Consider the following 57,671-nt stretch of genomic DNA (forward strand, 5'->3'; position numbering starts at 1 on the left):
CAGTGAAACGATGCATCGCCGATGGTAGTGTGGGGTTTCCCCATGTGAGAGTAGGTCATCGTCAAGATTAAATTCCGAAACCCCATTTGCGAAAGCAGATGGGGTTTTGTTTTGGGCGCGAAAAAAGTCTGCCAAGGATCGACATGCTCCTTGAGCCTACCGTTGGGGAAATCAATACAAAGTGTTTCTGCATTTTTGGTATGGTGCAGCACATTTTCACAAGGACTGATCTTTCACCCGCAGGACGCGGCGTCGCCCTTCTTCAACGAGATGCTGTAGAAATGCCTGAAGCCATACCGATCAAAGATCACGAAAAAGAAAACCGCCTGGTCAACAAGCGTCTGCTCGCCTGTGCGCTGTTGGTGATTGGCATTACCTGCGCCTTGGTAGGCCGCATGTATTTCCTGCAGGTCGTACAGTTCGACTACCACTCCACGATTTCTGAAAACAACCGCGTGCACGTCCTCCCCATCACGCCGACGCGCGGCTTGATCTATGACCGCAACGGCGTGGTGCTGGCCGACAACCGCCCTAGCTACAACCTGACCATCACCCGCGAGCGCACCACCGATCTCAAGGGTGAGCTGGACGCCATCGTCAAATCGCCGATGGTAGTGTGGGGTTTCCCCATGTGAGAGTAGGTCATCGTCAAGATTAAATTCCGAAACCCCATTTGCGAAAGCAGATGGGGTTTTGTTTTGGGCGCGAAAAAAGTCTGCCAAGGATCGACATGCTCCTTGAGCCTACCGTTGGGGAAATCAATACAAAGTGTTTCTGCATTTTTGGTATGGTGCAGCACATTTTCACAAGGACTGATCTTTCACCCGCAGGACGCGGCGTCGCCCTTCTTCAACGAGATGCTGTAGAAATGCCTGAAGCCATACCGATCAAAGATCACGAAAAAGAAAACCGCCTGGTCAACAAGCGTCTGCTCGCCTGTGCGCTGTTGGTGATTGGCATTACCTGCGCCTTGGTAGGCCGCATGTATTTCCTGCAGGTCGTACAGTTCGACTACCACTCCACGATTTCTGAAAACAACCGCGTGCACGTCCTCCCCATCACGCCGACGCGCGGCTTGATCTATGACCGCAACGGCGTGGTGCTGGCCGACAACCGCCCTAGCTACAACCTGACCATCACCCGCGAGCGCACCACCGATCTCAAGGGTGAGCTGGACGCCATCGTCAATCTGCTGCATCTGCCTGCCGAAGACCGCGCCGTGTTCGACAAAGCGCTGAAGCAGGCACGCCATCCTTTCGTGCCCGTCACGTTGTTCTACGAGTTGACCGAGGAACAGATCGCCGTGTTGGCCGTGAACGAGTTCCGCTTGCCCGGCGTGGACGTCGAGCCGCAGTTCGTTCGCCACTATCCGTTAGGCGCGCACTTCGCCCACTCCATCGGCTACGTTGGCCGGATCAACGAAAAAGAATCCAAGTCCCTCGACTCGGTGGAGTACCGCGGCACACAGTCCATCGGCAAGACCGGTATCGAGCGCTTCTACGAATCCGAACTCCACGGCCACGTCGGTTACGAGGAAGTCGAGACCAACGCCCAGGGCCGTGTCCTGCGCGTGCTCAAGCACACTGACCCGATCCCCGGCAAAAACATCGTGCTCAGCCTCGACATCCACCTCCAGGAAGCCGCAGAAGAAGCCCTGGGCGATCGTCGTGGTTCAGTGGTCGCCCTCGACCCACAGACCGGCGAAGTACTGGCCATGGTCAGCAAGCCGAGCTTTGACCCGAACATGTTCGTCACCGGCATCAGCTTCAAGGAATACGCCGCACTGCACGACTCCATCGACCGGCCGCTCTTCAACCGCGTACTGCGCGGGCTCTATGCGCCGGGCTCGACGATCAAACCCGAGGTGGCCATCGCCGGCCTCGACAGCGGTGTCGTCACCGCGCAAACCCGCGTGTTCGACCCCGGCTACTACCAACTGCCCGACTTCGACCACAAGTACCGCAACTGGAACCACAGCGGCGACGGTTGGGTGGACATGGACGCCGCCATCATGCGTTCCAACGACACCTACTTCTACGACCTGGCGCACAAACTCGGTATCGACCGCCTGCACGATTACCTGGCCGAATTCGGCCTTGGCCAGAAAGTCTCCCTCGACATGTTCGAGGAATCCGCCGGCCTGATGCCATCCCAATCCTGGAAGCGCGCCACACGCCGCCAACCCTGGTTCCCCGGCGAAACCGTGATCCTTGGCATCGGCCAGGGTTATATGCAAGTCACCCCACTGCAACTGGCCCAGGCCACCGCGTTGATCGCCAACAAAGGTGTGTGGAATCGCCCGCACCTGGCCAAGACCATCAATGGCGTGGCGCCGGTGGACGAAAACCCGATGCCCAACGTGGTCCTCAAGGACCCGCGTGACTGGGAGCAGGTCAACCACGGCATGCAACTGGTGATGCACGACCCGCGTGGCATCGCCCGCGCCGCCGCACAAGGCGCGCAATACCGGATTGCCGGCAAGAGTGGTACGGCGCAAGTGGTGGCGATCAAGCAGGGCGAACGTTACAACCGTAACAAGACCCTGGAACGCCATCGCGACAACGCCTTGTTCGTCGGCTTTGCGCCGGCCGAGCACCCGAAAATCGTGATCTCGGTGATGATCGAAAACGGCGAGGCCGGCGGCCGGGTTGCCGGCCCCGTGGTGCGACAGATAATGGATGCGTGGCTACTCGACCAGGACGGCCACCTCAAGCCGCAATACGCGACGCCAGCCAAAGCGCCCGGTGACCCACACGTCTGAGTCACACCTTCCATTCGGCCCACTGTTCTACGCCCTCATGTGCCAGCCATGGCACATCGTGGGCGGTCCAGATATGTGAGGTGGGGCGTATGCCCGGGTCATCATCCAGCGTCGCCACCCGCACAATCACATGGGGTTGATGCCCTCGTTCGGCCATCAGATGTGATCCGCAGCGCGCGCAGAAATGCCTGAACTTACCCGGCGAAGATTCATACGACGACAACAGCGCCTCGCCCTGGGTCCAGCGGAAGTGCTCGCGCATCACACCGGCAGTCGCAACGAACGCCGCCGCGTGGGCTTTGCGGCAGCTCTGGCAATGGCAGAGGCTGATGGGCATATCCAGGCTGTCCACCTGATACTGCACGGCCTTGCAGGCACAACTTCCATGGAGCGGCTGAGTCATAGTGCTTCACCTCAAAGGGGAGGGGTGCAATCTACCGTTCGCCGCCGCGCTGCGCATCACAAGTGATACAAATCATTGCCCTTATTCCGGCATTGGTCTAAATTGCGAAGCGTTCTCATTCGCGCGCAATATTATTATGCCTCCGTCTGCTGTGCCTCATTCCCCCCACGAACCGATTGGCCAACTCTACGGTGACCACCACCGCTGGTTGGTCAGTTGGCTGCGCGCGCGCCTGGGTTGTTCCCATCAGGCCGCAGACCTGGCACAAGACACTTTTATCCGTTTGTTGCTGGCTGAGCGCACCCAACCTTTGGCCGCTGAGTTGAAAGAGCCGCGGCATTTTCTGGTGACGATTGCCAAGCGCGTGATGATCGACAGTTTCCGTCGCAAAGCCCTTGAGCAGGCTTATCTCCAGGCCTTGGCCGAACAGCCCCAGGGTTACGCTATTTCTCCAGAAGAGCGTTTACTGGTCATCGAAACCCTGCAACGTCTGGACGCCATGCTCGATGGCCTGGGGCACAAGGCCAAACGCGCCTTCCTGCTCTCGCAGTTGCAGGGTATGCCTTACAAGGAAATCGCCGAACAGCTACAGGTGTCGGTGAGTTCAGTGACCAAATACATTGCCAAGGCCACCGAGCATTGCCTGATCTTTGCCCTGGAGCATTGACGGTGGCCCGTGATCCGAAACATCAGGCCCTCAGTTCGGCCGCCCACTGGGTCGCCCGATTGGCCGCCGAGCCCGATGACCCGCAGTTGCAAGTGGCCTGGCTCACCTGGCGCGACGAAAGCGCGCTGAACCAATGGGCCTGGCAGCGCGTAGAAGCCCTGCGCAGCCAACTCCAATGCCTGCCGGGTGCAGTCGCCGTCAATGTGCTGGACGTCGCCGCCGACCAGTCCCTGAGACTGGGGCGCCGCGCATTGCTCAAGGGTGTGGTGATCGGTGCCGGCGTGAGCGCCATCGGTTGGTCCGGCTATCGCCAAGCACCGCAATGGGTGGCCGATCAACGCACCACCACCGGCGAGCGTCACAGCCTGCGCCTGGACGATGGCACCCAACTGTCCCTCAACACCGCGAGTGCCGTGGATATCCACTACAACGCCGAACAACGTTTGTTGATTTTGCGTGCCGGAGAAATCCTCGTGGAAACCGCCCCCGACCCCCGGCCGTTTCTGGTGCGCAGCGCCCACGGTGAGATGCGCGCCCTGGGCACCCGCTTTGACGTGCGCCAGTTCGACGATTTTACGGCGATGAGCGTATTGCAACACGCGGTGGCGGTACGTCTGGGCGTCGATCCCGCGGAAACGGTAGTCACCGCCGGCCAGACCGTCACGTTCGATACCCAGCGCATGCTCACCCTGAGCTCGAACGACCCCGGAACAGGCACCTGGGCGCAGGGACGGCTGATCGTCGACAATTGGCGCCTGGACCATCTGGTGGCCGAGTTGGCACGCTACCGCCCGGGCTATCTGGGATGCGCCACGGAAATCGGCCACCTGCCGGTCTCCGGTGCGTATTCCCTGGACGATATCGACCTGACCCTCAACGCCCTGACCCACGCGCTACCGGTGCGCCTCTCGTCACGTACCCGCTATTGGACGACATTGGTCCCACGCGCCTGACATCGAAAATAATTCTCAACGTCCGTTGTCGATTTGCCGCCCCTCGTTCGACTCCTCCTGCAAACCCCCTCCATTCGTTTCGAACCATCAGGAGTCAACATGCGCGCAGGGCAAACCTCAGTCGCCAATCAACCGCTTCGCTCATTTCGCAAAAAGCCTTTGCAGGTCGCGTTGCTTGGCGTGTCGCTGATGGTGCAGACCGGGCTGTTGGCCCCCTTGTTGGCGAGCGGCTCCAGTGCAATGGCGGCCAGCCAGCAACAGGCGTTCGCCATTGCGCCAGGTCCCCTGGGTTCGGTGTTGAGCCGCTTTGCCAGCGAGGCGGGCGTGGTGCTGTCCTTTGATTCGGGCCTGACTGCCGGCAGGCAAAGCGCGGGTCTGCAGGGCACGTACAGCGTCGAACAAGGTTTTGCCCGGCTGCTGGCCGGCAGCAACCTGGCCATCGCCGCCAACAGTGATGGCAGTTACCGCTTGGCGCCGCAGGCCAGCGGCGGTGCCTTGACCCTCGGCGCCACCAGTATCAACGCCGAAGGTTTAGGTCTGACCACCGAAAGCACGGGTTCCTACACCACCGGAGCGACCAGTACCGCGACAAAGTTACCTCTGTCCCTGCGCGAAACGCCGCAGTCCGTAAGCGTGGTCACCCGCCAACTGATGGATGACCAGCACCTGTCCACCCTCAGCGAGGTGCTGACCTTCACCCCGGGCATCAGCAGCAACCATCGTGACAGCGAGCGCTACTCCTTCTACTCCCGTGGCTTCGAGATCCAGAACTTCCAGTACGACGGCATCCCTTCGCAAATCGCCAATGAGTCCCAGCAATTTATCGGCCCACTTTCCGACATGGCCCTCTACGACCGTGTCGAAGTCGTACGCGGTGCCACCGGTTTGATGAGCGGCGCAGGCACGCCGTCCGCCACCATCAACCTGGTGCGCAAGCGCCCGACCAAAGACTTCCAGGCTCACCTCTCCGGGGAAGCCGGCGCGTGGGACCGTTACCGTTCCGAAGTCGATGTGTCTGGCCCGCTGACCGAAACCGGTAATGTGCGCGGGCGATTTGTCGCGGCGTACCAGAAGCAGAAATCCTTCGTGGATTGGTACAAACAAGAAAAACGCGTGATGTACGGCGCGCTCGATATCGACCTGAATGACACCACCACCCTGCGCACCAGCCTGGATTACCAGAACAACGACGCCAACGGCACCAGCTACGGCCATATCCCGTTGTTCTACAACAATGGCCGCCAGACCAACTTCTCCCGCTCCTTCAACCCGGCTACACGTTCCAGCTACATGGACAACACCAGCTACACCTTCACCACGATGCTGGACCACAAACTCGACAACGACTGGAGCCTGAAGACCGCCTACAGCCATCAGTATTCCTACCGCAAAGGGCAGGGCGCTTCCGCCAGTGGCGGCTACCCGGACCCGGTCACCGGCCAAGGTGCCGGGGCCTTCATCTACCGCCTCGACAGCTACCAGACCCAGGACACGCTGGATGTGTATGCCAATGGCCCGTTCCAGTTGGGTGGCCGTGAGCACGAGTTGGTAGTTGGCGCGAGCACGTCGCGCACCCACCTTAATTTTCCGAACTACAGCAGCACCCTGGCTGATCAGGACAATGATTACGGGGATGTGGACAACATCTTCACCTGGGATGGCCGGCAGTATGGGCGCCGTTCCTACAACAAGATCGGGGGCACGGTGACCACCCTGCAACAGACCGGTGTGTATGGCGCATTGCGTTTGAAACCGATCGATCCACTGACCCTGATTCTCGGCACCCGCGTCAGTTGGTGGAAGCAACTCGATGAGGTCAGTCTCTATGAGCCCTACTCGAAAAACACCGACAAAACCAAGAAGACCGGTGTCGTGACGCCTTACGCGGGCATCATCTACGACCTGAACGACACCTACTCGGTCTACGCCAGCTACACCAGCATCTTCCTGCCGCAGACGTTCTACAAAACCGCCAGCGGCGGCTCGCTGGCCCCGCTTGAAGGAGACAACTACGAGATCGGCCTCAAGGGCGAATTCTTCGACGGCGCGCTGAACGCGAGCATCGCCCTGTTCGACATCGAGCAAAAGAACACCGCCGCCGATTCGGGCAACGATGCCAGTGGCAAAACCGTATACAAAGCCATCGCCGGCACCACCACGCGCGGCGTCGAGACCGAAATTTCCGGTGAGGTCGCCTCAGGCTGGAACGTGTTTGGCGGCTACACCTACCGCGAATCCCACGCCAAGGACGGCGAACGCGTACAGGTCAACCAGCCGATCAACCTGTTCAAGCTCGGCACCACCTACCGCCTGCCGGGCGCCCTGAACCGCCTGACTGTAGGCGGCAATGTCACCTGGCAAAGCGAGATGTACGCCACCACGCAGATCAACTACACCGGGCCGTACTACAAGGCGGTACAGGACCCCTTCGCCGTGGTCGGCCTGCTGGCCAACTACCAGGTGGACGAGCACCTGTCCGTGGGACTGAACGTCAACAACCTGTTCGACAAGAAGTACTACGACGGCATGGGCACATTCAACTCGGGCTCCTACGGCGAGCCGCGCAATGCGATGGTCAACGCCAAATGGAAGTTCTGAAGTAAGTAGCAACACCAATGCGTGACCGAAAAGGTTGCGCATTGGTTGATGTCGCCTACCTTCAATGGAGGAGGTGACTTATGCACGTATTGGATCGAATAGAACGAAAAGTCCTGCTCAATGCTTCACGTAAACAGGTGTGGGAAGCCCTTGTCGATGCCGAGCAATTCGGCCGCTGGTTTGGGATTGCCCTCAAGGGCCAGAGCTTTGTCGTGGGTGAAACCATCGAGGCGCCGATCACTTATCCCGGTTATGAGCATGTGATCTGGAAGGCGAGGATCGAACGCATCCTGCCGCAAACGTTGTTCTCTTTCTGGTGGCACCCTTTTGCGGTGGAGGAGGGGGTCGATTACGACAAGGAAACACCGACCCTTGTGGAATTCACTATCGAGGATCGCGCACCGGGCATTTTGCTGCGGGTGGTTGAGTCGGGTTTTGACGGCATTCCTGAAGCCCGCCGCCAAAAAGCCTTCAAGATGAACTCCCGGGGCTGGGACGAGCAAATGGGCAATATCGAAACCTATCTCGGCCAAGCCCGTCGCGCCTGATGCCCACACTTGGGGTTTTCAGCCTGGCCGGCATGGGGCTTGTTGTGGCGAGGGAGCAAGCTCCCTCGCCACAGGTTGCTTTTTACTTTTTCAGAAATCCACCGATGCCGACAACTTGGCCACCCGCGGATCACCCTGGCTCAGGAATCCACCTTGCGCCGATTCCCAATACTTGGCATTGGCGACGTTTTCCACGGTCGCGCCTACAGTGACATCCCGCTGCGCCACCTTGAAGTTGTAGCGCGCACCCACATCGAAGCGGTTCCACGCCGGCAGGCTGAGGTTGTTGGCCGCATCCGCGTACTGGCCGCCGGTGCGCAGCATGCGCCCGTTGAGGCTCACGCCTTGCAGGCCCGGCACATCCCAATCCACCCCGGCGTTGAGCTGGAACGAAGGCACGCCGATGGCACGGTTGCCGTCATTGGCGCCATTTTGCGTGTCCTTGAGCTCGGTCTTCATCACCGTCACACCGCCGAGCAAACGCAGGCCGCTGACCGGTTCGCCGAACACGTTCAGCTCCACGCCCTTGTTGATTTGCAGGCCTTCGCGCACATAGCGCGCAGTGGTTGCATCGACGATTTCGGAGTAACCGGCCCCAGGCTGTTCGATACGGTAAACACCCAGCGTGGCGCCATAGGTGCCCATATCGACCTTGACGCCCGCTTCAATCTGCTTGGAGCGTGCTGGCGCATAGGCTTGGCCGCCGCCGATGATCGGCCTCACACCCAACATCAGCGGCGACGTCGGCCCCTGCGCCAACCCTTCGATGCGGTTGGCGTACACCGACACATGCTCCCACGGCTTGAACACCAGGCCGTAGACCGGCGTGGTGATCGACTCGTCGTAATTCGCCGTGCGGGTGCCGCTCGCGTAGTTGTAACCCTGCACCACCATCTGCTGGCGACGTGCACCAACGGTCACCAACAGGCGGTCATCGAAGAAGCCAAAGGTGTCGGAAACGGCCGCGCTGCGTACAAAGGTCTTGGCGGTGATTTCCGGGTCGCTGAAGTCGGTGCCCGGGGTGTTGCGTGGGTTGTTCAGGGCCGGTGGCGCGCCGGTCACCGGATTGTAGATGTTGGTGGTGGTCTTGCCGCTGGCGAACACATAAGCGTTGCGCGCCTGGGTCCAGGTCCCGGCCAGGCCGAAGTTCAGGCGATGGCTCACCGCACCGGTCTGGAACTTGCCGTTCAGGCCCGTCATCAGGCTGCTGTTGTCTTCTTCGTGGGCAATGGTCGAGCCGCTGGCGGTGGCGTTGCCGAGGTTGTCGGTCAGGGTCACCGACGAGTAACGCCCCATTTCACGGGTGTGCTTGACCCCGCCTGCCGCGTACGCCGTCCAGTTGTCGTTCAGGTCGTACTCGGCTCGCAGCATGCCCAGGGTGTCTTCCAGGTTGGTGCTGCTCCAGCTTGGCGCGTAGTTGGTGTCGGCCGAAGGCGCATCCGGGATGTGGGTGGCGGTGCCGGTGAACACCGAGTTGCGCCCGCCATTGATGTGCTCCTTCTGGTACACAAAGTCACCGGATAAACGCAGCGCATCGCCACGGTAGTCCAGGCCCACCGCAAACAGCTTCGAGCGCTGGTTTTCATCATCGATGCCGGTATCGCCTTCGCGTTGGGACAGGTTCACCCGCGCGCCAAATTGATGGTCTTCGCCAAAGCGCTGGCCAATGTCCAAGTGCTCGCCCACCCGGCCGTCGCTGCTGATGTCGGTGCTGAAACGGCGCAACGGCAGGTCATCGGCGCGCTTGGGTTGCAGGTTCACGCCGCCGCCAATCCCCGAACCGGTGGGGCTCACGCCGTTGATAAAGGCATTCGGGCCCTTGAACACTTCGACCCGTTCCAGGGCGTCGGCGGAAATGATCTGGCGCGGCAGGATGCCGTACAGACCGTTGTAGGACATATCATCGCCGTTCAGGGGCAAGCCGCGAATCATGAAGGTCTGCGCCTGGTTGGCATACCCCGACGCCTGGCGCACGGACGAGTCATTGAGCAGCACATCGCCGACGGTTTCGGCTTGCTGGTCGCGGATCAGTTTTTCGGTGTAGGAAGACATGCTGAACGGCACGTCCATGATGTCCTGGTTGCCCAGCACCCCCAACTGGCCACCGCGTGCCACCTGGCCGCCGGCGTACACCGGAGGCAGGGCGCTTGGCGCGGGCGCGTCGGCGCTGATGTTGGTGGCGCCCAATTCCAGGGTGTTGCCGTCCTGACGGTTGTTCGCATCCTGCGGGGTGGCTGGGGTGGCGGCATGAGCAGTGATGCTCAGGGAGCAGCACAGGGCGAGCAGGGTCGGACGAAACGGAATAGGGAAGGGCATGGGCGATCCAGTGAGGAAAAGGGCAACAAACGTTGCGCGTCCTCGCTGCGCGGATACGACTCCGGTGCGAATGATAGTGATTGTTATTAGCGTCACGCAACAAATATTTACTTTCGCGGTCTGCGTGCGCACATAGCCGAGTAGAATCACGCCCTGAAAGCGATTCCTGAGGTGCGGTACGGTGGATTTACAGCAGGGTTTTGTCCTGACCCGGCATTGGCGCGACACCCCGGCGGGCACGGAGGTCAGCTTCTGGCTGGCCACCGACCAAGGCCCACGGCTTGTGCGCCTCCCCGTGCAGACCTCGGTGATGTTCATCCCCGAAGCCCACCGCAAGCCGCTCGACTGGCTGCTCAAGGGCGAACGCGAGATCGAACTGCGCCCGCTGGAATTGCTGGACTTCCACCACCGCAAGGTCCTGGGCCTCTACACCCGCCAGCACCGCCAGGCGATGGACGTGGAAAAACGCCTGCGCGCCGCCGGCGTCGACGTCTACGAAGGCGACGTACGCCCGCCCGAGCGCTACATGATGGAACGCTTCATCACCGCGCCCGTGTGGTTTGGCGGTACGCCGGATGCCAACGGTGTGCTGATGGATGCGCAGATGAAACCCGCGCCCGACTACCGCCCAGCGCTCAAACTCGTGTCCCTGGACATCGAGACCACCGCCAAGGGCGAGCTCTATTCCATCGCCCTCGAAGGCTGCGGCGAGCGCCAGGTGTACATGCTCGGCCCGCCGAACCAAACCACGGCGGTGGACTTCAAGCTCGACTACTGCGACACCCGCGCCCAACTGCTCGAACGCCTCAACCACTGGCTGGCCACCTTTGATCCCGATGCGATCATCGGCTGGAACGTGGTGCAGTTCGACCTGCGCGTGCTCCACGAACACGCCCAGCGCCTCAACGTGCCGCTGCTGCTCGGGCGTGGCGGCGAAGCCATGACCTGGCGCGAACACGGCAGCCGCAACCACTACTTCGCCGCCGCGGCAGGGCGCTTGATCATCGACGGCATCGAAGGCCTGCGTTCGGCGACCTGGAGCTTTGAATCCTTCAGCCTGGAAAACGTCGCGCAAACCCTGCTCGGCGAAGGCAAGGACATCTCCACGCCGTACCAGCGCATGGACGAAATCAACCGCATGTTCGCCGAGGACAAGCCCGCCCTGGCGCGCTACAACCTCAAGGACTGTGAACTGGTCACGCGGATTTTCGCCAAGACCGAACTGCTCACCTTCCTGTTGGAGCGCGCCAGCGTTACCGGCTTGCCGGCGGACCGCAATGGCGGCTCGGTCGCCGCGTTCACCCATCTGTACATGCCGCTGATGCACCGCCAGGGCTTCGTCGCGCCGAACCTGGGGGACAAACCGCCCCAGGCCAGCCCCGGCGGATTTGTCATGGACTCGCGCCCCGGCCTCTACGAATCGGTGCTGGTGCTCGACTACAAAAGCCTCTACCCGTCGATCATCCGCAGCTTCCTGATCGACCCGGTGGGCCTGATCGAAGGCCTCAAGTACCCCGACGACAGCCAGTCGGTGGAAGGCTTTCGCGGCGCGCGTTTCTCGCGCACCCGGCACTGCTTGCCGGCCATCGTCGCGCGGGTGTCCGAGGGCCGCGAAGAAGCCAAGCGCGAACATAACGCGCCGTTGTCCCAGGCGCTGAAAATCATCATGAACGCCTTCTACGGCGTGCTCGGCTCCAGCGGTTGCCGCTTCTTCGACACGCGGCTGGCATCATCCATCACCATGCGCGGCCACCAGATCATGCGCCAGACCCGCGCCCTGGTCGAAGCCCAGGGTTATGAGGTGATCTACGGCGACACCGACTCCACCTTCGTCTGGCTCGGCAGTGCCCATTCCCAGGAAGACGCCGGTCGCATCGGCCGCGCCTTGGTGCAGCACGTCAACGACTGGTGGCGCGAGCACCTGCGCAGCGAGTTCGGCCTGCACAGCGCGTTGGAACTGCAATACGAAACCCACTTCAGCCGCTTCCTCATGCCGACCATCCGCGGCGCCGAGGAGGGCAGCAAAAAACGCTACGCCGGCCTGGTCACGCACAGCGATGGCCGCGAAGAAATGGTCTACAAAGGCCTGGAAACCGTGCGCAGCGACTGGTCGCCCCTGGCCCGCCAGTTCCAGCAGGAACTCTACCAGCGCATCTTCCATCGCCAGCCGCACCAGGACTACATCCGCGACTACGTGCAGCGCACCTTGAGTGGCGAATTCGACGAACTGCTCATCTACCGCAAGCGCCTGCGCCGACAGCTGGACGACTACGAACGCAACGTGCCACCCCACGTGCGCGCTGCGCGCCTGGCGGATGACTACAACGACCGCCTCGGGCGTCCGCGCCAGTATCAGCGTGGGGGTTGGATCAGCTACGTGATCACGGTCAACGGCCCGGAACCCCTGGAAACCCGCCAGGCGCCCATCGACTACGACCACTACGTCACCCGGCAATTGCAGCCGGTGGCCGATGCGATCCTGCCGTTTGTGAATGACGATTTCGGCACCTTGGTTGGCGGGCAGATGGGGCTGTTTTAAACGCTTGATTCGACACGGCGAAGGCCCGCAATCTTGGGCCCAAGCTGGCAATAGGAGACCAGGCCCATGTACACGCTCTACGGCATCGACGAATCCGGCTCGTGCATGATCGAAATCGCCCTGCAACGTTGCGCGGTGCCATGGCGGCGGATCGACGCCGCGTCATGGGCCGAGGGCGCCGGCAGTGACGAACTGGCGCGCATCAACCCGCTCAAGCAAGTGCCCACATTGCTCACGCCCGATGGCCAGGTGCTCACCGAGAGCGCAGCGATCCTGATCCACCTCGGCCTGGAATTTCCCGCCTCTGCATTGCTGGCCGGCAACCGCGCGCAGATCATCCGCGGCCTGGTGTACATCGCCGCCAATTGCTACTCGGCCATCGGCATCATCGACTACCCGCAACGCTGGCTCGGCAACGTCAATGAAACCGTGCAGGCGCAACTGGTCACCGGCACACGGCGTTACCTGCACCAGGCCTGGGTGGTGTTTGCCGATCAGTTTGCCGGGCAGTTGTTCGGCCCCAACGACACGCCGAATGCACTGGGCCTGATGGCGGCGGCGGTGTCGCGCTGGGATGAGTCGCGGGAGGCCTTGAATGGCCTGGCCCCGGGCTTTGCCCAGAGCTTGGCGCAGGTGGACACCGACCCTGTGGTGGCGCCTGTGTTTGCACGGCATTGGCCGGACTGGAAGGTCTCATGATGTTTCCGTAATCAGTGGAAACAATCACCGCGCAAGCGCCTCAACCCCTTGCGTAGCGGGCGTCCTGACCTACGCTTTCTTAAACTGGTGTAGGAATCATCCTTGAATTTGACTGTCGCAGACATGAAACTCAAGAACCCTGCATGGAATTAGAAGGAGGTGCGCATGCTCATCCGGTCGCTGACCCTGGCTACCTTGATGGTTTTTACGGGGCCGCTGTTGGCCGCTGATGATACCAACCCACTCAAGCAGGATGTGGGCAAAGCCCGTCCGCTGGTCGTGGTGGAGCTTGATTCCGGTAACGCCACTTTGACCACGCTCAAGAAGCAACTTGACGAGCCTGCCAACAAGCAAGCGTTCGAAGAACGCAACATGGTGTTCTACACCGTGAAGTTCGGCAGCATCGGTGCCGAAGGGGAGAAGTTCGCCAAGGAAGCGAAGGACAACAAGAAACTCACGCCGCCAGAAACCAATGCACTGATCCGCGCCCTCAAGCTGGGTGCCGGTAGCGGCACCAAGGTCATCCTGGTGGGCAAGGATGGCGAGAAGAAACTCGAGAAGACCGTGCCACCGGATACCCTCGACCTGAAGGAATTCTTCAGCACCATCGACCAGATGCCCATGGCGGAAAAAGAAACCGCCGCCGCCGCAGAACCCGAGCCGGCTGCACCGGCACCTGCCAAAGGCGCCAAACCGGCCAAGGCCGGCAGCAAGCCTGCGCCGCAACAACTGGACGATTGATCCACACCAGGAGCCGGCTCCCCCGGCTCCTACCGCACACACCTTGCGAAACATATGATAACCGTTATCATTTGCGCATCATTCCTTGTGCGCGCCTCCCATGTCTTCGACTCCTGCGGTAAGCCCCACTGACCTGGCCACCCTGTACCAGCAGCAACACCGTTGGTTGCAGCAATGGCTGTGGCGTCGCCTGAATTGCTCGCAGAGTGCCGCGGACCTGGCCCAGGACACCTTCCTGCGGCTGCTGGCGAAGAATCAGGCGATCGAGGTGCAGGCACCGCGCAGTTTTTTGGCGAAGGTGGCGCAGAGCGTGCTGTCCAACCACTTCCGTCGGCAAAAGCTCGAGCGCGCCTACTTGCAGGCCCTGGCGCTGTTGCCGGAAGAATCCGCCCCCAGCGCCGAAACCCAATGGATCCTGCTGGAAACCCTCACCGCCCTCGACGAAGTGCTCAGCCGCCTGGCCTTGCCGGTGCGCCAGGCGTTCCTGTGGTCGCAGCTCGATGGCCTCAGCCATGGCGAGATTGCCGAGCGCCTCGGCGCCAGCATCGCCACGGTCAAGCGCTACATCATCAAGGCCGGCGCGCACTGCATCCTGCTGGACAGCCAGCAACCATGACGCTGTCCCTGGAGGCCGCCGAGCAGGCGATGCATTGGCAACTGGAATTGCAGGCGCCCGACGTCAGCGAACAGACCCGCGCCGAGTGCCAGCGTTGGCGCGAAGAAGACCCGAGCCATGAACGGGCCTGGCAGCATTCCCAGCGATTCTTGCAACGCATGCAGGACGTGCGCGCACCGGCGCATCAAGCGTTGGTCAGCGCGGCGTTGCTGCCGACATTGTCCCGCCGCCAAGTGGTCAAGCACCTCGCCGTACTGCTGGCGACAGGCGCCACCGCGTGGAGCCTCAAGGACAGCGAACTGCTGGAACACTGGACCAGCGACTACAGCACCACCGTCGGGGAACGCTGGCGCATCGACCTGGCGGACAACACCCAGGTGCAACTCAACACCGACAGCGCCATCGACGTGAAATACACCCCCGAGCGGCGCCAGATCCACCTGCTGCGCGGCGAAATCCTGGTGGACCCCAACCCCGCCGACAACCGCCCGCTATGGGTGCAGACCGCCGAAGGCCTGACCCGCGCAGTCAGTGGCCGTTTCAGCCTGCGCCAGCGTGACGGCTTCAGCCAACTGGGCGCCGACCAGGGCGCGCTGTCGGTGCAGATCCCGTCGCGCAGCCTGGTCCTGCAACCCGGTGAACTGATCAGCTTCGACGCCCACACCGTGCTCGCCCGCCGCCCGCAACGGGACGGCGAACTGGCCTGGCGCGGCGGCATGATTGTCGCCCAGGGCATGCGCCTGGAAGACTTCCTTGAAGAACTGAGCCGCTATCGGCGCGGGCGCCTGGCCTGTGATCCGGCGGTGCGCGGCCTGCGGGTGTCGGGCACTTATCCGCTGGCCGACACCGACCGCATCCTCGCCGCCCTGGCGCAGACCCTGCAATTGGATGTGCAGCATTTCACGCGGTTCTGGGTCACCCTCAAGCCGCGCCAGCACCTGGCGTGAATTTATTTCGCCGCAAAGTGAGCCGTTTGCCGATCTCACGAGACTTGTATTCCCAGACACTACCTTCACTGGGGAAACAGGCATGCAGCCACGCACAACGTTGAAAACTTCACTGGCCCTTGCGGTCATGCAAGGCATCGCCACGCTCACGGTCGCCACGCCGTTGCTGCTGGCGTCGGCCTGGGTGCAGGCGGCGGAGCAGCGGGACTTCGACATCCCGGCTGGCTCGTTGGCCGGCGCACTCAACCGGTTCGGCCAGGCCAGCCAGATCCTGCTGTCCTACCCGGCGGCGCTCACCGACGGCAAGACCAGCCCCGGCCTGCATGGGCGCCATGACCTGGACAGCGGCCTGGCAATCCTGCTCAGTAGCAGCGACCTGCAAGCCGTGCGTGGCAGCGGCAATAACTACTCGCTGGAACCACGCCCGGCGGGCGGCGCCTTGCAACTGAGCACCGTGTCCATCTCCGGCAAGGCGCCGGGTTCGACCACCGAAGGCACCGGTTCCTACACCACGCAGTCGTCCAGCAGCTCGACGCGCCTGAACCTGACCCCACGGGAAACCCCGCAATCGCTCACCGTGATGACGCGCCAGCGCCTCGACGACCAGCGTCTGATCAACCTCAGCGACACCCTCGACGCCACCCCCGGCATCATCGTGCTGCGTGATGGCAAGGGCTCGGAAAGCGATGGTTACTTCTCCCGTGGCTTCCAGATCCAGAACTTCGAGATCGACGGCGTGCCCACCGCCACGCGCATGGACAACTACACCCAAAGCATGGCCATGTACGACCGCGTCGAGATTGTGCGCGGCGCCACCGGCCTGATCAGCGGCATGGGCAACCCGGCGGCCACCATCAACCTGATCCGCAAGCGCCCGACCGCCGAGGCCCGTGCCAGCGTGACCGCAGAGGCGGGCAACTGGGACCGCTACGGCACCGGCCTTGACGTGTCCGGCCCGCTGACCGAGAGCGGCAACGTGCGCGGGCGCCTGGTGGCGGACTACAAGACCGAACGTTCCTGGATCGACCGCTACAAGCAAGAAAGCCAACTGCTCTACGGCATCACCGAGTTCGACCTGACCGAAGACACCCTGCTGACGATGGGCTTCAGCTACCTGCGCACCGACGTCGACGCACCGGCCCGTTCCGGTTTGCCCACGCGCTTTACCGACGGCTCGCGCAGCAACCTCAGCCGCTCGCTGAACACCGCGCCGTCGTGGTCCTACAACGACCATGAGCAGACCAGTTTCTTCACCGCCATCGAACAGAAGTTCGACAGCGGCTGGAGCGCCAAGGCCGAGTTCACCCACACCGAAAACCAGTTCGACGAAATCTTCAACTACGTCAACGGCAGCCTCAACCGCGACGGCAGCGGCACCACCCAACTGCCGGTGCGCTTCTCCGGTACGCCGCGCCAGGACAACCTCGACCTGTACGCCACCGGCCCGTTCAACCTGCTTGGTCGCGAGCACGAGCTGATCGCCGGCGTGACCCTATCCAAATACCGCGAGAGCGTGCCGAGCCACGGCGGCTGGAACTACGCCTATTCCGGTTCACCCGCTGGCGCCATCGACAACCTGTTCAACTGGGACGGTAACTCGGCCAAGCCGGCGTTCGACGTCACCGGCAAATCCTCGGTGGATGAAAGCCAGTACGCCGCTTACCTCAGCACCCGCCTGCGGGTCACCGATGACCTGAGCCTGATCCTCGGCAGCCGGGTGATCGACTGGAAACGTGACACCGTCACCAGCCCTTACGGCGGCACCGAGACCCGCACCGACGAATCGGAAACCGGCGTCTACATCCCCTACGCCGGGGTGGTGTACGACCTCACCGACAACTGGTCGGCCTACGCCAGCTACACGAAGATCTTCAACCCCCAGGGCATGGGCGTGCATGACATCAACAACAAGGCCCTGCCGCCGATGGAAGGCAAGGGCTATGAAGTGGGGCTCAAGGGCAGCTTCTTCGACGAGAAACTCAACACCAGCCTGGCGCTGTTCAAGCTGGAACAGGACAACCTGGCGATCTGGATCGACACCCCGGGCGGCGACACCTACCGCAACGAGAAGGGCACCACCACCGAAGGCGTCGAGCTGGAACTCAACGGTGAATTGGCCGAAGGCTGGCAAGCCTCTGCGGGTTACGCCTACGCCGTCAGCACCGATGCCGATGACAACCGCATCGTCACCACCTTGCCGCGCCAGAGCCTGAAGACCTTCACCACTTACCGCCTGCCGGGCGCGCTGGACAAGTTCACCGTTGGCGGCGGGGTGAACTGGCAAAGCAAGGTCGGCGAAGACCTGCACACCTTCAGCCAGGGCAGCTATGCGGTGACCAACCTGCTGGTGCGTTATGACGTGACGCCCAAGCTGAGTGCGTCGGTGAACATCAATAACCTGTTTGATCGCGAGTACCTGAGTTATGCCGGCAACCACGGCATGTATGGCGCGCCGCGCAACCTGATGACAGGCATCAAATACGATTTCTGATCTGAGCGCCTAACCCCAAGTCAGAGTGAGCTTATGTGGGAGCAGGCAAGCCAGCTCCCACATCTGGATTTGCGCCAGACTGAGAATCTGGCCACACCGCCACCCTCCTGTGGGAGCTGGCTTGCCTGCGATAGCGGTGTATCAGTCAGCCTTTTACTAACTGACACATCGCCATCGCGGGCAAGCCCGCTCCCACATTTGGGTTCAGTTGCGTGCTGGAGTCGGGGTCTCCGTTTTCTTGCGCACCGGAAACGGAAAGTAGAAAAACCGCAAGAACGCCACCCGCTTGATCACTTCCCCAATCAGCAACGGCGCCACCACCGCCACCACCAAGCCAATGCACGCCGCCACAAACGCAGGCAGCCCCAAGCGCTCCATCAGATCGAAGGTCTTATGCTGGATCTCGCCATGGAAGATCAACAGGATCAACGTGGACTGGCCAATGTAGGTCATTGCCCGCGTCAGCAGCGCCGAGACCATGAGCACCCGCGCCAACGCCCAGCACAGGTACATGCCAATCACCGCCAGCAGGCTGGTCCACAACCAGTGGTCATAACGCCGTTGCGCCAGGTCCATGGTGTCACCGCGCCAGAGGAACACCGCTGCAAACAGCGCCGCCGATATCACCAGCGTCAGCAGTGAACCCTCATGCCGGCGCAGCCAGTCCCGCAGCAGGTAGCCGAGGATGAAACATGCGCCGCTGATCAGTGTGACGTCCAGGCTGAACGGCAAGCCGGGCAGCACCCAGGTGCGTTCGCCGACGGTCACCGGCAGTTGCCAGAACCACGGCAGGATCCAGGTGCCCACCACCAGAATCAGCGCGGTCAGCACGCAACTCAGCGCCAACGGCAGGCGTTGGATCAGGCGCAGCACGCACCAGCTGAACAGGATCGCCACCCAGAAATGCGGCAAAAACCACAGCGCCTGCCACGGGATGGTGTCCACCGAGGCATACAGCACGCCGCCGATATCCGGCAGCAACGGCTGCCCGCGCAGCACATCGCGCACGATCACGTAGACCAGCATGGTGAAGAAAAACGGCTTGAGCAGGCCGTCGGCCTTGCGCACGGCCATCTCGCCAAAGGGCTGTTCCGGCTTGAACAGCACGCCCGACAAAAAGAAGAACAACGGCAGGATGAACGACGCGAGGATCGGGTACATCAGGTCCAGGGACGTGGCCACAAACCAGCTGTGGGCATACACGATCACCAGGATGCCGATGCCTTTGGCGATATCCATTTGAATCCAGCGATGTTTCACTCGACCTTCCTCCTTTATGCCTTGCGCCATGGCTTGAGCCACAGCCCCATGCCCAGCAACACCACGGCGCCGGCCAGGGTGCTCAGCCCCAGTTGCAGCCACACGCCGTCAATCCGAAACAGCAGCAACGCCGCCAGGCCCAGCAACAGTGTGCTCAGCAGCCATTGCCGCGCCCAGGGCAGGGCGGCGAGCAAGGACTGGCGCTGCATCAGCAGCAGCGCGGTGCACAGCACCCCGGCCAGCGCGGCCAGCGGAATGCCCGCCAGGCCGAAGATAAACGGCAGCGCGCCAAGCAACAGCACGTTGACCAGGCTGCCGAGCAATTCGCAGCGCAACGGCTGGCGCGTGTCGCCAGCGGCGTAGGCGTAGCGCGCGAGCAACGCGTTCCAGGCGCCGAACACCAGCGGCACGGCGAACCACGCCAGCAGCAGCGGCAGCGGCGAATCCGCCGACTGCCTGGGCAGCAGCAACGCCACCAGGCTCGGGGCCGCCGCCACCAGGCCGACACCGGCGGGCAAGGTCAGCACGCTGGCGGTTTCCAGGCCGCGCTTGAGCAGGGCCAGGCGCTCGTCGCCCTGGCGCCGGCTCATCATGCCCAGCAGCACTTGGTTGAGGCTCATCAGCGCAATCAGCGGCAGGTTCATCAGCTTGCGCGCGAGGTTGACCCACGTCACCGCGCCTTCCCCCAGCAGCGACGCCACCAGCCGCTCGATCAGCGCCAAGCCCTGGCTGGCGCCGTTGCTCAACAGTAGCGGGCCGATGCGTTGGCCCAGCTCGCGCAGTGGCGCCAGCGACAGCTGCCAACGCCACGGCCGCCAGCCCTGGCGCCAGACCGACGGCAGCAGCGCCAGCGGCATCAACAGGCTGCCGGCGAGGCAGGCCAGGGCCAGCGTGTGCGGTTGCGTGGCGGTGCCGGCGAGGGCGAGGTAGGTCACCGGCGGCAGGTTGAACAGCAACGAGCCCAACCCCGCCAGCACAAACCGCTCGCTGGCCTGCAACGGAATACTGAACAGCGCATGCAGCATCAATCCCGGCACGCACCACGCGACGATCTGCAGATTGCTGCCCGCCAACGCCGTGGCACTTGCCGCCAACCCGGGGCCGAGCAGTTGCACCAGCCACGGCGCCAGCAGCGTCAGCAACAGGCTGGTCACCAGCGCGATCAGCAGCAACGCCGGAAACAACACCGCCAGCCAACTCAGGCGCTCGCCGTCCTGGCGTTGCAGGTACAGCGGCAGCGCGGCGGCGCTGAGCACGCCGCCGGCCAGGGACATGCGCAAGGCTTCGGGCAAAAACAGCGCGATCAGGAACGCATCACTGCGCTCACCCGCGCCCCACGCCGCCACCAGCAACCATTCGCGGGCAAAGCCCAGGCACAAGCCGAGCAAGGTCGCCACGGTGAGCCAGACGGCAGAGCCGAGCATCAGGGGTGCACGCCATCAAGCAACGGCCCGGGCGCCGCGACGTGTTTGACCTGCGGCAACCGCGCCGGAAACAACCGCCGCGCCTCCAGCACATTGATCCCCACCATCAGCCAGAACAGCGCCACCATCACCACCGCAAAGCTGAAGTAGTGGTCAAACAAGCCACTGACCAACGCCGCCAGAATCCCCGCCGTGGTCCCCAGCCACAGGGCGTTGTCCTTGGTCAGGCGGATCGGGCCTTTTTCCGGCCGCGCCTCACGCCACCAGCGCACGGTCACCGCGACAAACAGCAGCATGCCGAGAATGCCGATCTTGTAGATGTAGTTCAGCCACAGGTTGGAGATCCCCAGCAACTGCGTGCCCGGCACCGGTGGATCGACCTTGAAGCCAATGCCCAGCGGATACGCCGCCACCGCCTGCGGGAACATGCGGTATTCATCGAAGCGCACTTCGGTACTGGCGTTGCTCGACGAGAAAATCGTTGCCAGACGGTCCTGCAACGGCGGATAAGCGAGCACCAGCGCCACGGTCAGCGCCGCGCCGATCATCAGCAGGCGCCCGGTGTACGGCACGCGGCGCGTGGCCATCCACAGCAGCACCAGCGCCAGGCTGACCATCGCGCCACGGCTACTGGCCAACAGCAGCGCGGCCGCGCCCAGGCACGCCACGCTCAGGCCCAGGCCGCGCTTCCAGCCTTGCTCGGTCATGCCGTAGCAGAACGCCAACGGCAGCAGCAGCGCCATGATCCCGCCGATGGCATTCGGGTGGGTCCACGGCGAGCCCATGCGCGAAGACATGGCTTCCAGGCCGAACTTGAGTGTGTCGAAGTTGGCGTAGTTGAACAGCGCCAGGATCGGCGCAATCCCGGCCCCCGAGCGCGTGCGTACAAATACTGCGATCGACAGCACCAGCATCGCCAGGCTGCCCAACAGCAAGGCGATCACCAGCGCTTCGCGGTGCTTGCGTTCCCCCAGCAACTTGGCCGCGAGGAACACGCCCGACAGGTTCAGCAACCAGCGCAGCCAGTTGGCCAGGCCGCTGCTGTCGGCGTGGGTGATGACCTGGCCGACGATAAACGGGAACACGCTGAACAGCATCAGCCACATCAGCATCTGGTCGGTGGGGCGTTGCGTGAAGCGCGGTGATTCGGGCATGCGCGACAAAAATCGCTGCCACACCACTGCGCCCCAGGTCAGCGCTAGGATCGCTTCGCTGACGGTGGTGCGGATACCCAGGTTCACCGTGGAGTACGGCATGAACGTCGCCACCAGGGCAAACAGCAGCAGGCCCCACAGCGGAAAGCGCAGGATGGTCAACGCGCCCGCCAGGCCGATCACGGCGACAAATGCCTTGGCCGGTGACAGCAACAAGGCCAGCGCGCCGAACAGCACGCCGAAGAGGATGGGGACGAGGCTTGCCAGGTTTATTCTCACTTGAGCTCCTCGATCAGGTCGGCCAGGCGGCGGCGATAGGCGCCAGGGTTGTAACGCTCAGCCCACAGGCGGCGTTGCTCCGCCGAATCTTCGGCGCTGCGCTGCGCCAGCTCTAGCATCAATTGCACCAGCGCCGGGCCATCGGTGGGCGAAAAGCGCGGCGCCGTCGGCGGGGTGATTTCATCCAGCGAGGTGCCGCTGGCCACCGCCACCGGCGTGCCGACGCTCAGGGCCTCGATCACCGGCAAGCCGAAACCTTCGGCGTAGGAGGGTTGCCACAGGCGTGAGGCCTGGCGATACAGCGCATGCAGTTCGGCATCCGACACTCCGCTCAAGGCGCGAATCCCCGGCAGCGTGCGCTGGGCCTCGGGCAGATGGTCGAGGCTGCCCACCAGCACCAGCTCCGGCACCTCGTTGGATTGGCGCCGCGCCTGCTGCCAGGCGTCCACCAGGAACGGTACGTTCTTGCGCAATTCGCGGGTGCCCACCAGCAGCCAATAACCCTCGGGCAGTTGGCGCGCACTGAGGTCGGCGGGCAATCCGGCAAAGCCATCGACCTGATTGGGCAGCACGCGGATCTTGCCCTTGGCGCCGGGAAACAGCCGCGCGGTTTCATCGGCGCTGTACTGCGACGGCGTCCACACGCGGTCGGCGCTGCGCACCGCATAGGCAATCGACAGGCGATCACTGGTCTTGTAGATCAGCGCCTTCAGGCGGTTGGCGTGGTAGTTGTCCAAGGTGATCTGGAACAGGTCATGCAACAGCACCACGCTGCGCAACCCCTTGGGTTTGGGCGGCAGCGGCAGGCCCATATTGAAGGTGCTGATGTACAGGTCAATGTGTTGCTCGCGCAGCGCACGCGGCAGAAAGCCGGCCTCGAAACGCAGGCGATTCTGCGGTTGGTGCATTGCGGTTTTTGCGCAGCCCCAGCTTGGGCAATGCGCCTGCAAACGGGTTTCATCGCCCAGGGGCGCCACGGTGAAACGCTCCAGCTCAAGGTCCGGCAGCGTGCGCAGGGCGTTTTCCAGGGCATACACCTGGCGGCTGATCCCCGATTGCGGCGAGGTGCCGACGGTGCGGTAATCCAGGCCTACACGCATGCGGGCTCCTTGTGTTTGACCGGCGCGAGGCTGGCGTACACCTGCTCCAACTGGCTGGCGGCGACGCTCCAGTCATGGGCGCGGCGCACATAAGCACGGCCGGCTTCGCCCATGGGCGCGGCGGCTTCGGGAAATTGCAGCAGGCGCACCACCGCATCGGCCAGGGCGGTGGCGGTCTGGCCGCCGAGGTAGTCCAGGCCTTCCACCAGGTCCAGGCCCGACACCCCTTGCGCGGTGCTGGCCAGCGGCAGGCCGGCGGCCAGGGCTTCGAGGACCTTGAGCTTGGAGCCGCCGCCATGGCGCAGCGGGGCGAGGAACACCGAACTGCTCGATTGCAACGCCAGCAGGTCCGGCACAAAACCTTGCCATTCGATGCGCGGGTCTGGCCAGCGCGTGCGCCAACTGGCGGGCATGCCGAAGCCACACACACTCATGCGCGCATCGGGGCAGCGTGCCCAGACCTTGGGCAGGATTTCATCCAGGGCCCACTCGATGGCGTCCACATTCGGCGCGTATTCGTAGTTGCCGAGGAACAGCACGCGGCGGCTCGTTGGGTCGGGACGGGCCTTGGCGAAGTGATCGCAATCCACGCCGTTGACCACCACCGGCACCCGTTTGCCGGCGATCTTTTCCAGCACCTCGGCGTCGCTTTCGGTCACCGCCACCACCTGGGTGGCCTGGCGCATGACCCGGCGCTCCCAGCGTGCATAGCGCCATTGATCGTAGCGAATGAACGGTAGCGCCCAGCGCGGCAAACGGTCATAGGTGGCGGCGCCCAGGGCCGACTCGACGTTGTGCTCGGTCAGCACAAACGGCTGGGCGTTACGCGCCAGCGCATCTTCGTAAGGCTGGAAGCTGTAGCTGTGTTCGATCTGCACCACGTCCCATTGTTCACCCAACAGCCACTCGAACGTGTCCTGCAACTCTCCCGACAGGCCATTCACGCTGGCCAGCAGCGGGTAGGGCGCGAACAGCCCGGCCAGCAACGTTTTGGCGCTGCGCAGCGGGCGGCGCGGCAGCACGATCAATTGCTCGAGAAACGCCTCCAGCACCTGGCGGTCGGCCGGCGTTACCGGGTGTTTGTCATGCAGCAGCAAGGTGATCTGGTGCCCGCGCGCCGCGAGGCTGCGCAGCAGGTGAAACTGGCGCGTCTTGCCGCCGCTGGTGGCGGGCCAGGGTGAGTAGGGCAGGATCCATAAAATGCGCATGGCCGCGTCAATCCCATAACAGAATTTGCAGGGTCGGCTTGACCGTCACGGTCAGGCCGCTGGTGCCGGTCAGCGGGGTTTGCGTGCCGAGCAGCGGGTCGTACAGCGTGGCGTTGGCCAGGCCTGGCAAATGCGCGTTGCCGCCCGCGGCCGACCAGAAGAACCACAGCTTGTGGCCGTCGGCGCGGGTCCAGCCGATGCTGAACAGGCCGTCGGGCAATTGGTCGGCGAGCGGTGGGTCGCCGGGGCTCAGGCTGGGCCCGCTGAAGTCGAGAAAGTTTTTCAGCGCGGTGTACACCCGCTTGGGGTTGGCGTCGATATCGAGCAAACCGTAGTACTGATCGCGCACGCTGGCGCGCTGGTCGAGATCGCTCAAGGTGAACAGGAAGATCTTGTCGAAATCCATCGCGCTCATCAGCGCCAGGCGCCGCAGCACGTAGTCGGCCTGGCCTTGTTGGGTGATGAGGTCTTGCGCGTCCTTCGGCCCGGGGTAGGTGGACCAGCCCCATTCGGTGCTCCACAGGGTCTGCACGCCGCCGTTGCGCAGGGCAGTGTTGAGTGCGCTGGTCTTGGCGATAAAGTCCAGGTTCGCCGGGTCGTTACCTTCCGGCAGTTGGGTGTAGGGATGGTAGGAAATCACTGTGTTGAGGCTGGCCACGCCAAGGGCGCCAAGGGCATCGAACATGGTCTGGCCGTTGGGCATTTCGCTGAAGAACGCCATGCCGGCGGCAACCACCGGCTTGCTCGGATTGACCCCGCGCAAGGCCCCCGCCGTGGCGGTCAACAGCGCGGCAAAACCTGTGGGATCGGCCACCGGGCGCCAGAAGCCGAGCAGGTTGGGCTCGTTCCACACCTGCCAGGCATCGACGCTAGGGTAACGCTGGGACAGTAGCGCCATGCGCGTGGCGAACACGTTCGGGTCTTTGGGCGGGTACTGGTCCTGATACGGCGCACCGACCGGCGCGCTGGTGGCGAAGGGTGCCGAACCCACCAGGTAGAACACCGATTTGAGCTGGTTGTCCTGCAGCTTGCCGACTAACTGATCGAGGGTTGCGATCTGGTACTGGTTCTCCACCGGCTCCAGTTGGTCCCAGTGCAAATCCAGGCGCACCCATTGCAGACCCAGGGCCTTGAGGCGGTCGATCTGCATTTGATAGCGCGCAGGGGCGAACCACAGGAACTGCGCGTTCACCCCGAGGAAATCCTTCCACACCACGACCTTGTTGCCCTTGAGCACATGGTTCTCGGCGTCGGCCTGGCGCCCCCACATAAAGGCCGTGAGGCCCAAGGCGGCGACCACGGCCAGGGTCGCGAGGTACGTGCGTTTACGCGCCATAAGGGGCTCCGGCAATCGCCTGTTCAAAGAGCTGCTTGAATTTCTGCGCGGTCAACGGCCACAGACGTTCGCGGCCGATTTCCCCGGCGCGTTCGGCCCAGTCCCGGGCTAGCGCCGGCGTGCGTGCCAGGCGCAGCAGTTGCGCTGCCAGCGCCGGTACATCGCCCTGGGTATAGATCGCGCCGTTGCCGCTGGCGACTTCTTCGGCAAACGCCCGCGCATCCGAGGTGATTGCCCCGCGCCCGCACGCGGCGGCCCAGGACAGCGCGCCACTGGTGCCGCGCTGGCGCCCCAGCAGGCCGAGTTTTTTCGATTCGCGGTACGGCAGCACCATCACATGGTGGGCCTGGATCGTCTGGGCAATCTCGCTCGCCGGCAGGTTCAGCCGCCAGTCGATGGCGTCGGTCAGGCCGAGTGCGGCGATCTGGCTGTTCAACTGCTCCAGGTAATTGCCGCCCGCGCCAAACGCCATTTCGGCGGCGGTGCCACCGGCCAGGGTCAGGCGCACGCGGTCACGCAATTCGGGGGCTTGCTTGAACACATCGGCCAGGGCTTGCAGCAGGTCTTCGATACCTTTGCCCCGGTAGATAAAACCGAAGTACAGCAGGTGCAGAGTGTCCAGCGCCGGCAACGGCACAGGCGCGATGGCCAGGTTGGCGTGGTTGATCACCGCGACCTTGCCGGCCGGCAATTGCATGCGCTGGCTCAAGCAGTCGGCGCCGAGGCGGGTGAGGGTGATCAGCCGCGTCAGGCCTTGGGCGACGTGGCGTTCTTCGCGCAAGGTCAACGGGTCGGCCAGTACCACCGCTGCTTGCGGCAACGGGCTGGGCAAACGCTCCAACAGGTTGAGCGGGAAGGGCAGGTGTTCGCGGCGCCAGACCATGCGCTCCGGGTCATGCACGGTGGCGGTCAGCGCCAGGCCTGGATGGGCCCGGCGCAATTCACGCAGGGCGAGGAATTCGCCGAGGCGCCCACCGCCCAGCTCGGCGTGGACCAGGTCCACACGCTGCCAGTCGAACCGGGCGATGGCCTGCTGGATCGCTGCGCTGTTGCCATCCACGCCGGTCAACGGTGTCGCCACCGTCACGCCCAACTGCTCCAACGCCGTCTTGAAATGGTTCGCGTAGTCGGCGATGCCGTTTTTTTCCGGCGGCAAGGGAGCGAGCAGGGCGATGCGCATCAGAACGCCCCCCGGTATTTGGCGATGGTGCGCAACACCTTGGCCGGCACTTCGAATTTGCGCCGGTTGATGATGATGCCGTCCACTTTGCCGAACGCGGTATTGAGGATCGACAGCGCATGTTCCACCACCGGCACCGTGCTTTTATGCGCTTCCACCACCAGCGCAATCAGGTCGGCGCGGCGTAGGGTGACAAACGCGTCGCGGTTGTCCAGCAGGCCCGAGGCATCCAGCAGTACCACTTCGCCAGGCTCCGCCGGGACGAGGCCGCCGACCCGCACGTTGACGCCGTTTTCCAGGAGCAGATGGCGCAGCTGCTCGACGACAAAGGTCACGCCTTCGCCGTGTCGTGCCGAGGTCAGGCCCAGGGTCAGGCCGTTCTGCGCGATGCGGTCGGGTTTGAGCTGGCTGTACAGCCGGTAGATGCTGGCGTGGAACGCGTTGGTGCTTTGCACGGTGCTGGTGTCCAGCTCCGGCAGGGTGGTCCACAGGCGCAGGCCGAACTTGCGCTCCACCAGGCCGCCGTCGTGAATGCGCTGGTCCAGCAGGTAGCACAGGTAGATCACCAGCAAGCCGACGACGATGGCAAACGGGATCGCCAGGAACAGCATCACCAGGGTTTTCGGGAAGATGCGGCCAGGGTTCAGGGTGGCTTCTTCGATCACGGCGATGTTGCTGATCTGGCTGTTGTCGAGCTCGCGGTCGATGCGCGATTTTTCCAGGTTGTCCACGTACAGCGCGTAGTTGCGCTCGGTGGTGTTCAACTCGCGGGCCAGGCGCGCCAGTTCCGGTTCAATCTCCAGGGCTTGCTTGCGCTGGTCTTCGAGGTTGAGCAGTTGTTTTTGCTGTTGCACCAGCTGTGTGCGCAGCGCCTGGTTGTTGCTGGTCTCATCCAGCAGCACGCGCTGCAAGTGGATTTCCAGGGTGTTTGGCGCACGGTTTTCCGAGGCTTGCACGGTGTTGCTTTCGCTGGAAACCTCGGCGCGCATCGCACGGATCGACGCGTCGAGGGCTTTCACCGGCGGCGCGTTGTCGGTGTAGGTGCGCATCATGTCGGCCTTTTCCAGCAGCTTCTGGTTAAGCAGGCGACGCAAGTCTTGTTGCTGCGGGTTCAGTGCGATCTGGCGCACCGTGGTGACTTCCTTGGGCTGGGTCTTGAGCTGGGTGCGCGTGCTCGCAATGGCGCTGTCCGAAGAGGCGATCAAGCGTGTGGTGTTGAAGGTTTCGCCGCGCAGCACGTTGATGCGCTCGGACAAGTCTTCCAGGCGATCGGTGATGCTCGCCGCGCCGATCTCGTTGAGGTGCTTGAGGATCTGCTGCTTGTAGCTCTGGATCTCGGTGGCGCTGGTGGCGACCTGGCCTTCGTAAAACACGTAGAGGCTCTTGCGCCCCAGGGCCTGGGTGCGTTCGTTGATATAGGTCTCGACCCAATCCTTGACCACCGCCTGGGCAATTTCCGGGTCGCCCCAGGTGAAGCTGATGTCCATCACCGTGGAGCCGGCGGCGTGGCTCACTTCAAAACTCTTTTCCAAACTGGCGGCGAGGCGTTCCACCGGGGTGGTTTTTTCGACGATGCCCACGGTTTCCAGCACCACGCGCACGCCGCCGAAAATGGCGCCGATGCCTTCCTTGACGTAGTGCTTGGTGCGCTTCCAGAACCCTTCGGGCGGCGGCGCGTTTTCGATCACTTCCAGGTAGTGCTCGGCCACCGCCCGCACGATGGGGCGCCCGGTGAGCAGGCGTTCTTCATCGACAATCGGGTCGCGCTGGGTGCTGGGCATCACCAGCGCCTGGCGGTTGCTGATCTCGATCGGCAAGGTCGAATCGCGCCCCGGCTTGACCAGCAGGCGCGCGGTGGATTCGTACTTGGCCGGCAGCAGGAACGCGCCGAGCAGGATGATCACCAACGCGGCAATCGCCGCCAGTTTGAACTCACGGCGGAAGATGAAGAACAGGCGCAGAAGATCACGAAAAGAACGGATCTCGATCATGGGATGTCGCTCCTTTAGTTATTGCCGCCGCTGGTTCGGGTGTAGTTGTAGCCAACCCCAATGGACTTGGTGAACGGGATCAGTTGGTTCATGTAGGTATCCACCCCCTGGATGCGCTCGCCCACGTTGGATTTGGGCACGAACACCACGTCACCGCGTTGCAGGTGCACCGGTTTGCGCCCGTTGGGGCCGGTCTTGAGCAACTGGCTGAAGTCGAGGAAGTACGCGCGGTAGGCACCCTGGGCGTCTTCGCGCAGCAGGGCGACCATGCTCGCATTGCCCGCCGGGCTCACTCCGCCCGCGCCGAGAATCGCCTGTTCCAGGGTGTTGGCCGTGGCGATCTGCACCGCCGTCGGGTTGTTCACCGCGCCGCCGACGATCACCGAGTTGCCCGGTGCCTGGTTGATGTTCACCGTCACCCGTGGCTCGCGGTAGGTCGGCGCGAGCTTGTTGGTCAGCTCGGCGGCGAGTTCCGAAGGCTGGCGCCCGGCAACCTGCACCGGCCCGAGGAACGGGTAGTTGATCTTGCCGTCGGTCTGCACCGTGTACAGCGTCAGCTCATAGATGGTGCTGACGTTGAACGCCGACAGCGTGGGCATCTCGCCGGCATCGCGGACGATACGCAACTGGTCGCCGACGCGGATGCGCTCCACGGCCGGCGGCAATTGCGCCAACTGTTCGAGGGCGCGCTTGCCGTCCTCCACAGCCTTGCCATCCGGCGCGACGATGCGCGCGGGGGTATTGCAGGCGGCCAAGGCCAGCATGGCCAGGACGAGCACGGTTCGTTTCATCAAGGGGGACTTCCTGTGGGTCATGCTGCTCACCTCCAATAACCGGGAAACATGCTGATGCGCCGCTTGAGGGCGAGGGGGAGGCGGCGTTCCTGATGCCCCAGCCGGTAGCCGAGTAACTTGAACGCGCTGCGCACCAGGACTTCGGGGACGCGGTGCAACGCACCGGCTGCGCGCAGTGCCGCCAGCTCAGCCAGTACATAGCGTTTACCTTCACCGCCGGCATCGCCGAACGCTTCACGGATCCACGGCTCGCGGCCGTAGAACACGCCAATGTCGAAGTAGCGGTGAAACTCATCCATAAGCGTGTAATCGTGGGAGTGATACACCTGCGCGCTGGCGGCATAACGCACCTTGTAGCCGTCGAGCAACAGGCGCGCGGCGACGTAGGCGTCTTCGCTACCGATCACATCGGCGGGAAAACCGCCCACCGCGTGCAGGGCGCTGCGCCGGTACACGGAAAACGAGTCGGAGCTGAAGCAGGTCTTGATCCCCAGCTCCGGCGCATCGGCCAGGCTTTTGCTGCGGCTCTGCGCCGGGTAGTTGAAGTGCCGCGACTGCGCGCCCAGCACCCCGGCGCCGGGGTGTGGCAATTGGCGGCCGTAGGCGACGCCGTTGAGCGGGTCTTGCTGCAACTCGGCGATCAGGTTGGCAAAGGTCTCGGGGCTGGCGGGGATGGCGTCCTGGGTCATCACGATCAAGGCGTCGCCGCCCACTTGTTCGCTGGCCCAGCGCCGGGTGCCGCCGTGGTTGAAGTCGCGGGCATCGATCACCTCGACCCGTGCGCCAAAGGCGCGAAAGCGCGCCACGGTGTCGTCGCTGGAGGCGCTGTCCACCACCAGCGTTTCGTCCGGTTGCAGGCTTTGCATGGCCAGCGCTGGCAGCAGGCGCGCCAGGTGGCTGGAAGCGTTACGGGTCGGGATGATCAATGAAGTGCGCATGTCATTTTTTCACGTCGGCCGGGGCGCGCCCGTAGATGTCGTCGAAGCGCACGATGTCGTCTTCGCCCAGGTACTCGCCGCTCTGCACCTCGATCATCACCAGGTCGATGATGCCGGGGTTGGTCAGCCGGTGTTTATGCCCGGCCGGGATGTAGGTGGACTCGTTGGCGTTGATCAGGAACTCGCGCTCGCCATTGGTGATCTGCGCCGCGCCGCTGACCACCACCCAGTGCTCGCTGCGGTGATGGTGCATCTGCAACGACAGCGACGCCTGGGGCTTGACCACGATGCGCTTGATCTTGAAGCGGCTGCTTTCCTCCAGCACCGTGTAGGTGCCCCACGGCCGCGTGACGGTGCGGTGCAGGCTGTACGCCGGATGGTTCTGGCGCTTGAGCTCGGCGACGATATAGCGCACATCCTGGCTGCGATGGGCGTCGGCGATCAGCAGCGCATCGGGGGTGTCGACGATGATCAGGTCGCGCACGCCGACCGCACCGAGTACGCGTTTGGGCGAGTCGATGTAGCAGTTGTGTACGTCATGCAGGATCGCCTCGCCATTGACCTGGTTGCCATGGGCGTCGCTGGGGGTGAGCTGGCGCAGCGCTTCCCACGAACCGATGTCGCTCCAGCCGATGTCGCAGGGCACCACGGCGACTTGGCGGGACTTTTCCATCAGCGCCACGTCGATGGAAATATCCGGCGCGCTGGCAAAGCCATCCGCATCCAGTTCACGTTGGCGCGAGGTTTTGTTCTGTAGGCTCTGGCTGTGTTCCAGCGCGGTTCTGGCGGCGGTCAGCACGTCCGGTGCATGGGCGGCGAGTTCGTCCACCAGGGTGCTGGCCTTGAAGCAGAACATGCCCGCGTTCCACAGGTGCTTGCCGCCGTCGAGGTAGCCCTGGGCGGTGGCCAGGTCGGGTTTTTCGACGAAGCGCTTGACCCGATAGCCAGTGCCCAGCGCCTCGCCTTGCTCGATGTAGCCAAAGCCGGTTTCCGGGTGGTCGGGCTGGATGCCGAAGGTCACCAGGTAGCCGGCCTCGGCGAGGTCGCGGGCGCGGGTGACGGCTTCGGCGAACGCTACTTCGTTGAGGATCAAGTGGTCGGCGGGCATTACCAGCAACTGTGCTGCATCGCCAAAATGCTCCTGCACATGCAGCGCCGCCACCGCGATGGCCGCCGCCGTGTTGCGCCCGAACGGCTCCAGCAGCAGGTCGAGGGGCAAGTGCGCCTTGTTCACGCTGCGGTAGTCATCCAGGGTGCGAAACAGCAGGTCGCGGTTGGTCACCGTCAGCACGCTTTCCACGCCGGGCAGCTTGGCCGCGCGCTGGAAGGTTTTTTGCAGCAGGCTCTGGCCGTCACGCATGCGCATGAAGGGCTTGGGCATGTTCTGCCGCGACACCGGCCACAGCCGCGTGCCCGAACCGCCGGAGACGATGCACGGAATCAATCCGTTGAGGGTGTTCATCAATAGACCTCCTTGGTGGACAGGACGGCGGGGACCGTCATGAAGACGATGTACAAGTCAAACCACACCGACCACTTGGAGATGTACTCCAGGTCGTACTCGACACGTTTCTGGATCTTGTAGAGGGTGTCGGTCTCGCCCCGGTACCCATTGATCTGCGCCCAACCGGTGATGCCTGGCTTGACCCGGTGGCGCGAGCTGTACTCGCTCACTGCAACTTCAAATGGCACACCGGCGGCCTTGGTCGCGGTGGCGTGGGGGCGTGGGCCGACCATCGACATGTTGCCCAGCAGCACGTTGAACAGCTGCGGCAGCTCGTCGATGCTGGTCTTGCGGATGATCCGGCCAACGCGGGTGATGCGCGGGTCCTGGCGGGTGGTCTGGCGTTCGGCGGTGAAGTCGCTCTGGTCGGTGTACATCGAGCGGAACTTGAACACACGGATTTCGTTGTCGTTGTAGCCAAAGCGGTTCTGCCGAAACAGCACCGGGCCCTTGGAGTCGAGCTTGATCGCAATTGCCGTCGCCACCATCACCGGCGCCAGGCACACCAGCGCCAGGCTGGCCAGCAGCAGGTCTTCCAGGCGCTTGATCACCGGCGACCACCCCCGCAGCGGTAGCTGCGAGGTATTGAACATCAGGATGCCGCCGACGTCGGTGATCTTGCTGTGGCCGTAGCGCAGGGCGGCCATGTCGGGCACCAGCATCACGTTCACCGACATCTGCCGCAGGCGGTTGACCAGGCCGTGGATACGCTGCTCGGCGGCCCACGGCAGGCAGATCATCACTTGGTTGACCTCCTCGGAGCGGATCAGCTTTTCCAGGTCGCGGGAGTTGCCCAGCAACGGCAGGTTGCTCAATTCCTTGGGGATGCGCTCGGTGCGGTCGTCAATAAAACCGACCAGGCCCGAGCGGATATCGCCGTTGCGTTGCAGGTGGTCGGCGACGTGCACGGCGGTGTCGGTAAAGCCCAGGATCACCGTGCGTTGCAGGTATTTGCCCTTGCGCATCAGGTTGCGATACAGGCGCAGCATCAACAGCCGTTCCAGGCAGAACAGCGCCAGACTGGCGAAGTACCAGGTGACCAGGTTGCGCGGGGTCAGCTGGGGGAAGGATTGCAGGATCTGGTACATGAACAGCAGGATGCAAAACGCCGCAGACCAGGCCTTGACCTTGGTTTTCAGGCGCAGGCGATTGCTGAACAGTTCTTCGGAATAGATGCCCAGGGCCTGGAACAGAATGATGGTGAGCACCGCGAAAAACAGCAGCAGCCCAAGAAAATGAGGACGCAGTTCGGGGGCCACCGGGTCAATGAAATACACCAGGACGAGCGGGGGCAGGATGGCACTCAGGCCATGAATGAATTTGACGAAAACAACAAAAAATTCAACAAAACCGGCACGTGTTAAAAACAAACTATCAACGGACGACTTCTTTCGCATACAGCATCCCTCATTGCACTCCAGACTTTCTGTTCGGCTGTTTGATCAATAAGGCAGCAGGCTGCTTAGAGGTCAGTCGAACTACGGCTACTCTGGGTAATACGCAACTATCCAACTCAAAATGCGACGCGTCATTTGACCGGATTTGCGGGGTGGTGACTTAAGGGAGTGTTTCCTGAACCTGCCTTGTCAATAAATTGACCGTGGTGCGGATGTGCCGTTTAGGGCGCTTGGGTTGCAGGTCGTTTGGCATTTTTTTGACATTCCTTGTCTTAACACTCGGTCTCGGGGTGTGATTTTGAGTGTAGGAACAAATGTGAGAATTTTCCTGCCGAACGGGGAAAGCTTTTTCAAATGGAAGTAGGAAAGGGGGACAAAGAAGGGGGTGGCAAGGCACGCTAAGTGCCCTGCCACCGGGACGTTCGCGGGATCAGAAGTTGCCTTTCAAACTCACCGTGAAATTGCGCGGTTCGCCATAAAAGTTGCCCCACGACGCGGTACCGACAGTGTTGTAGTAGTTTTTGTCGAACAGATTGTTGCCGTTGAGCGCCACGGTCCAAGTGTCGTCGACGCGGTACGCCAGCCGTGCGTTCCACACCGCATAACCGGCCTGTTCCAGCTTGATGGTCTGCATGCGGTAGTTGCTGCTCTGGGCGTTGACGCCGGTGCCCACGCTCCACTTCGACAGCGCGCCGTCGAGTTGGTAATCGCCCCACACCCGCAGCATATGCTTGGGCACGTAGGTGTTGGATGAGCCGCCTTCGAGGGCGCTGTCGATGGTCTTCAGGGACTTGGTCTGGGTGTAGGTGTAGCCGCCAGAAACCTGCAAGCGCTCAAGCAACTCACCGCTGACTTCGGCCTCCACGCCCTGGGCGCGCACCCGGGCGGTGTCGGTGTAGCAATAGCCATCGGCGGAGGTTGCACAGAAGCTGCGGAAGTCGGTTTCAGCGCCGTTTTTCTCGATGGCGCGGAACAGGGCCAGGGAACTGTTGAGGCGACCGTCGAACCATTCGCCCTTGATGCCCAGCTCATAGTTGTCGCCGATCTTCGGCTTGAGCGCGGCGCCATCGGCGGTGGCGTAGGCGCTTTGCGGCTGGAAGATGTCCGCGTAGCTGGCGTACACCGACAGGTGTTCGTTGAGGTCATAGATCAGCGCGGCGAACGGCGTGACTTCGCCGGTTTCCTTGGAGTGCGCATCCTGCAGCGACCACTCGCCCCAACCCAGGCTGTAGGACTGGCGACGGTTGTCGTACCAACTCACGCGACTGCCCACGATGAACATCAACGGTTCGGCCAGGCGCAGGCGCAAGGTGGCGTAGGCGCCGTACTGGGTGGCGGTTTCCTTGATCGTGCTGCCACGGTACATGTTCGGCCAGAAGGTGTTGTCGGCCGGCTCCGGCAAGTGGTGGTTGGGTGTGTAGATGCCCTGGCGCGTGGGCAGGTTCTGGATCGCGTACACATCGTTCTGGGTGCCACGGCTGCCGTTGGCGCCGAGGATCAGCTCGTGTTCCAGACCGAAGGCTTCGAACTTGCCGTCGAGGTAGGCCTCGAGGCCGTAGTCGCGATGGTCGTAGTCCATCAACGCGGCGTAGGACAGGGCGGTGGGCGCCGGGTCGCCGTACTGGATGGTGCCTTCGCTGGCGGCGTACTTGGTGTCTTGTAGGTTGCGGCTGTGCACGGCGGCGACCTTGAGTTTCCAATCGTCGTTGAGCGCGTGGGTGAGGTCGACGAAGTAGGTGGCGCGTCGGCTTTGCCAGTCGTTCCAGGACTGGCCCAGGCAGGTGGAGCGGCTGAGGTTGGCGCTCTTGCCGTCGGCATAACGCGGCAGGCCGCCCCAGCACGGGGTGGCATCGACGTCTTCGTAGCTGGCGCCGATGCCCAGGGTGGTGTCGGGGCTCAGGTCGACGTCCAGTGCGCCATAGAATGCCTGGTCCTTGCGCTTGGCGATGTCCATGTACGAGGCGCGATCCTGTTGGCTGATCGCCACACGACCACGCACGGTGCCGCTGTCATTCAGCGGGCCGCCGGTGTCGAGGTCGGCGCGGTAGTTGTCCCAGGTACCGGCGGACAGCGACAGGCTGGTGGTGGGCCTGGCCTGGGGCCGCTTGCGCACGAAGTTCACCGCGCCGCTGGCGGTGCCGGCGCCCTTGAGCATGCCGGCGGCACCCTTGAGCACTTCCACGCGGTCATAAATCGCCATGTTGGCGCTGAAACTGTCGGCCTGGGCGTAGTCCTTGCCCATATCCAGCGGTACGCCGTCGTACTGGTACTGGCCGAGCATCTTGAAGCCACGGGAGTAGAAATACTTGCCGCCCATGGGCGACTCGTAGCTGGTGATGCCGGGCGTGCGCTCCATGACGTCGTCGATGGTGGTGACGTTCTGGTCATCCATCAATTGGCGGGTCATCACGCTGACCGATTGCGGCGTTTCCCGCAGGCTGTGTTGGCCTTTGCCGATGGTCACCGCACCGGTGGTGTAGGAACCGGTGCCCTCGGTGGTGGCGCCCAGGCGGTCGCCGGTGATGGTGGTGGCGCCCAGGTTCAGCGCGCCGCTGTCCGCCACTTGCGGTAGCAGCAACCAGGTGCTGCTGCCTTGGCGCTGGGCTTGCAGGCCCTGGCCGCGCAACAACTGGTCGAGGGCCTGCTCGTGGTCGAAGCGGCCACTCAGGCCGGTGCTGGTCTTGCCGGCGACGCTGTTGGCGTCATACGACAGGCTGATGCCGGCCTGGCGGGCGAACTGGTCCAGGGCATTGGCCAGGGAACCGGCGGCGATGTGCCAGTCGCGGGCCTGGGTGTCACTGGCCGGTGTTTCGGCCAGCACGGCCAGGGGCAGGGCGCCGCCGCTCAGGCAGGCGCCGAGCAGGGCGGCCTGGACCGCGCGCTTGAGGGGGGAACGGGGGGAGGGAAACGCTTGCATGACCGTGGGCTGCTCCTGCAGGAAGTGGAAAAAGACTGGCCTGTTGATCGGCCTTTCCTTACAGGTCGAGCGGCAATGCGAATTCACCTCATTTATTTTTCGGCGGTTTACACCCGGGGGGTGACGCTCACCCAATACCGGCTGCGGTAGGTGACATCGACGTTGAGCGATTGCGCGACCAGCGTCAGCACTTGATCGGTATCGCTCAACTGATAGGTGCCCGACACCCGCAACCCAGCCACCGCTTCACTGCAACGCACCAGCCCGTTGCGGTAGCGCGCCAGTTCGCTGAGGAAATCATCCAGGCGCATGTTGTGGGCGCTGATCACGCCGTCGCTCCAGGCCCAGGGGTCGAGGCCGTTGGCGATGGGCGGGCGGATGCTGTGGCGGTCGATCAGCACCGCCGCGCCGGGCGGGATCATCTGGCGGGCGTTGGCGTCATGGCGGTCGGCAAACACCGCCACGCTGCCCTGTTGCACCGCGACCAGCGTGCCTTGGGCTTCTTCACGCACCAGCAAGCGCGCGCCTTGGGCACGCAGGTCAGCGTTGCGGGCCAGGACCCAGAAGGGGCGACTGTCGCCGCTGGGCTGCACCACGATTTCGCCTTGGCGCAGCAGCACCTTGCGCCGTTCTGCAGTGAAGGTGCTATCGATCGCAGTGGCGCTGTTGAGTTGGACCTGGCTGCCGTCGTCCAGCGTCACCCGTCGCTGTTCGCCGGTGGCGGTGCGGTAGTCGGCCACCAGGGCGGGCAGCGGCGTGTAGTCGCGGCCGAACCAGGTCAGCCCGGCCGCACCGGCCACCAGGCCCAGCAGCTTGAGGCTTTCACGCCGGCTGATGCGTTGCCGCGCGCCGCTGAGGGTGCGCCGTCCGAGCTGGGCCGGCAGTTGGTTGAAATCGTCATTCATGGTCGCCACGCGCTGCCACACCTGCTGGTGTTCGGCGCTGCTGTGCAGCCAGCGTTCGAACGCGGCGGTGCTGGCGTCGTCGGCGACATTGAAGCGCAGCTTGATCATCCACTGGATGGCCTGGTCGACCAGGCGCGGGTCAGCATTCCTCATAACGCAACCGATAACAGGCGTGCAGCGCCTTGGACAGGTCGCGCTCCACGGTGGCCTTGGACACGCCGAGGCGCAGGGCGATTTGCGCGCAGGTCAGGCCGTCCAATTGGGCGAGCAGGAAGGCTTCGCGCACGCGCGGCTTGAGCTGGTCGAGCAGACGGTCGATGCGCTCCAGGCTGTCGAGGATCAGGCGCCGGGTTTCTTCCGACGGCACCTCGGCCTGTGGGAAATGCGCGAGGCTTTCGAGGTAGGCGCGTTCCAGTTCGCGGCGGCGGTAACCGTCGATCATCAGGCTGCGGGCGATGCTGCTCAGGTACGCGCGCGGTTGCAGCAAAGTTTGCTGCTTGCGCGCGTTGAGCAGGCGTACAAACGTCTCCTGCGCCAAGTCGGCGGCATGCTCGCGGCAGCCGGTGCGCCGGTTCAACCAGCCGTGCAGCCAGGAGTGATGGGCCAGGTACAACTGGCCGATGGCGGCGGGGTCCAGTGGGTGATCGCTCGACATGGGCATCCTGGCACAGCAGTCATAATTGATAATGTTTCGCATTCTAAGCGTTGATTGTGGCAATGAGCAATCACTGGCGCGCAATGTATCCAGCACAATTTTTTGTGGGCCCACGGCATGCGGATTACGCTTCAGGTTTTCTCGGCGGAGGCTTGAGCATGATCGACCTGGCGACCCTGGCGGTTTTTTGCGGTGCGGTGCTGTTGTTGCTGTTATCGCCGGGGCCGAACATGGCCTTTGTCATCAGCCACGGCGTGAGCCACGGCTGGCGCGGCGGCATTGCCTGCGCCCTGGGCATCGGCGTGGCCGACCTGCTGTTGACCGTGTTGACCGCCAGCGGAGTGACGGCGCTGGTGGCCAGTTGGCCGCCGTCGTTTGACCTGATTCGTTATGCGGGGGTGGTCTACCTGCTGTGGCTGGTGTTCAAGACCTTGCAGAAAAGCCCGCGTCTGGAAACCGCTCACGCCCACCGCATCCCCCTGGGGCGGGTGTGTGTGCAAGCGATGCTCAACAGTTTGCTCAACCCCAAGGCGTTGTTGTTTTTTGTGGTGTTTTTGCCGCAGTTTGTGCGGCCGCAGACGGGCTCGATTGCCGTGCAATTGCTGGTGCTTGGCGGCGTTTTGACCGTGATCGCCGCGGTATTTCATGGGCTGCTGGGGGCGTTTGGTGGCGTGCTGAGCCGCTTCTTTGCCAAGCGCCCGAACAGCGCCTGGCTACAGAAATGGGGGCTGGCGACGGTGCTGACAGTGTTGGCGGTGCGGTTGGCGGTGATGTCGCGTCCCAATTGACTCACCTGCGACCTCATGATCGACGGAGATCAAATGTGGGAGCGGGCTTGCTCGCGAAGGCGGTTTGTCAGTCGAAGCATCTTTAACTGAGCCACCGCATTCGCGAGCAAGCCCGCTCCCACAGGGGGTTTGTGGTGTTAGCCCAGTAAAGCGGCTGCCCGCGCGACGATCTCGCCACGGGTCTTACGCGACTGCGCCGTGCGCTTGTGCGCTTCCTCCAGCACCGCCTTGGGCGCCGTATCCGGGCGACCTGCATCAAACGGCGGCGCCGGCGCATATTCAATCTGCAACTGCACCAGTTGCGCCGTCGCTTCGCCGTACAACTCCGCAGCCAAGGTCAACGCGAAGTCGATACCGGCGGTGATGCCGCCCCCCGTCAACAGGTTGCCATCGCGCACCACGCGTTCCTGCACGGGAATCGCACCGAGCGGAGCGAGCATGTCGTGGTACGCCCAGTGCGTGGTGGCCTTGCGCCCGCGCAGCAGGCCCGCCGCGCCCAGCACCAATGAACCGGTGCACACCGACGTCACGTACCGCGCGGTCTGCGCCTGCAGCGTGAGGAAATCCAGAGTCTGCGGGTCTTCCATCAATGCGCCCACGCCGGAACCGCCTGGTACACAGATCACATCCAGCTGAGGGCAGTCGGCGTACGTCATGGTCGGGGTGAACACCAGCCCGGTGCTGGAGGTGACTGGCGCGAGGTCTTTCCACACCAGGTGCAATGTCACGTCCGGCAGCGAGCCGAGGACGTCATAAGGGCCGGTCAGGTCCAGTTGCTGGATGCCGGGGAACAACACAAAGCCGATCTGCAAGGTCATGGACAGCGCTCCGAGAAAGGGGTGGACGGCTGCACTCTAGAGGCCTAGGCTTTGGCGGATACGCCATTCAGCCCACAGATCACGCCAATCATGTCGCGAATCGTCCATGTCCTCGCTTTTGACAATGCCCAGGTGCTCGATGTGACCGGGCCGTTGCAGGTGTTTGCCTCCACCAATGACCTGGCGCGCCAGCGCGGTTTGCCGTTGCCTTACGCGGTCACGGTGATCGCCGCGCAAGCGGAGCCGGTGATGACCTCCGCCGGTCTGGCGCTGGTGGCCGAGCCGTTGCCGGCCATCGACGCGCCTTGCGACACCCTGGTGATCGCCGGCGGCTGGGGCGTGTACGGCGCCGCCGAAGACCCGGCACTGGTCGACTGGGTGCGAGAAAAGGCCCGGCACACCCGGCGCATGACCTCGGTGTGCACCGGCGCCTTCCTGCTGGCGGCCAGTGGTTTATTGGATGGCTGCCGCGTGGCCACCCACTGGACGCGCTGCGAAGAGTTGGCGCGCAAATTCCCCGCGCTGACGGTGGAATCCAACCCGATTTTCATCCGCCAAGGCGCGGTTTGGACCTCCGCTGGCGTCACCGCCGGCATCGACCTGTGCCTGGCGCTGGTGGAAGACGACCTGGGCAGCGAAGTGGCCCTGGAAGTGGCGCGGCACCTGGTGGTGTTCCTCAAACGCCCAGGCGGGCAATCCCAATTCAGCGTGACCCTGTCCCTGCAAAAGGCCGACAGCCGCTTCACCGAACTCCACGCGTGGATGGCCGAAAACCTCACCCTCGACCTGAACATCCCGACCCTGGCCGCCCAGGCCGGGATGAGCGAACGCAGTTTTGTGCGCCACTACCGCAACGAAACCGGCCATACCCCGGCGCGGGCGGTGGAACTGATCCGCGTCGAAACCGCGCGCAGGCAATTGGCGGACAGCAATGCGTCAATCAAGCGCATCGCTGTGCAATGTGGTTTTGGCAGTGAGGAAACCTTGCGCCGCAGTTTTCTGCGCGCTTTGTCGGTAACGCCGCAGGCCTACCGTGAGCGGTTTTCGCCAGTGACCTGAAACCTCTAAAAGGAGTCGAACAACCTGTGGCGGGTTATGGACAGGGCTTACTTGCGTGAGCCGGTTTGTCGAAGGCCGATGCAATTTCCCCACGGGTCGCGTACCTGACAAATCCAATGACCACCTTCAATCTCCATCGGCCCGCGATACAACGTCCCGCCCAGTTCCTCAAACCGGCGCAATGCCTGCTGCACGTCGACTACTTCCCAGTACACCACTGATCCCGCCGCCCCTGACGCAACCTTGTCATCGGCGTTGACGATCTCGAGGGCGACGCCTGCTACATTCAAATGGCCAAAGTCATCAGGGTCATGATGAATGCGTGTCGCCAACGGAAAGGCTGCTGCGTACCACTCGGTTGCCACACGCCAGTCCGGGACGTGAATGAGGATTGATATGATGGGCATCAACCCAACAGACCCTCCCATTTCTGTGTGTTTCTTGGCCCGCCACTCTTGGCTCAACAGCCCCAATACACCCAGATCATGCCGCTGGCCACTCCAGAACCCCGCCTCGCGCAACGTCCCTTCGGCTTTGAAACCCAGTCGCTCCAACAACTTGAGCGACGCGGTATTTTGCGGATGCACCCAGGCTTCCACGCGATGCAATTTCATCTGTTCAAAACCCCAGTCGAGCATCGCCTGCAAGGCCTCGTGCATCAACCCTCGGCCACGCGCGCCGGGCGCTAGTTCACAAGCGAGAGCGCAACTGTTCCAGCTCTGGTTCCACTTGAACAGGCCACAACTGCCGATCAGTTTTCCATCGTATTCGATCCCCCAGCGTGTGCCGGGGTTGGGTTGGCTGCGCCAGTGCGCGAAGGTTTCGATCAAGGCTTCGGCCTGGGCAAGCTCGGTCATCGCGTCGGCGCCGAACCAACGCATGCTGGCGGCATCGCGGTGGATGTCGAACACTGCCGGTGCGTCGCTTGCCACCAGTTCACGCAGGTATAGGCGTTGGGTGTGTAGCGTTGGGAAAGGGCTCATGGTGTGGTTGTCGCTAAAACCTGCTCACGATCCACCACCTTGCCAAAGTGATGCCGCCACAATTCCACCCCCAACCGCCCCGACCGATCCAACGACGAGCCAACGGTCAAGTCGCTGATCAACGTCGGCTGCAACCCCGCATCAAACAGCGCAAACCCCGCCGCCAGCACGCAGGTGTCGGTTTGTATGCCACACACCAACACACGCTCTGGCGCCAGGCTTTTGAGGTAGGCGACCGTCTCGGGCGTGGGCGCATAACCGTGCTTGATGAAGATGCGATCTGCCGCGATCAGGCTGTCGTCATCCGGTGCCGGTTGCCAGCCGAGCTGGCGGGCAAAAGGGGTAACGCTTTCGTCGTGGCGCTCGACAGTGGCGACCGACGGCAGGCGGCTGAGCAGGGCGTTGATGCCGTCCACCAGCCACGCCGGTGGATTGAAGGACGGTTGCACGTCGATGATCAGCAGTACCTGGCGCATGGGGTTCCTGTCCGTAGCCGAGGGGCCGGTCATTGTGCCTCAGGGTTGCCAGGTCGTCTTCTCCCCGCTGAGCTTGCGGTCGAGGAACGTCGCCGCGCTGATCAACGCCAGGTGGCTCAAGGCCTGGGGCGTGTTGCCCAGGTGACGGGCCTGGCCGTCGAACTCTTCGGCGTACAGCCCCAACGGGTTGGCGTAGCGCAGCAGTTGTTCGAATTCCAGGTGGGCTTTTTCCACTTGGCCGGCGCGGGCCAGGCATTCGACGTACCAAAATGAGCACGCGGCAAACGCGCCTTCGGTGCCTTGCAGGCCGTCGATCTGGCTGTCGTCGTTGCGGTAGCGGTAGACCATGCCGTCGCGCACCAGGCTTTTCTGGATGGCTGCAAGGGTCGACAACCAACGCGGATCGGTGGCCGCGACGAAGCGCACCAGCGGCATCAACAGCATCGAGCCATCGAGTGCCGTGCTGCCGATATGCTGCACAAAATGCCCGCGTTCTTCGTTCCAGAAGTTGCTCCAGATGTCGGCGTAGATCGCCTGCCGTGCCTGGTCCCAACGGGCGAACGGCGCCGGCAGCGAGCGTTTGTAGGCCAGGCGGATCGCGCGGTCCAGCGCGACCCAGCACATCAGCCGCGAGTGCAGGAAGTGATGCTGCTCGCCACGCATTTCCCAGATGCCCACGTCTTCGGTGTTCCAGATTTCGCAGACCTGGTCGGCGACTTCCACCGTGTGTTGCCAGCCGTCATGGGAGATGGCTTCGCCGTACTTGTTGACCAGGTACACCGCGTCCATCAGTTCGCCGTAGATATCCAGCTGGATCTGCCCGACGGCCCCATTGCCGATGCGCACTGGCGTGGCGCCGCCGTGGCCGGCGAGGTGCGGCAGTTCGGTTTCCGGCAGTTCCTGGCGACCGTCGATGCCGTAGAGGATGTTGATCTTCATCGGCTGGCCGCAGCAATCGCTGACCCGGCCCTTGAGCCAGCGCATATAGGCGTTGGCTTCCTCGACAAAGCCCAGGCGCATGAACGCGTAGACCGTAAACGAGGCGTCGCGGATCCAGGTGTAACGGTAGTCCCAATTGCGCTCGCCGCCGGGTGCTTCCGGCAGGCCGAAGGTGGCGGCGGCAATGATTGCGCCGTGTTTGCGTGAGGTCAGAAGCTTCAACGCCAAGGCCGAACGATTGACCATTTCGCGCCAGCGCCCCCGGTAGTTCGACTGCGCGATCCAGCCGCGCCAGAACTGCAAGGTGTGGGCCAGGGCGAGGTCGGTGCAGCGGCTGTCGACCCGCTCGTCATCCACGCCGCCGAGGACAAAGTCGGCGCCTTCGTCCTGGTTCAGGGTGAAGCGGGCGACCGCTGCGCCGTCGTCGATCAGCAACGGCTGGCTGCCGGACAAGCGCAGGCCGGGCTGGCCGTCGGCGTTGAAACACACTGTGCCGTTATCGAGCGCGACGTGGGTCGGCGCGCGCGCGTAGTCATGGCGTACGGCGCAGCGCAGGTGGATATCGGCCGTGCCGCTGACCACCCGCACACGGCGAACCAGCAAGGGCAGGTCGTCGATTTCATCGCTGATAACCAGTAGGTCGGTGATTTCTACCACCGCTGCATCGCTGAGCCAGCGGGTTTGCAGCACGTTGGTGTCGGGCAGGTAGATCTGCTCGCGGCGGGCGTCGGGCAGGTCCGGGGTGAGCTGGAAAATACCGGCGTCGGGGCTGTCCAGCAGGGCGCAGAAGATCGACGGGCTGTCGAACTCCGGCCAGCAGAAGAAGTCGATGCTGCCTTTGTCGTTGACCAGGGCCGCACTGCGCATGTCGCCGATGATGCCGTGGGCGTCGATGGCGCTTTGCGCTTCGTTGTTTAACTCAACCATTGCCACGGAACTCCGGATAAAGGCTCATGCCGCCGTCAATGAACAGGGTGCTGCCGACCACATAATCGGACGCGTCGCTGGCCAGCCACACTACGGCGTTGGCCACGTCTTCCACGTCGCCGACGCGGCCGTAGGGGATCAGCTTCAGCAACGCTTTTTCCGCTGCGCCTTCAGTGGCCGCGCGGTTGATCGGCGTGCGAATCGCCCCCGGCGCAATGCCGTTGATGCGGATGCGTTGTTCGCTGACTTCCTGGGCGAGGGTGCGCATCAACATCTCGACGCCGCCTTTGGACGCGGCGTAGTTCACATGCCCGGCCCAGGGGATCACCTGGTGTACCGAACTCATATGGATGATTTTTCCCGCTGCCCGCGACACGCCTTCCCGCACGCCCTGGCGATTGAAGATACGCACGGCCGCACGGGCGCAGAGGAACTGGCCGGTGAGGTTGACGCCGATCACCGTGTTCCAATCGTCGAGGCTCATGTCCACCAGGTTGGCGTCTTTTTGCAGGCCGGAGTTGGCGACCAGGATGTCGAGGTGACCAAAGGCGTCGAGGGTCTGGGCAAACAGGCGTTCCACGTCCGCCTCTTTGGACACATCGCCACCGATGGCAATCGCCCGGCCGCCGTTAACGTTGATCTGCGCCGCGAGGGCTTCGGCGGGCGCCGCCTGGGCGTTGTAATTGAGCACCACCGCCGCGCCGGCGTCGGCCAGCGCCTTGGCGGCACCTGCACCGATACCGGAGCTGGCGCCGGTGACCAGGGCAACTTGTTGCTGCAACGAGAGAAGCATGGGCCAGGCACCATTGCTAGAGGGTTCAGTTAGCTGACTGATGGGGCGCGACGGAAGTTCAGCGGGGATTTCGCTGGGAAGCTCCAGCGCAGATTGGGAAGAACTGTTATTTCTGACAGTAGACGCGATTTGCCAGGCGGGCGAGGCTACTGGCTAGCACCTGTCTAGAGGATGGCCGCGTGAAGTCTCATTGGGTGACCGGGCTATTTTTCAGCCTCGCCAGCTTGGGTGTGTTGGCACAGGTGCCCGCAGGCAAAGCTGCGTTCATCAATCAACTGATGGGAAAAATGACGGTTGATGAAAAGGTCGGGCAACTGACTATGGTCTATCTCGATCATGAGGCGCCGGACGCGCAGGCCCAGGAACGGCTGGCCCGAGGACAGATTGGTGGCGTGGCAGTCATTGCCCCAGCGCCTTATGGCTATGTGCTACAGCACATGGCGGTAGAGCGCAGCAGGTTGAAGATACCGCTGTTTTTCAGTACTGACGTCATCCATGGTTTACACACTGTGTTTCCGGTCAGCCTGGCGCTGGCGGCCAGTTGGGACATGCAGGCATTGGCGCTGACAGGGCGGATCGGTGCCCAGGAAGCAAGTGCCGATGGTGTGCATTTGACCTACGGCCCAATGCTGGACATCTCCCGCGACCCTCGCTGGGGCAGGGTATCGGAAGGGTATGGGGAGGATCCGTATTTGGTGTCGCGCATTGCTCGCGTCATGGTCAATGCTTATCAGGGCGGCAACTTTCGTGCGTCTGACAGCATCATGGCCGGCGTCAAGCATGTGGCCCTGTATGGCGCTGTGGAGGGCGGCAAGGACTACAACAGTGTCGATATGAGCCGGGCCCAGATGTACCAGTACTATTTCCCTCCTTACCGCGCGGCTGTCGAGGCAGGCGCACAGGTCGCGATGCTTGCGTTCAATACGATCAACGGCGTTCCCTCAACCGCCAACCCCTGGCTTATAAAGGATGTGCTGCGCCATGAGTGGGGATTTGCCGGCGTCACTCTGAGTGACTCCAATGCAGTGACTGGCCTGATTGAGCACGGTGTTGCGGCTGATCAGCGCCACGCGGCTTCATTGGCCATTCTCTCGGGCCTCGACATGGCGTTGAGTGACGATGCCTATGCTCGCCAGCTGCCCGCCCTCGTCAAATCGGGAGCGGTGAGTGTTGCGGTCGTGGATGAGGCAGTTCGTCGAGTGCTTGGGATGAAATACGAGATGGGGCTGTTCGAAGACCCCTATCGCAACCTCTCCCGATTGCCTCCAGCCCCCATCGAGAGCCGGTTGCAGAGGGCGGCGGCGCGGGATGTGGCGCGCAAGACTCTGGTGTTGTTGAAAAACAGCCAGCGCACCCTGCCGTTGAGCAAGCAAGGTCGTATCGCGCTGGTAGGCCCACTCGCCAACAGCCAGCGTGATTTGCTCGGGAGCTATTGTGGCTATTGCGCAGAAAAAAGAGTTGTGAGCATCCGTGAGGGCGTGGCGCTTGCGGTGGAAGGCAGGGCAACGCTGCTCTATGCCAAGGGCGCCAATGTCACAGATGACAGGGCGTTGTCAGATCGCTTGGCACGCTACAGCTCGCCCTTGGACCTTGATCCGCGATCGCCTGAAACGATGCTGGAAGAGGCGATGGCGGTGGCACGCCAAGCCGATGTGATCGTGGCAGTGGTAGGGGAGGCGTGGAATTTCAGTGATGAGGCCATCAGCCGAACGCGCCTGGATCTTGAGGGCAGCCAGCAGCGTTTGCTCAGTGCATTAAGAACGTTGGGTAAACCGCTGGTGGTGGTGTTAGTGAACGGTCGGCCTTTGACATTGACCCATGTGCAACGGCAGGCCGATGCGCTGCTGGAAACCTGGTTCAGCGGGATGGAAGGCGGTAACGCTATCGCTGATGTGTTGTTTGGTGGTTACAACCCTTCGGGAAAGCTGCCCATGACGTTTCCTCGTTCGGTGGGCCAGATCCCCATTTATTACAACCACCTCAACACCGGCCACCCCTTTATCCCCGATAAGCCGAACAAGTACATGAGCCAATATATTGATGAGCAGGAGGGGCCTCTGTTTCCCTTCGGCTTCGGCTTGAGTTACACCCGTTTCGCGCTGTCAGACTTGCAGTTGTCCAGCGCAGTGTTGCACCGAGGTCAGTCTCTGCAGGTGGGTGTCACGCTGTCCAATTCAGGTGAGCGCGATGGCGAAACCGTGGTTCAGCTGTACATCCGCGATCCGGTGGCGTCCATCAGCCGGCCGGTCAAGGAGCTCAAGGGCTTCCAGAAAGTCATGCTCAAGGCAGGGGAGCGTCGACGAATCGAGTTCACCGTGGGGGAAGAGGACCTGAAGTTCTATGACGCGCAATTGCGACACGTCGCCGAGCCCGGTGAGTTCAGGGTGCAGGTTGGGTTGGATTCTCGGGAGGTCATTGAACAGCGCTTCGAACTGCGCTGACACGACGGGAAGCAATTGCCCGACTTAATAGGAAGCATTACTATTCACGCCCCGCCTCCCCAGTGCCTCCGCGATGATTCCCCAGCCGCCCCGCAGAACAGGCTTTTTCGAGTATTACGAAGAGTTGATCGGCACCTGGACGCGCCGCCTGAGAAACCGTCAGCAGGCCGAAGACCTGGCGCACGACACCTTTGTACGGGTGCTGGAGGCCCGTTCCACTGAGGTTGAGCAACCGCGCGCCTATCTGCATCAGACCGCGCGCAATATTGCGGTGGATGCCCATCGCCGCGAAGATCGGCGTGAGGCATTGGGGCTGGAGGCCTTTGAGCAGAGTTCGCCCCACAGTGGCGACCCGGAGCATTTCATGCACGCGATCCAGTTGGCGGATTCCATCGAGCGGGCCCTGGCGGAGCTGCCGCTCAACTGCCGCAGGATTTTCATCTGGCAGAAAATCGAAGGCCTCACCCAGCAGGAAATCGCTGAACGCCTGGGCTTGTCCAAGAACATGGTGGAAAAGTATATGATCCGCACCCTGCGGCATCTGCGTGACCGCCTGGACGCGCTGGCCCCATGAACCAAGGATCTTCCATGATGGATAACCGTGCCCGAGACGAGGCTGCGCAATGGTTTGTGCGCCTGCAAGACGCCGAGCTGAGCGCCGCCGAGCGCCAGCAGTTCGAGGCGTGGCGCCAAGAGCATCCCGACCACCAATACGAATTCGATGTGCTGCGCGGCCTGTGGAGCGCCGCCGACCTGCTGCCAGAGGCGCGCCTGCAGGCGCTGTGCGCGGCGCCGGCCGAGCGTCCCAAGCGCCGCGCGGTGTTGCGTTATGCGGTGGCTGCCAGTGTGGTGGCCGTTGCCATTGGCCTGGGCGTGTTCAGCATTCAACCAAAGCCCTACAGCGCCGAGTTCAGCACGCGGTTGGGAGAACATCGCCAGGTGACCTTGCCCGACGGCTCGATGATGGAGTTGAACAGCCGCAGCATGGTCGCGGTGCATTTCGAGAAAGGCCGGCGTGGCGTAGAACTCAAGAGGGGCGAGGCGATGTTCAGCGTCGAACATGATACCAGCCGGCCGTTTGTGGTCGCCGCCGGCGCCGGGCAAGTTACTGTGACCGGTACCCGTTTTGACGTGCGCCGCGACGATGACCAGACCCGCGTGGTGGTCGAGGCCGGAACCGTCAAGGTGCAAGGGCATGCAGCGGATGACATTGTTACCCTCACGGCGGGGCGCGGCACGCATATCGATAGCCAGGGCGCAGTGGTTCCAGCCTACGCGGTGAACGCCGAGGAGCTGACGGCATGGCGTAGCGGCAAGTTGGTGTTCAACAACGCCCCCTTGGGTGAAGTGGTGCGGGAAGTGTCGCGCTACCGCGAGCGACCTTTGCGGGTCAGTTCGGCCGCTGTGGGTAACCTGCGACTGACCAGCGTGTTCAAGTCCAATGACACCGAGGCCTTGCTCAAGGCCTTGCCACACATCCTGCCGGTGGCCGTGCGCGCCTTGCCGGATGGCAGCCAGGAAATTATTTCACGCTGACATTCAGGTTTTTCCTGCGCTCGTCGTCTTCTCCTGCAACTGCAACTGGTTTGCATTAACGGCCGCACTTGCTTGCGATCACAGGACTCGATTCGACGTGAAAAAACTTGCTCGCCACAACAATAAAATCTCCCGCTGGGCGCCGCTGGCCCTGGCACTTGCCGTCAGCAGCGCGGCGTACGCCGCCGACGCCATCCATATCCAGGCCCAGTCCCTGGGTGCGGCGCTGAGCCAGTTGGGCCAGCAAACTTCCCTGCAAGTGTTCTTCAGCCCGGACATGGTCGCCGGCAAGCAAGCCCCGGCGGTGGACGGCAACCTCTCGCCGGAACAGGCCCTGCGCCAACTGCTGCAAGGCAGCGGCCTGGACTACAGCATCGACGCCGGTTCGGTGACGCTGCGCCCGCTGAGCAGCGGCACCGGTGAAGCCGGCTCGCCGTTGGAACTGGGCACCACCGACATCAAGGTGGTCGGCGACTGGCTCGGCGATGCCAATGCCGAAGTGGTGCAGAACCACCCCGGCGCGCGGACGGTGATCCGCCGCGAGGCCATGGTGGAGCAGGGCGCGATGAACGTCGGCGACGTGTTGCGCCGTGTGCCCGGCGTGCAGGTGCAGGAGTCCAACGGCACCGGCGGTAGCGATATTTCCCTCAACGTCGGCGTGCGTGGTCTTACTTCGCGCTTGTCGCCACGTTCCACGGTGCTGATCGATGGCGTACCGGCGGCGTTCGCCCCGTATGGCCAGCCGCAGCTGTCGATGGCGCCGATTTCCGCCGGCAACCTGGACAGCATCGACGTGGTACGCGGTGCCGGTTCCGTGCGTTATGGGCCGCAAAACGTCGGCGGCGTGATCAACTTTGTCACCCGCGCGATCCCGCAGAAGTTTTCCGGTGAAGTCGGCACCACCCTGGAAACCTCGGCCCACGGCGGCTGGAAACATCTGGACAACGCCTTTCTCGGCGGTACCGCAGACAACGGCATCGGCGCCGCACTGCTGTACTCCGGGGTCAAGGGCGACGGTTATCGCAACAGCAACAATGCCAATGACATCAATGACGTGATCCTCAAGACCCACTGGGCGCCGACCGATCAAGACGATTTCTCGCTCAACTTCCACTATTACGACGCCACCGCCGATATGCCTGGCGGCCTGACCCAGAAGCAATTCGACGCCAACCCCTACCAGTCGGTGCGCGACTGGGACAATTTCACCGGGCGCCGCAAGGATGTGTCCTTCAAGTACATCCGGCAGATCGACGACCGCACCCAGGCCGAAGTGCTGACGTACTATTCCGACAGCTTCCGTGGCAGCAATATCGCCAACCGCGACTTGCTCACCCTGGGCTCGTACCCGCGCACTTATTACACCTTTGGCATCGAGCCACGGGTAAGCCATGTATTTGACGTGGGCCCGAGCACCCAGGAAGTCAGCGTCGGTTATCGCTACCTCAAGGAAGGCATGCACGAGCAGGCCACCAGCCTCAACCTGGTCAACAACGTGCCCACCCCCGGCGGGCGCAGCGATGGTCACGTCTACCAGGACCGCACGGGCGGCACCGAGGCCAATGCGTTCTATGTCGACAACAAGATCGACATCGGCAAGTGGACCATTACCCCCGGCATTCGCTTCGAAGACATCCGCACCGAATGGCACGATCGCCCGGTGATCCCGCTGACCGGCCCGCGCACCCTGGAAAAACGCCGCGAGGTGCACAACAACGAGCCGTTGCCGGCCTTGAGCGTGATGTACCACGTCTCCGACGCGTGGAAACTGTTTGCCAACTACGAAACGTCCTTCGGCAGCCTGCAATATTTCCAGCTAGGACAGGGCGGTTCGGGTGATCAGACCGCCAGCGGCCTGAACCCGGAAAAAGCCAAGACCTACGAGGTGGGCACGCGCTACAACGACAACGTGTGGGGTGGCGAAGTGACGCTGTTCTACATCGACTTCGCCGATGAGTTGCAATATGTCAGCAACGCCGTGGGTTGGACCAACCTCGGTGCCACCAAGCACACCGGTCTCGAAGCCTCGGCCCACTACGACCTGTCCAACCTCGACCCGCGCCTGGACGGCCTGACCGCCAACGCCGGTTTCACCTACACCAAGGCCACCGCCGAAGGCGATGTGCCCTTCAAGGGTCGTGACCTGCCGCTGTACTCCCGTGAAGTGGCGACGTTAGGCCTGCGCTATGACGTCAACCACTGGACCCACAACCTGGACGTCTACGCCCAGTCCGGCCAGCGTGCACCGGGCACGGGGACCACCTACATCACCCAAGGCACTGCCGATGGCCAATACGGTGATATTCCGGGCTATGTCTCGGTCAACGTGCGCAGTGGCTATGACTTTGGCGCGCAGTTGTCGAACCTGAAGCTGGGCGTGGGGGTGAAAAACCTCTTCGACCAGCAGCACTACACCCGTTCCAGCGACAACAACGCCGGGTTGTATCTGGGCGAGCCGCGTACGTTTTTTGTACAAGCAAGTGTCGGCTTCTGAGTCGTACCGGATAGGAAAAATCGCAGCTCAAGGGCTGCGATTTTTTTTGGGGTTTTCCTACGCTTTCCTACGACTGCCGGCTGCCCGCATAGGAACCGATTCCGACAAGTGCGCCACACAGAGGAATGCCTGATTGGTCTGGCCATGACGATGGGCCAACAGGTTCACCATCCAACCTTCCTGTACTGGAGACATTTATGTCGGTATCGACCCTCGACTCATCCGTACCTACATCATCAAACCTGGAGACGTCGTTGCCCGCGCCGCAGGCCAAAGCCAATCGCCAAGCGCCTAGTGCACCGTCCTTTGACGGGCAAAGCGCGACGAATGTGAATTTTCACTCGCGGGAGACCCCAGCCGGGCCGGTCTTTGGCGACCAAAATGACCGCAGGCATCACCACAACCCGTTGGCAATGCCACCCTCGACGCTGCCCCCCAGTTTCATGGAACAGTCCAAACAGTGGCTGAGCCAATGGTTCGGCGGCTGCCGGCCTCCCTGTAACAGCGCGCCACCCCGGCCGCACCCGACGATTGGCCGGCCTCATCCGAAGCCAAGGCCGGATTACGCGTCGCAGAGTCATGAGCAGTTGACGCAGGCACTGATGGATAATTTCAAAGCGTTCACGGGGTCCGACTATAGGAGCATGTCCCTGCGCGATATCAGGGCTATGGCCAACAGGCAGCCAGGTAGCGATCCCATCATGAACAACAACATTCGCTTGGCCAAAGAGCTTCTGAACCGCCCCGACTTGTTGCAGGCCCTGGACCGCAAGAGCGGAACGGGAGCGACAGACAACCGCTTCAGCAAGCAAGATCTGCGCGACGCCCTCAATGACACGAACTATTTCAGATACCAGAGTGACAAGGAGATCGCCGGGGAGATGCTCAGTCATTTCGATGAGTTGGTGCGGCGCTGGGGCGGACAAATCAGCATCAGAGACTTGAAAAAACTGGCTAGCCAGCCGTTGACGGGAGACTCGCCCAAGGATCACCTCATCCAGTTGGCACAGGCGGTTCTCAGTCGCGGCAACTTGTTGAAGGCGATGGACCGCAATGGCGATGGGTATTTGAGTCGATGGGAAATTCAGCGCTTATCCCGCTGATTGCAACGCCTGGTGGCTTGGGGTTCCGTGAGTGTTCTTGCGGCGCCTCAGGCCCTGAGAGAAATGTGTCAGGAACCATTTCCAGCGGGGCGCCACTCACGTCATACAACCTCGGCGACTCTGATGGTACGGGTCGCTTTCAGGAACTGAGCCAGGGGTCCAGACATGACTACAACTTCATTTCAATCTCGCCAAGGGGGTTATCCATATGCCTTTGCGGATTCAGAGTCGACGCTGGACGATGCTGGAGCACCCGCAGACCTGCTCAGCAGCGCCTCGGCAAACGGTTACGCTGCTCAAGCCTTGCGTATGAAAGCCTTCGCCGCCCAGCGGCAATTCCAGGCGCCGGTCGCCGATGATTTTGCCCGGGGCATGCTGGCGCCAGGGCAGGGGAGTGGCACCGCGGCCTCACCCTTGCGACATATCGTCAGCGCCTTGGCTGTGTTGATCGCGGGTCTGGGCCTGCAAAAGACCGGCTGACCAGGGGGCCAGCCGCCTTTTTTACATACTGTCATTGGTATTGCGCGCCGATTTGGAACCGCCGCGCCCTGCTCACCACAGAGGTTTGCTTGCATTCAAGGAATCAAGTGTGGATCTGAGAAAAGTGGGAGAAGACGCATGACAATCGATGGCGCACTACATCACGCACGGCCAGCAGCACTGGCAGATACGGACATGCGATCCGCTGAGCGTACAACGGCCATCCATCATGATGCCTGGAGCGAACCCCATCATGCCCCCCGGCCTCGCCCGGATAACCTGCCCAGGCGGCCGACGTTGTTACGCGGTGGCTTGTCTGGCTTGCAACACCACGCCTTGCAGAACCCGCCCTTTACGCGTGCGAGCCTGTTGCCGCCAGGCGTCAACACCAAAGATAGCCAACTGGCCGAAACGCTGCGGGAAAGCTTCGGTTTGTTGCACCCCTTCCTGAAGGACGGGCAGCTGACACTGTCAGCCTTGCGCCAGGTTGCAGAAGCCACGATGGGCGACAACGATAAACTGGACGGCGTCATCCTGGCGGCCCGGGAGATCAACAACCGCCCACCCTTGAGAGACGCAATCTTGAGTATCGATGGCGAAATCACGCGTGACAGCCTGGCGGCCGCCGTCCCAGCGTTGCAGGGCAACAGCTCCCCAAGTGCGTTCAGCCAAGACCCTTTCCATGCCCAGGACAACGCGCACGTCGTCAAGGCATTTCAAGGTTTGTTCGAGCAGTTGCGGGATCAGGCAAAGGATCGAACCTTCTTTTTTGACAAGCACCAGTACGTGGAAGTCGCCGGGCTCAGGGCCCTGATGCGCGACCCCGACGCTGTCGACCCACAGGGCCAGCCGGTGCTCGATCCAGCCACCGGGTTGCCCGGCAAGCAGCACAGCGAACTCAGTGTGTACACGGCCAAGAACATCTTTGAGCGCCCGGGTTTGTTGCGTTCATTGGAGCGCGCCAGTGGCACACGGATGTTCGGCCCGGCTCACCAGGAAGGCTGGATCAGCAATAAAGGCGTGGAGCGCTGGCTTGAGCAGGACAAGATGCACAAAGCCAGGTAATACCTGGCCATTTGGTTGGGTTACACCTTGAGGATTTTGCCACTGACGGCCACGCCTGCGAGCAACAGCGCAATCAGCACAAAGGCCGTGCTCAGGCTGCTGCCGTGGGCGATAAAGCCGATGACCGCAGGCCCGGCAAGAATGCCGGCGTAGCCCAGGGTGGTGATGGCCGGCACGGCGATATGTTCCGGCATCACCGTTTGCTTGCCGACGGCGCTGTACAGCACCGGCACAATGTTCGAGCAGCCGGCGCCGACCAACGCATAACCGAGCAGCGCGGTTTGCCATGCCGGGAACAGGGTGGCCAATAGCATGCCCGCCGTGGCCAGTGCCCCGCCGATCACGATCACGCGGGTGGCGCCCAGGCGGCGCACAATGGCGTCACCGGTCAGGCGCCCGGCGGTCATGGTCAAGGCGAACGCGGCGTAGCCAAGGCCGGCGTAGGCTTCGTCGAGGCCACGTTCGGCGCTGAGGAACACGGCGCTCCAGTCGAGCACGGCACCTTCGGCGAGAAACACGATGAAGCACAGGCAGCCAATAAACAGCACCACGCCATGGGGCACGGCAAACGCCGGCCCCGCGCTTTCACTGCCGTAGGGCAACAGGTGCGGCCCGGCCTTGAGCAAGGCCACCACCATGATCACGACCACCACCAGGGTCGCCTGCAACGGCGTCAAGCCCAGCCCCAGCAACCCGGCAACACCGGCGGCGCCCACAATCCCCCCGAGGCTGAACAAACCATGAAAGCCCGACATCATGGTTTTGCCGCTGGCCCGTTCGACGATCACGGCTTGCAGGTTGACCGTCGAGTCCACCGTGCCCAGGCCTGCGCCAAACAGGAACAACCCGAGGATCAGCCACGGGATCGAACTGACGGTGGCCAGCATCGGCAGGGCCAGGCAGATCAGGATCGTGCCGGCACTCAACACGCGCCGACAGCCGTAGCGTGACGCTAATGCGCCCGCCACCGGCATGGCGATGATCGAGCCCACCCCCAGGCACAGCAGCAACAGGCCCAGCGTGCCTTCGTTCAACTGCGCCCGCGCCTTGGCGTAGGGCACCAGCGGCGCCCAGGCCGCGATGCCGAAACCGGCGATGAAAAATGCGATGCGGGTGGACATTTGCTCCAGCCGCCCGGGAATCACGGGCGCAGGGGTGGGGATGGCGGTCATGGAAAATCCTTGGTTTTGCGTTCAACGAACGGTGTCCGGCGCGACATCCTTGCACATCAGGCCGTGGTGAGCGAGTCGGGTTCCCGTAGAGGTGGCAGCGGTGAATTTTATTTTTACAAACCGGGAACGCTTTAAGTGTTACTCGCCACGTAAGGAGTATCGGTTCTATCGGAGGCGGTCTGGAAGGTGCGTAATCCCTGTGGGAACTGTTGAACCCCGGGCTTCTTGCAGTGGATCACGCACCTTCCAGACCGCCTCCCACCGACACGGCATTCTGTAATACGCTGCTCTCCCAGTGTGTAGGCAAGCGAGCGGAAGAACCGATGAAAAATTCCTGGCAGGCGCTGCCATGACCCACTTCTATGATGCCCGGGGCAATGTCTACGGGGTGGTCAGCCCGGCCTTTTTACGCGAACAAGGCATCGACCTCGCCGACACTGCCGCTCAGGCCGCGCGTGATCGCCAGGCATGGGCAGCGGCGGCGATCGCGTCCGAATGCGGCTGGGGTTCGACACCGCGCCCGCCAGCGGCCAAGGCCCACCGTTGCGACGGCTTGCTGGTCGGGCCATTCCAGGTCGAGCCGCCGTTTGACCTGTTGATCGTCAACACCGACGGCACCCTGGCCGAGCGCAGTGGCAATGGCCTGACGATCTTTGCCCAGGCCCTCACGGATCAGGGCTTGATGACCGCGGCCAGCGAGCTGCGCGTGCATCACGACCAACCCGGCGGCGCCTCACCGGTGACGACCTGGGTGGAACCTGCGGTGTATGAGCAGGTAGCGGGATTTTGGCTTGCATTGGGCCAGCCTACGTTTGGGCCGCTGGCCGTTGGCGCATCGGACGTGGGCAACGCCGGACTCAGCCACGTCAGCGCACTGGCGGCGATCAACCCGCACTGGACGCAGAGTCAATTTGTGCGGGTGGGCAACCCCCATTGCGTCACGTTGGTGGAGCACGCGTCGGGGTTGCCGGACAACGCAGAGATGCAGCAGCCCGCGCTCTTCGAACCCTTGCAGGCGATTGCCTTTGCGCCGCCGGTTGGTCGTGGCCAGCCCTGTGCCGCCGGCGTCAACCTGCAATGGGCCGCGCGGGAAACCGACCACCGCGTGATCGCCCGCGTCTTTGAGCGCGGCGAAGGGCCCACGGCGTCGTCCGGCACCAGTGCCAGCGCGGTGGCCTGTGCGGCGTGGCGCGCCGGGTGGGTGGCGGCGGGTGAAGTCGCGGTGGTGATGCCGGGCGGTACGGCGCCGGTGCGCTTGCAGGCCAACGCCGACACGTTGCTCAGTGTCAGCCTGTTCGGCACAGCCCGCCGGCAAACTAGCTGATCAAAAACTCCACGTGTGCCGGCTCGCGTTTCATCAACACCTTGCCGTTGCGGATCGAATACAGCGGCAGGCCTTGGCTGCGAATCACTTCATAGTCGCTGTTGGCCGAGAGGATCAACAGGTTGGCCGGCCGCCCCGGCTCCAAGCCGTAGCGGTCGCCGAGGGCCATGGCCTTGGCGCTGTTATCGGTGACCAGGTCGAGGGCGCTTTGCAGGGTGCGGTAGCCGAGCATATGGCAGATATGCAAGCCGGCTTCGAGCACCCGCAGGATGTTGCCGTTGCCCAGCGGGTACCAGGGATCGACGATGGAGTCCTGGCCAAAGCACACGTTCATGCCGGCTTCGAGCAGCTCGTTGACGCGGGTCACACCGCGGCGTTTCGGAAAACTGTCAAAGCGCCCTTGCAGGTGGATGCTCTCGGTCGGGCAGGAGACAAAGTTGATGCCGGAATGCCCCAGCAAGCGAAACAGCTTGGCGCAGTAGGCATTGTCGTACGAACCCATGGCCGTGGTGTGGCTGGCGGTGACGCGCTCGCCCATGCCACGGCTGCGGGCTTCTTCGGCGAGCACTTCAAGAAAGCGCGAGTGTGGGTCGTCGGTTTCGTCGCAATGCACATCCACCAGGCAACCGGTGCGCTCGGCCAGGTCCATCAGGAACTTCACCGAACTCACGCCCTGGTCGCGGGTGTATTCAAAATGCGGGATGCCACCGACCACATCGGCGCCCAGGCGGATGGCTTCTTCCATCAGCTCGCGGCCGTTGCGGTAGGACTCGATGCCTTCCTGGGGGAAGGCGACGATTTGCAGGTCGATCAGCTGCGTGCTTTCCGCGCGCACTTCCAGCATGGCCTTCAGCGCCGTGAGGTTGGGGTCGGTGACATCGACGTGGGTGCGCACATGCTGGATGCCGTGGGCGGCGAGAGCCTGGATGGTTTGCTTGGCGCGGGCCTTGGT

46 protein-coding genes and 1 pseudogene (1 of these 47 running past the window's edge) are annotated in these 57,671 nt (G+C 62.9%); 22 read left to right on the forward strand and 25 right to left on the reverse strand.

Translation table 11 applies throughout. The features are described 5' to 3' along the window. Nucleotides 1–212, reverse strand: a 212-nt coding sequence (locus tag J1G37_RS11600; RefSeq protein ID WP_207041820.1) for a hypothetical protein, incomplete at its 3' end; no start/stop codon positions are given. Between the two features lie 69 nt (nucleotides 213–281). On the opposite strand from J1G37_RS11600, the pseudogene J1G37_RS11605 reads away from it, so the two are divergent. Further along, nucleotides 282–599: pseudogene (locus J1G37_RS11605) on the forward strand (penicillin-binding protein 2); the annotation flags it as partial. A gap of 269 nt (nucleotides 600–868) precedes the next feature. Beyond that, the gene (gene mrdA / locus J1G37_RS11610) at nucleotides 869–2,761 is read left to right on the forward strand and encodes a penicillin-binding protein 2 (protein WP_124529257.1); all 1,893 of its coding nucleotides are present in this window, start codon (nucleotides 869–871) and stop codon (nucleotides 2,759–2,761) included. Nucleotide 2,762: 1 nt separating this feature from the next. Here mrdA and J1G37_RS11615 read toward each other — a convergent pair whose 3' ends face one another. Next, complete coding sequence (locus J1G37_RS11615; RefSeq protein WP_207041821.1) at nucleotides 2,763–3,164, reverse strand: GFA family protein; 402 nt, start codon at nucleotides 3,162–3,164, stop codon at nucleotides 2,763–2,765. Nucleotides 3,165–3,300: 136 nt separating this feature from the next. On the opposite strand from J1G37_RS11615, the gene J1G37_RS11620 reads away from it, so the two are divergent. From J1G37_RS11620 to J1G37_RS11635, 4 genes are all read left to right on the forward strand, one after another. Beyond that, nucleotides 3,301–3,831 (forward strand): sigma-70 family RNA polymerase sigma factor, encoded by a 531-nt coding sequence (locus J1G37_RS11620; RefSeq protein WP_207041822.1) that lies wholly within the window; start codon nucleotides 3,301–3,303, stop codon nucleotides 3,829–3,831. A gap of 2 nt (nucleotides 3,832–3,833) precedes the next feature. After that, complete coding sequence (locus J1G37_RS11625; RefSeq protein ID WP_207041823.1) at nucleotides 3,834–4,784, forward strand: FecR domain-containing protein; 951 nt, start codon at nucleotides 3,834–3,836, stop codon at nucleotides 4,782–4,784. A 99-nt stretch (nucleotides 4,785–4,883) separates the two neighbouring features. Further along, the gene (locus J1G37_RS11630; RefSeq protein ID WP_207041824.1) at nucleotides 4,884–7,382 is read left to right on the forward strand and encodes a TonB-dependent receptor; all 2,499 of its coding nucleotides are present in this window, start codon (nucleotides 4,884–4,886) and stop codon (nucleotides 7,380–7,382) included. Between the two features lie 80 nt (nucleotides 7,383–7,462). After that, entirely contained in the window at nucleotides 7,463–7,930 is a 468-nt protein-coding gene (locus J1G37_RS11635; protein ID WP_207041825.1) for an SRPBCC family protein, read from the forward strand. 90 nt (nucleotides 7,931–8,020) lie between these two features. On the opposite strand, the gene J1G37_RS11640 is transcribed toward J1G37_RS11635, so the two are convergent. After that, nucleotides 8,021–10,246 carry a TonB-dependent siderophore receptor gene (locus J1G37_RS11640; protein WP_207041826.1) on the reverse strand — a complete coding sequence of 742 codons (2,226 nt, stop codon included), beginning with the start codon at nucleotides 10,244–10,246 and terminating at the stop codon, nucleotides 8,021–8,023. A 181-nt stretch (nucleotides 10,247–10,427) separates the two neighbouring features. Between J1G37_RS11640 and J1G37_RS11645 the strand changes: the two genes are divergently transcribed. The 6 genes from J1G37_RS11645 to J1G37_RS11670 all read left to right on the forward strand — a co-directional run bounded on the left by J1G37_RS11645 (nucleotide 10,428) and on the right by J1G37_RS11670 (nucleotide 18,279). Beyond that, on the forward strand, nucleotides 10,428–12,785 hold the full coding sequence (locus J1G37_RS11645; RefSeq protein ID WP_207041827.1) for a DNA polymerase II: 2,358 nt from the start codon (nucleotides 10,428–10,430) through the stop codon (nucleotides 12,783–12,785). Nucleotides 12,786–12,851: 66 nt separating this feature from the next. Next, a complete protein-coding gene (locus J1G37_RS11650; RefSeq protein WP_207041829.1) occupies nucleotides 12,852–13,484 on the forward strand; it encodes a glutathione S-transferase in 633 nt (210 codons plus the stop codon). Between the two features lie 165 nt (nucleotides 13,485–13,649). Beyond that, nucleotides 13,650–14,225: a DUF4174 domain-containing protein gene (locus tag J1G37_RS11655; protein ID WP_207041830.1), complete on the forward strand. Its 576-nt coding sequence runs from the start codon at nucleotides 13,650–13,652 to the stop codon at nucleotides 14,223–14,225. Between the two features lie 100 nt (nucleotides 14,226–14,325). Beyond that, a complete protein-coding gene (locus tag J1G37_RS11660) occupies nucleotides 14,326–14,841 on the forward strand; it encodes a sigma-70 family RNA polymerase sigma factor (protein WP_207041832.1) in 516 nt (171 codons plus the stop codon). Further along, nucleotides 14,838–15,788 (forward strand): FecR domain-containing protein, encoded by a 951-nt coding sequence (locus J1G37_RS11665; RefSeq protein WP_207041833.1) that lies wholly within the window; start codon nucleotides 14,838–14,840, stop codon nucleotides 15,786–15,788. The genes J1G37_RS11660 and J1G37_RS11665 overlap by 4 nt, the downstream gene beginning before the upstream one ends. Nucleotides 15,789–15,915: 127 nt before the next feature. Next, nucleotides 15,916–18,279: a TonB-dependent siderophore receptor gene (locus J1G37_RS11670; RefSeq protein ID WP_207042051.1), complete on the forward strand. Its 2,364-nt coding sequence runs from the start codon at nucleotides 15,916–15,918 to the stop codon at nucleotides 18,277–18,279. Between the two features lie 204 nt (nucleotides 18,280–18,483). Here the strand turns inward: J1G37_RS11670 and J1G37_RS11675 are convergent, their stop codons facing one another. From J1G37_RS11675 to J1G37_RS11745, 15 genes are all read right to left on the reverse strand, one after another. Beyond that, nucleotides 18,484–19,518, reverse strand: coding sequence for an acyltransferase family protein (locus tag J1G37_RS11675; protein WP_207041834.1), 1,035 nt, complete (start codon nucleotides 19,516–19,518; stop codon nucleotides 18,484–18,486). A 35-nt stretch (nucleotides 19,519–19,553) separates the two neighbouring features. Next, nucleotides 19,554–20,963: a lipid II flippase MurJ gene (locus tag J1G37_RS11680; RefSeq protein ID WP_207041835.1), complete on the reverse strand. Its 1,410-nt coding sequence runs from the start codon at nucleotides 20,961–20,963 to the stop codon at nucleotides 19,554–19,556. Next, complete coding sequence (locus J1G37_RS11685; protein ID WP_207042053.1) at nucleotides 20,963–22,390, reverse strand: O-antigen ligase family protein; 1,428 nt, start codon at nucleotides 22,388–22,390, stop codon at nucleotides 20,963–20,965. The genes J1G37_RS11680 and J1G37_RS11685 overlap by 1 nt, the downstream gene beginning before the upstream one ends. Before the next feature lie 2 nt (nucleotides 22,391–22,392). Then, nucleotides 22,393–23,496: a glycosyltransferase family 1 protein gene (locus J1G37_RS11690; protein WP_207041836.1), complete on the reverse strand. Its 1,104-nt coding sequence runs from the start codon at nucleotides 23,494–23,496 to the stop codon at nucleotides 22,393–22,395. Then, the gene (locus J1G37_RS11695; protein WP_207041837.1) at nucleotides 23,487–24,704 is read right to left on the reverse strand and encodes a glycosyltransferase family 4 protein; all 1,218 of its coding nucleotides are present in this window, start codon (nucleotides 24,702–24,704) and stop codon (nucleotides 23,487–23,489) included. Before J1G37_RS11695 ends, J1G37_RS11690 begins: the two co-directional genes overlap by 10 nt. Nucleotides 24,705–24,711: 7 nt before the next feature. Further along, nucleotides 24,712–26,040, reverse strand: a complete 1,329-nt coding sequence (locus J1G37_RS11700) for a cellulase family glycosylhydrolase (protein ID WP_207041838.1) — start codon at nucleotides 26,038–26,040, stop codon at nucleotides 24,712–24,714. Further along, nucleotides 26,030–27,220: a glycosyltransferase gene (locus J1G37_RS11705; protein WP_207041840.1), complete on the reverse strand. Its 1,191-nt coding sequence runs from the start codon at nucleotides 27,218–27,220 to the stop codon at nucleotides 26,030–26,032. The genes J1G37_RS11700 and J1G37_RS11705 overlap by 11 nt, the downstream gene beginning before the upstream one ends. Continuing rightward, nucleotides 27,220–29,211 carry an exopolysaccharide transport family protein gene (locus tag J1G37_RS11710; RefSeq protein ID WP_207041842.1) on the reverse strand — a complete coding sequence of 664 codons (1,992 nt, stop codon included), beginning with the start codon at nucleotides 29,209–29,211 and terminating at the stop codon, nucleotides 27,220–27,222. The genes J1G37_RS11705 and J1G37_RS11710 overlap by 1 nt, the downstream gene beginning before the upstream one ends. 14 nt (nucleotides 29,212–29,225) lie before the next feature. Continuing rightward, nucleotides 29,226–30,002 (reverse strand): polysaccharide biosynthesis/export family protein, encoded by a 777-nt coding sequence (locus tag J1G37_RS11715; RefSeq protein WP_124529210.1) that lies wholly within the window; start codon nucleotides 30,000–30,002, stop codon nucleotides 29,226–29,228. Between the two features lie 29 nt (nucleotides 30,003–30,031). Further along, nucleotides 30,032–30,943, reverse strand: a complete 912-nt coding sequence (locus J1G37_RS11720) for a glycosyltransferase (protein WP_207041844.1) — start codon at nucleotides 30,941–30,943, stop codon at nucleotides 30,032–30,034. 1 nt (nucleotide 30,944) lies between these two features. Further along, the gene (locus J1G37_RS11725; RefSeq protein WP_207041846.1) at nucleotides 30,945–32,405 is read right to left on the reverse strand and encodes a mannose-1-phosphate guanylyltransferase/mannose-6-phosphate isomerase; all 1,461 of its coding nucleotides are present in this window, start codon (nucleotides 32,403–32,405) and stop codon (nucleotides 30,945–30,947) included. Next, a complete protein-coding gene (locus J1G37_RS11730) occupies nucleotides 32,405–33,844 on the reverse strand; it encodes an undecaprenyl-phosphate glucose phosphotransferase (protein ID WP_207041848.1) in 1,440 nt (479 codons plus the stop codon). The genes J1G37_RS11725 and J1G37_RS11730 overlap by 1 nt, the downstream gene beginning before the upstream one ends. Nucleotides 33,845–34,274: 430 nt before the next feature. Then, nucleotides 34,275–36,761 (reverse strand): TonB-dependent receptor, encoded by a 2,487-nt coding sequence (locus J1G37_RS11735; protein ID WP_207041850.1) that lies wholly within the window; start codon nucleotides 36,759–36,761, stop codon nucleotides 34,275–34,277. Nucleotides 36,762–36,868: 107 nt separating this feature from the next. Then, a complete protein-coding gene (locus J1G37_RS11740; protein WP_207041852.1) occupies nucleotides 36,869–37,819 on the reverse strand; it encodes a FecR family protein in 951 nt (316 codons plus the stop codon). After that, nucleotides 37,806–38,321 (reverse strand): sigma-70 family RNA polymerase sigma factor, encoded by a 516-nt coding sequence (locus J1G37_RS11745; protein ID WP_207041854.1) that lies wholly within the window; start codon nucleotides 38,319–38,321, stop codon nucleotides 37,806–37,808. Before J1G37_RS11745 ends, J1G37_RS11740 begins: the two co-directional genes overlap by 14 nt. A gap of 158 nt (nucleotides 38,322–38,479) precedes the next feature. On the opposite strand from J1G37_RS11745, the gene J1G37_RS11750 reads away from it, so the two are divergent. Continuing rightward, nucleotides 38,480–39,109, forward strand: a complete 630-nt coding sequence (locus tag J1G37_RS11750) for a LysE family translocator (RefSeq protein ID WP_207041856.1) — start codon at nucleotides 38,480–38,482, stop codon at nucleotides 39,107–39,109. Nucleotides 39,110–39,246: 137 nt separating this feature from the next. Here the strand turns inward: J1G37_RS11750 and inhA are convergent, their stop codons facing one another. Next, the gene (inhA, locus tag J1G37_RS11755; RefSeq protein ID WP_207041858.1) at nucleotides 39,247–39,927 is read right to left on the reverse strand and encodes an isonitrile hydratase; all 681 of its coding nucleotides are present in this window, start codon (nucleotides 39,925–39,927) and stop codon (nucleotides 39,247–39,249) included. A 90-nt stretch (nucleotides 39,928–40,017) separates the two neighbouring features. On the opposite strand from inhA, the gene J1G37_RS11760 reads away from it, so the two are divergent. Beyond that, entirely contained in the window at nucleotides 40,018–40,986 is a 969-nt protein-coding gene (locus J1G37_RS11760; RefSeq protein WP_207041861.1) for a GlxA family transcriptional regulator, read from the forward strand. Nucleotides 40,987–41,033: 47 nt separating this feature from the next. Here the strand turns inward: J1G37_RS11760 and J1G37_RS28975 are convergent, their stop codons facing one another. From J1G37_RS28975 to J1G37_RS11785, 4 genes are read right to left on the reverse strand one after another with little or no spacing between them, the layout of a single operon-like run. Beyond that, nucleotides 41,034–41,969, reverse strand: coding sequence for a GNAT family N-acetyltransferase (locus J1G37_RS28975; protein ID WP_242551541.1), 936 nt, complete (start codon nucleotides 41,967–41,969; stop codon nucleotides 41,034–41,036). After that, nucleotides 41,966–42,445 (reverse strand): cysteine hydrolase family protein, encoded by a 480-nt coding sequence (locus J1G37_RS11775; protein WP_207041862.1) that lies wholly within the window; start codon nucleotides 42,443–42,445, stop codon nucleotides 41,966–41,968. The genes J1G37_RS28975 and J1G37_RS11775 overlap by 4 nt, the downstream gene beginning before the upstream one ends. A gap of 39 nt (nucleotides 42,446–42,484) precedes the next feature. Continuing rightward, nucleotides 42,485–44,311: a glycoside hydrolase family 15 protein gene (locus J1G37_RS11780; RefSeq protein ID WP_207041863.1), complete on the reverse strand. Its 1,827-nt coding sequence runs from the start codon at nucleotides 44,309–44,311 to the stop codon at nucleotides 42,485–42,487. Beyond that, the gene (locus J1G37_RS11785; protein WP_207041864.1) at nucleotides 44,304–45,104 is read right to left on the reverse strand and encodes a glucose 1-dehydrogenase; all 801 of its coding nucleotides are present in this window, start codon (nucleotides 45,102–45,104) and stop codon (nucleotides 44,304–44,306) included. Before J1G37_RS11785 ends, J1G37_RS11780 begins: the two co-directional genes overlap by 8 nt. 179 nt (nucleotides 45,105–45,283) lie before the next feature. On the opposite strand from J1G37_RS11785, the gene bglX reads away from it, so the two are divergent. From bglX to J1G37_RS11820, 7 genes are all read left to right on the forward strand, one after another. After that, the gene (bglX, locus tag J1G37_RS11790) at nucleotides 45,284–47,545 is read left to right on the forward strand and encodes a beta-glucosidase BglX (protein ID WP_207041865.1); all 2,262 of its coding nucleotides are present in this window, start codon (nucleotides 45,284–45,286) and stop codon (nucleotides 47,543–47,545) included. 73 nt (nucleotides 47,546–47,618) lie between these two features. Continuing rightward, entirely contained in the window at nucleotides 47,619–48,119 is a 501-nt protein-coding gene (locus tag J1G37_RS11795) for a sigma-70 family RNA polymerase sigma factor (RefSeq protein WP_207041866.1), read from the forward strand. Nucleotides 48,120–48,133: 14 nt separating this feature from the next. Then, nucleotides 48,134–49,081, forward strand: coding sequence for a FecR family protein (locus tag J1G37_RS11800; protein WP_207041867.1), 948 nt, complete (start codon nucleotides 48,134–48,136; stop codon nucleotides 49,079–49,081). A gap of 97 nt (nucleotides 49,082–49,178) precedes the next feature. After that, nucleotides 49,179–51,575, forward strand: coding sequence for a TonB-dependent receptor (locus J1G37_RS11805; RefSeq protein ID WP_207041869.1), 2,397 nt, complete (start codon nucleotides 49,179–49,181; stop codon nucleotides 51,573–51,575). Nucleotides 51,576–51,772: 197 nt separating this feature from the next. Next, nucleotides 51,773–52,678, forward strand: a complete 906-nt coding sequence (locus J1G37_RS11810; RefSeq protein WP_207041871.1) for an EF-hand domain-containing protein — start codon at nucleotides 51,773–51,775, stop codon at nucleotides 52,676–52,678. A 165-nt stretch (nucleotides 52,679–52,843) separates the two neighbouring features. Then, complete coding sequence (locus J1G37_RS28980) at nucleotides 52,844–53,158, forward strand: type III secretion protein (RefSeq protein WP_242551542.1); 315 nt, start codon at nucleotides 52,844–52,846, stop codon at nucleotides 53,156–53,158. A gap of 312 nt (nucleotides 53,159–53,470) precedes the next feature. Then, the gene (locus tag J1G37_RS11820) at nucleotides 53,471–54,223 is read left to right on the forward strand and encodes a type III secretion protein (RefSeq protein WP_242551543.1); all 753 of its coding nucleotides are present in this window, start codon (nucleotides 53,471–53,473) and stop codon (nucleotides 54,221–54,223) included. Nucleotides 54,224–54,243: 20 nt separating this feature from the next. On the opposite strand, the gene J1G37_RS11825 is transcribed toward J1G37_RS11820, so the two are convergent. Then, nucleotides 54,244–55,395 (reverse strand): MFS transporter, encoded by a 1,152-nt coding sequence (locus J1G37_RS11825; protein WP_207041873.1) that lies wholly within the window; start codon nucleotides 55,393–55,395, stop codon nucleotides 54,244–54,246. A gap of 349 nt (nucleotides 55,396–55,744) precedes the next feature. Between J1G37_RS11825 and J1G37_RS11830 the strand changes: the two genes are divergently transcribed. Continuing rightward, nucleotides 55,745–56,719: a diaminopimelate epimerase gene (locus tag J1G37_RS11830; RefSeq protein ID WP_207041875.1), complete on the forward strand. Its 975-nt coding sequence runs from the start codon at nucleotides 55,745–55,747 to the stop codon at nucleotides 56,717–56,719. On the opposite strand, the gene codA is transcribed toward J1G37_RS11830, so the two are convergent. Continuing rightward, a protein-coding gene (codA, locus tag J1G37_RS11835; protein ID WP_207041876.1) for a cytosine deaminase crosses the window boundary here: on the reverse strand, nucleotides 56,712–57,671 show its 3' portion. Its footprint extends 282 nt past the window's final position; 960 of the gene's 1,242 nt are visible here — the last part of the coding sequence; its start codon lies beyond the right edge, outside the window; it ends in the stop codon at nucleotides 56,712–56,714. The genes J1G37_RS11830 and codA overlap by 8 nt on opposite strands.

The sequence above is a fragment of the Pseudomonas sp. Marseille-Q1929 genome (genome assembly GCF_017316265.1).
Taxonomy (GTDB): domain Bacteria; phylum Pseudomonadota; class Gammaproteobacteria; order Pseudomonadales; family Pseudomonadaceae; genus Aquipseudomonas.

Bases quoted from the DNA above. Each gene is read 5' to 3' on its own strand.
- mrdA (WP_124529257.1), top strand. From the start codon at position 869: ATGCCTGAAGCCATACCGATCAAAGATCACGAAAAAGAAAACCGCCTG.
- J1G37_RS11615 (WP_207041821.1), bottom strand. From the start codon at position 3,164: ATGACTCAGCCGCTCCATGGAAGTTGTGCCTGCAAGGCCGTGCAGTAT.
- J1G37_RS11620 (WP_207041822.1), top strand. From the start codon at position 3,301: ATGCCTCCGTCTGCTGTGCCTCATTCCCCCCACGAACCGATTGGCCAA.
- J1G37_RS11630 (WP_207041824.1), top strand. From the start codon at position 4,884: ATGCGCGCAGGGCAAACCTCAGTCGCCAATCAACCGCTTCGCTCATTT.
- J1G37_RS11635 (WP_207041825.1), top strand. From the start codon at position 7,463: ATGCACGTATTGGATCGAATAGAACGAAAAGTCCTGCTCAATGCTTCA.
- J1G37_RS11640 (WP_207041826.1), bottom strand. From the start codon at position 10,246: ATGCCCTTCCCTATTCCGTTTCGTCCGACCCTGCTCGCCCTGTGCTGC.
- J1G37_RS11650 (WP_207041829.1), top strand. From the start codon at position 12,852: ATGTACACGCTCTACGGCATCGACGAATCCGGCTCGTGCATGATCGAA.
- J1G37_RS11655 (WP_207041830.1), top strand. From the start codon at position 13,650: ATGCTCATCCGGTCGCTGACCCTGGCTACCTTGATGGTTTTTACGGGG.
- J1G37_RS11660 (WP_207041832.1), top strand. From the start codon at position 14,326: ATGTCTTCGACTCCTGCGGTAAGCCCCACTGACCTGGCCACCCTGTAC.
- J1G37_RS11665 (WP_207041833.1), top strand. From the start codon at position 14,838: ATGACGCTGTCCCTGGAGGCCGCCGAGCAGGCGATGCATTGGCAACTG.
- J1G37_RS11670 (WP_207042051.1), top strand. From the start codon at position 15,916: ATGCAAGGCATCGCCACGCTCACGGTCGCCACGCCGTTGCTGCTGGCG.
- J1G37_RS11675 (WP_207041834.1), bottom strand. From the start codon at position 19,518: ATGGATATCGCCAAAGGCATCGGCATCCTGGTGATCGTGTATGCCCAC.
- J1G37_RS11680 (WP_207041835.1), bottom strand. From the start codon at position 20,963: ATGCTCGGCTCTGCCGTCTGGCTCACCGTGGCGACCTTGCTCGGCTTG.
- J1G37_RS11690 (WP_207041836.1), bottom strand. From the start codon at position 23,496: ATGCGTGTAGGCCTGGATTACCGCACCGTCGGCACCTCGCCGCAATCG.
- J1G37_RS11695 (WP_207041837.1), bottom strand. From the start codon at position 24,704: ATGCGCATTTTATGGATCCTGCCCTACTCACCCTGGCCCGCCACCAGC.
- J1G37_RS11700 (WP_207041838.1), bottom strand. From the start codon at position 26,040: ATGGCGCGTAAACGCACGTACCTCGCGACCCTGGCCGTGGTCGCCGCC.
- J1G37_RS11705 (WP_207041840.1), bottom strand. From the start codon at position 27,220: ATGCGCATCGCCCTGCTCGCTCCCTTGCCGCCGGAAAAAAACGGCATC.
- J1G37_RS11710 (WP_207041842.1), bottom strand. From the start codon at position 29,211: ATGATCGAGATCCGTTCTTTTCGTGATCTTCTGCGCCTGTTCTTCATC.
- J1G37_RS11715 (WP_124529210.1), bottom strand. From the start codon at position 30,002: ATGAAACGAACCGTGCTCGTCCTGGCCATGCTGGCCTTGGCCGCCTGC.
- J1G37_RS11720 (WP_207041844.1), bottom strand. From the start codon at position 30,943: ATGCGCACTTCATTGATCATCCCGACCCGTAACGCTTCCAGCCACCTG.
- J1G37_RS11725 (WP_207041846.1), bottom strand. From the start codon at position 32,405: ATGAACACCCTCAACGGATTGATTCCGTGCATCGTCTCCGGCGGTTCG.
- J1G37_RS11730 (WP_207041848.1), bottom strand. From the start codon at position 33,844: ATGCGAAAGAAGTCGTCCGTTGATAGTTTGTTTTTAACACGTGCCGGT.
- J1G37_RS11735 (WP_207041850.1), bottom strand. From the start codon at position 36,761: ATGCAAGCGTTTCCCTCCCCCCGTTCCCCCCTCAAGCGCGCGGTCCAG.
- J1G37_RS11740 (WP_207041852.1), bottom strand. From the start codon at position 37,819: ATGAGGAATGCTGACCCGCGCCTGGTCGACCAGGCCATCCAGTGGATG.
- J1G37_RS11745 (WP_207041854.1), bottom strand. From the start codon at position 38,321: ATGTCGAGCGATCACCCACTGGACCCCGCCGCCATCGGCCAGTTGTAC.
- J1G37_RS11750 (WP_207041856.1), top strand. From the start codon at position 38,480: ATGATCGACCTGGCGACCCTGGCGGTTTTTTGCGGTGCGGTGCTGTTG.
- inhA (WP_207041858.1), bottom strand. From the start codon at position 39,927: ATGACCTTGCAGATCGGCTTTGTGTTGTTCCCCGGCATCCAGCAACTG.
- J1G37_RS11760 (WP_207041861.1), top strand. From the start codon at position 40,018: ATGTCGCGAATCGTCCATGTCCTCGCTTTTGACAATGCCCAGGTGCTC.
- J1G37_RS28975 (WP_242551541.1), bottom strand. From the start codon at position 41,969: ATGAGCCCTTTCCCAACGCTACACACCCAACGCCTATACCTGCGTGAA.
- J1G37_RS11775 (WP_207041862.1), bottom strand. From the start codon at position 42,445: ATGCGCCAGGTACTGCTGATCATCGACGTGCAACCGTCCTTCAATCCA.
- J1G37_RS11780 (WP_207041863.1), bottom strand. From the start codon at position 44,311: ATGGTTGAGTTAAACAACGAAGCGCAAAGCGCCATCGACGCCCACGGC.
- J1G37_RS11785 (WP_207041864.1), bottom strand. From the start codon at position 45,104: ATGCTTCTCTCGTTGCAGCAACAAGTTGCCCTGGTCACCGGCGCCAGC.
- J1G37_RS11795 (WP_207041866.1), top strand. From the start codon at position 47,619: ATGATTCCCCAGCCGCCCCGCAGAACAGGCTTTTTCGAGTATTACGAA.
- J1G37_RS11800 (WP_207041867.1), top strand. From the start codon at position 48,134: ATGATGGATAACCGTGCCCGAGACGAGGCTGCGCAATGGTTTGTGCGC.
- J1G37_RS11810 (WP_207041871.1), top strand. From the start codon at position 51,773: ATGTCGGTATCGACCCTCGACTCATCCGTACCTACATCATCAAACCTG.
- J1G37_RS28980 (WP_242551542.1), top strand. From the start codon at position 52,844: ATGACTACAACTTCATTTCAATCTCGCCAAGGGGGTTATCCATATGCC.
- J1G37_RS11825 (WP_207041873.1), bottom strand. From the start codon at position 55,395: ATGACCGCCATCCCCACCCCTGCGCCCGTGATTCCCGGGCGGCTGGAG.
- J1G37_RS11830 (WP_207041875.1), top strand. From the start codon at position 55,745: ATGACCCACTTCTATGATGCCCGGGGCAATGTCTACGGGGTGGTCAGC.